This is a genomic window from Anaerococcus jeddahensis (genome assembly GCF_001182725.1).
GTDB lineage: Bacteria > Bacillota > Clostridia > Tissierellales > Peptoniphilaceae > Anaerococcus > Anaerococcus jeddahensis.
In genome coordinates this window covers 57,672-115,342 of sequence record NZ_CWHU01000004.1, presented here as the reverse complement: position 1 = coordinate 115,342, position 57,671 = coordinate 57,672, and the positions used below count along the sequence as shown (strand labels likewise).

48 protein-coding genes and 1 tRNA gene (2 of these 49 cut by a window edge) are annotated in these 57,671 nt (G+C 31.3%); 43 read left to right on the top strand and 6 right to left on the bottom strand.

Annotation, left to right across the window (positions count from 1 at the left end; genetic code table 11):
- The 6 genes in view from moaC to BN2087_RS01685 are tightly spaced (at most 2 nt apart) and all read left to right on the top strand, a layout consistent with a single transcriptional unit that may run on beyond the window.
- Positions 1–290, top strand: the 3' portion of a protein-coding gene (gene moaC / locus BN2087_RS01710; RefSeq protein ID WP_049690178.1) for a cyclic pyranopterin monophosphate synthase MoaC. The gene continues 181 nt to the left of window position 1, outside the view; 290 of the gene's 471 nt are visible here — the last part of the coding sequence; its start codon lies off the left edge, out of view; the stop codon is at positions 288–290.
- A complete protein-coding gene (locus BN2087_RS01705; protein WP_049690177.1) occupies positions 271–762 on the top strand; it encodes a MogA/MoaB family molybdenum cofactor biosynthesis protein in 492 nt (163 codons plus the stop codon). The genes moaC and BN2087_RS01705 overlap by 20 nt, the downstream gene beginning before the upstream one ends.
- Positions 749–1,207 (top strand): MOSC domain-containing protein, encoded by a 459-nt coding sequence (locus BN2087_RS01700; protein ID WP_049690176.1) that lies wholly within the window; start codon positions 749–751, stop codon positions 1,205–1,207. The genes BN2087_RS01705 and BN2087_RS01700 overlap by 14 nt, the downstream gene beginning before the upstream one ends.
- Complete coding sequence (gene modA, locus BN2087_RS01695; RefSeq protein ID WP_049690175.1) at positions 1,197–2,048, top strand: molybdate ABC transporter substrate-binding protein; 852 nt, start codon at positions 1,197–1,199, stop codon at positions 2,046–2,048. The genes BN2087_RS01700 and modA overlap by 11 nt, the downstream gene beginning before the upstream one ends.
- Positions 2,049–2,050: 2 nt before the next feature.
- Entirely contained in the window at positions 2,051–2,725 is a 675-nt protein-coding gene (modB, locus tag BN2087_RS01690; RefSeq protein ID WP_049690174.1) for a molybdate ABC transporter permease subunit, read from the top strand.
- A complete protein-coding gene (locus BN2087_RS01685; protein WP_049690173.1) occupies positions 2,718–3,752 on the top strand; it encodes a sulfate/molybdate ABC transporter ATP-binding protein in 1,035 nt (344 codons plus the stop codon). The genes modB and BN2087_RS01685 overlap by 8 nt, the downstream gene beginning before the upstream one ends.
- Positions 3,753–4,997: 1,245 nt before the next feature.
- On the opposite strand, the gene BN2087_RS01680 is transcribed toward BN2087_RS01685, so the two are convergent.
- Genes BN2087_RS01680 through selD form a run of 4 tightly spaced genes read right to left on the bottom strand, consistent with a single transcriptional unit; the run spans position 4,998 to position 8,003 of the window.
- A complete protein-coding gene (locus BN2087_RS01680) occupies positions 4,998–6,131 on the bottom strand; it encodes an aminotransferase class V-fold PLP-dependent enzyme (protein WP_049690172.1) in 1,134 nt (377 codons plus the stop codon).
- Positions 6,118–6,387, bottom strand: a complete 270-nt coding sequence (locus BN2087_RS01675; protein ID WP_049690171.1) for a putative Se/S carrier protein — start codon at positions 6,385–6,387, stop codon at positions 6,118–6,120. Before BN2087_RS01675 ends, BN2087_RS01680 begins: the two co-directional genes overlap by 14 nt.
- Complete coding sequence (yedF, locus tag BN2087_RS01670) at positions 6,387–6,971, bottom strand: sulfurtransferase-like selenium metabolism protein YedF (RefSeq protein WP_049690170.1); 585 nt, start codon at positions 6,969–6,971, stop codon at positions 6,387–6,389. Before yedF ends, BN2087_RS01675 begins: the two co-directional genes overlap by 1 nt.
- Before the next feature lie 12 nt (positions 6,972–6,983).
- Positions 6,984–8,003 carry a selenide, water dikinase SelD gene (selD, locus tag BN2087_RS01665; RefSeq protein ID WP_049690169.1) on the bottom strand — a complete coding sequence of 340 codons (1,020 nt, stop codon included), beginning with the start codon at positions 8,001–8,003 and terminating at the stop codon, positions 6,984–6,986.
- 286 nt (positions 8,004–8,289) lie between these two features.
- On the opposite strand from selD, the gene dpaL reads away from it, so the two are divergent.
- The 21 genes from dpaL (at position 8,290) to BN2087_RS01560 (ending at position 36,864) form a co-directional block, all read left to right on the top strand.
- Positions 8,290–9,534: a diaminopropionate ammonia-lyase gene (gene dpaL, locus BN2087_RS01660; protein WP_049690168.1), complete on the top strand. Its 1,245-nt coding sequence runs from the start codon at positions 8,290–8,292 to the stop codon at positions 9,532–9,534.
- A 38-nt stretch (positions 9,535–9,572) separates the two neighbouring features.
- The gene (ygeW, locus tag BN2087_RS01655) at positions 9,573–10,784 is read left to right on the top strand and encodes a knotted carbamoyltransferase YgeW (protein WP_049690167.1); all 1,212 of its coding nucleotides are present in this window, start codon (positions 9,573–9,575) and stop codon (positions 10,782–10,784) included.
- A 28-nt stretch (positions 10,785–10,812) separates the two neighbouring features.
- Complete coding sequence (locus BN2087_RS01650) at positions 10,813–12,132, top strand: YgeY family selenium metabolism-linked hydrolase (RefSeq protein ID WP_049690166.1); 1,320 nt, start codon at positions 10,813–10,815, stop codon at positions 12,130–12,132.
- Between the two features lie 277 nt (positions 12,133–12,409).
- Positions 12,410–13,873, top strand: a complete 1,464-nt coding sequence (locus tag BN2087_RS01645) for an NCS1 family nucleobase:cation symporter-1 (protein WP_049690165.1) — start codon at positions 12,410–12,412, stop codon at positions 13,871–13,873.
- Between the two features lie 10 nt (positions 13,874–13,883).
- Entirely contained in the window at positions 13,884–15,254 is a 1,371-nt protein-coding gene (gene hydA, locus BN2087_RS01640; protein ID WP_049690164.1) for a dihydropyrimidinase, read from the top strand.
- A 122-nt stretch (positions 15,255–15,376) separates the two neighbouring features.
- Positions 15,377–18,412, top strand: coding sequence for a putative selenate reductase subunit YgfK (gene ygfK / locus BN2087_RS01635; protein ID WP_049690163.1), 3,036 nt, complete (start codon positions 15,377–15,379; stop codon positions 18,410–18,412).
- A 9-nt stretch (positions 18,413–18,421) separates the two neighbouring features.
- The gene (gene ssnA / locus BN2087_RS01630; RefSeq protein ID WP_049690162.1) at positions 18,422–19,744 is read left to right on the top strand and encodes a putative aminohydrolase SsnA; all 1,323 of its coding nucleotides are present in this window, start codon (positions 18,422–18,424) and stop codon (positions 19,742–19,744) included.
- 191 nt (positions 19,745–19,935) lie between these two features.
- The gene (locus tag BN2087_RS01625; protein ID WP_049690161.1) at positions 19,936–21,306 is read left to right on the top strand and encodes a uracil-xanthine permease family protein; all 1,371 of its coding nucleotides are present in this window, start codon (positions 19,936–19,938) and stop codon (positions 21,304–21,306) included.
- 131 nt (positions 21,307–21,437) lie between these two features.
- Positions 21,438–22,844, top strand: coding sequence for a uracil-xanthine permease family protein (locus tag BN2087_RS01620; protein WP_049690160.1), 1,407 nt, complete (start codon positions 21,438–21,440; stop codon positions 22,842–22,844).
- A 337-nt stretch (positions 22,845–23,181) separates the two neighbouring features.
- On the top strand, positions 23,182–25,497 hold the full coding sequence (gene xdhA, locus BN2087_RS01615; RefSeq protein WP_049690159.1) for a xanthine dehydrogenase subunit XdhA: 2,316 nt from the start codon (positions 23,182–23,184) through the stop codon (positions 25,495–25,497).
- A gap of 12 nt (positions 25,498–25,509) precedes the next feature.
- Positions 25,510–26,394: a xanthine dehydrogenase subunit XdhB gene (gene xdhB, locus BN2087_RS01610; protein WP_049690158.1), complete on the top strand. Its 885-nt coding sequence runs from the start codon at positions 25,510–25,512 to the stop codon at positions 26,392–26,394.
- On the top strand, positions 26,387–26,986 hold the full coding sequence (gene xdhC / locus BN2087_RS01605; protein WP_049690157.1) for a xanthine dehydrogenase subunit XdhC: 600 nt from the start codon (positions 26,387–26,389) through the stop codon (positions 26,984–26,986). Before xdhB ends, xdhC begins: the two co-directional genes overlap by 8 nt.
- Positions 26,987–27,001: 15 nt before the next feature.
- The gene (gene hydA, locus BN2087_RS01600) at positions 27,002–28,375 is read left to right on the top strand and encodes a dihydropyrimidinase (RefSeq protein WP_049690156.1); all 1,374 of its coding nucleotides are present in this window, start codon (positions 27,002–27,004) and stop codon (positions 28,373–28,375) included.
- A 10-nt stretch (positions 28,376–28,385) separates the two neighbouring features.
- Positions 28,386–31,022 (top strand): selenium-dependent xanthine dehydrogenase, encoded by a 2,637-nt coding sequence (xdh, locus tag BN2087_RS01595; RefSeq protein ID WP_209320237.1) that lies wholly within the window; start codon positions 28,386–28,388, stop codon positions 31,020–31,022.
- A gap of 345 nt (positions 31,023–31,367) precedes the next feature.
- The gene (yqeC, locus tag BN2087_RS01590; RefSeq protein ID WP_082144159.1) at positions 31,368–32,075 is read left to right on the top strand and encodes a selenium cofactor biosynthesis protein YqeC; all 708 of its coding nucleotides are present in this window, start codon (positions 31,368–31,370) and stop codon (positions 32,073–32,075) included.
- Positions 32,065–32,637 (top strand): nucleotidyltransferase family protein, encoded by a 573-nt coding sequence (locus BN2087_RS01585; protein WP_049690155.1) that lies wholly within the window; start codon positions 32,065–32,067, stop codon positions 32,635–32,637. Before yqeC ends, BN2087_RS01585 begins: the two co-directional genes overlap by 11 nt.
- Positions 32,624–33,445 (top strand): selenium-dependent molybdenum cofactor biosynthesis protein YqeB, encoded by an 822-nt coding sequence (gene yqeB / locus BN2087_RS01580; RefSeq protein WP_049690154.1) that lies wholly within the window; start codon positions 32,624–32,626, stop codon positions 33,443–33,445. The genes BN2087_RS01585 and yqeB overlap by 14 nt, the downstream gene beginning before the upstream one ends.
- The gene (locus BN2087_RS01575) at positions 33,426–34,202 is read left to right on the top strand and encodes an XdhC family protein (RefSeq protein WP_049690153.1); all 777 of its coding nucleotides are present in this window, start codon (positions 33,426–33,428) and stop codon (positions 34,200–34,202) included. The genes yqeB and BN2087_RS01575 overlap by 20 nt, the downstream gene beginning before the upstream one ends.
- Before the next feature lie 66 nt (positions 34,203–34,268).
- Positions 34,269–35,252, top strand: coding sequence for a molybdopterin-binding protein (locus BN2087_RS01570; RefSeq protein ID WP_049690152.1), 984 nt, complete (start codon positions 34,269–34,271; stop codon positions 35,250–35,252).
- On the top strand, positions 35,252–36,415 hold the full coding sequence (locus BN2087_RS01565) for a M20 metallopeptidase family protein (RefSeq protein ID WP_049690151.1): 1,164 nt from the start codon (positions 35,252–35,254) through the stop codon (positions 36,413–36,415). Before BN2087_RS01570 ends, BN2087_RS01565 begins: the two co-directional genes overlap by 1 nt.
- Before the next feature lie 8 nt (positions 36,416–36,423).
- The gene (locus BN2087_RS01560) at positions 36,424–36,864 is read left to right on the top strand and encodes a hypothetical protein (RefSeq protein WP_049690150.1); all 441 of its coding nucleotides are present in this window, start codon (positions 36,424–36,426) and stop codon (positions 36,862–36,864) included.
- Between the two features lie 12 nt (positions 36,865–36,876).
- On the opposite strand, the gene BN2087_RS01555 is transcribed toward BN2087_RS01560, so the two are convergent.
- On the bottom strand, positions 36,877–37,281 hold the full coding sequence (locus BN2087_RS01555) for a hypothetical protein (protein WP_049690149.1): 405 nt from the start codon (positions 37,279–37,281) through the stop codon (positions 36,877–36,879).
- Between the two features lie 94 nt (positions 37,282–37,375).
- Here BN2087_RS01555 and BN2087_RS01550 point away from each other — a divergent pair, with 94 nt between their 5' ends.
- Together BN2087_RS01550 and BN2087_RS01545 are read left to right on the top strand one after the other, a co-directional pair.
- Positions 37,376–37,597: a hypothetical protein gene (locus BN2087_RS01550; protein ID WP_049690148.1), complete on the top strand. Its 222-nt coding sequence runs from the start codon at positions 37,376–37,378 to the stop codon at positions 37,595–37,597.
- A gap of 53 nt (positions 37,598–37,650) precedes the next feature.
- On the top strand, positions 37,651–38,952 hold the full coding sequence (locus tag BN2087_RS01545; protein ID WP_049690147.1) for a pyrimidine-nucleoside phosphorylase: 1,302 nt from the start codon (positions 37,651–37,653) through the stop codon (positions 38,950–38,952).
- Positions 38,953–39,287: 335 nt separating this feature from the next.
- Here BN2087_RS01545 and BN2087_RS01540 read toward each other — a convergent pair whose 3' ends face one another.
- Positions 39,288–40,076, bottom strand: coding sequence for a hypothetical protein (locus BN2087_RS01540; protein WP_049690146.1), 789 nt, complete (start codon positions 40,074–40,076; stop codon positions 39,288–39,290).
- Positions 40,077–40,312: 236 nt separating this feature from the next.
- Here BN2087_RS01540 and BN2087_RS01535 point away from each other — a divergent pair, with 236 nt between their 5' ends.
- The 14 genes from BN2087_RS01535 to BN2087_RS01470 all read left to right on the top strand — a co-directional run.
- Entirely contained in the window at positions 40,313–41,587 is a 1,275-nt protein-coding gene (locus BN2087_RS01535; RefSeq protein WP_049690145.1) for an amidohydrolase family protein, read from the top strand.
- Positions 41,588–42,035: 448 nt separating this feature from the next.
- Positions 42,036–43,679, top strand: a complete 1,644-nt coding sequence (locus tag BN2087_RS01530) for a tryptophanase (RefSeq protein WP_049690144.1) — start codon at positions 42,036–42,038, stop codon at positions 43,677–43,679.
- Between the two features lie 58 nt (positions 43,680–43,737).
- Positions 43,738–45,078 carry a sodium-dependent transporter gene (locus tag BN2087_RS01525; protein ID WP_049690143.1) on the top strand — a complete coding sequence of 447 codons (1,341 nt, stop codon included), beginning with the start codon at positions 43,738–43,740 and terminating at the stop codon, positions 45,076–45,078.
- Between the two features lie 743 nt (positions 45,079–45,821).
- Positions 45,822–46,526 carry an N-acetylmannosamine-6-phosphate 2-epimerase gene (locus BN2087_RS01520; protein ID WP_049690142.1) on the top strand — a complete coding sequence of 235 codons (705 nt, stop codon included), beginning with the start codon at positions 45,822–45,824 and terminating at the stop codon, positions 46,524–46,526.
- A 17-nt stretch (positions 46,527–46,543) separates the two neighbouring features.
- Entirely contained in the window at positions 46,544–47,464 is a 921-nt protein-coding gene (locus tag BN2087_RS01515) for a dihydrodipicolinate synthase family protein (RefSeq protein ID WP_049690141.1), read from the top strand.
- A gap of 9 nt (positions 47,465–47,473) precedes the next feature.
- A complete protein-coding gene (locus BN2087_RS01510; protein WP_049690140.1) occupies positions 47,474–48,985 on the top strand; it encodes a sodium:solute symporter family protein in 1,512 nt (503 codons plus the stop codon).
- 8 nt (positions 48,986–48,993) lie between these two features.
- Positions 48,994–49,443: a NanQ anomerase/TabA/YiaL family protein gene (locus BN2087_RS01505; protein ID WP_049690139.1), complete on the top strand. Its 450-nt coding sequence runs from the start codon at positions 48,994–48,996 to the stop codon at positions 49,441–49,443.
- A 57-nt stretch (positions 49,444–49,500) separates the two neighbouring features.
- Entirely contained in the window at positions 49,501–50,397 is an 897-nt protein-coding gene (locus tag BN2087_RS01500; protein ID WP_049690138.1) for an ROK family protein, read from the top strand.
- Positions 50,398–50,406: 9 nt separating this feature from the next.
- Positions 50,407–51,222, top strand: coding sequence for a MurR/RpiR family transcriptional regulator (locus BN2087_RS01495; RefSeq protein WP_049690137.1), 816 nt, complete (start codon positions 50,407–50,409; stop codon positions 51,220–51,222).
- A gap of 72 nt (positions 51,223–51,294) precedes the next feature.
- Complete coding sequence (locus BN2087_RS01490) at positions 51,295–52,353, top strand: enoyl-CoA hydratase/isomerase family protein (RefSeq protein WP_049690136.1); 1,059 nt, start codon at positions 51,295–51,297, stop codon at positions 52,351–52,353.
- Between the two features lie 59 nt (positions 52,354–52,412).
- Positions 52,413–52,937, top strand: a complete 525-nt coding sequence (locus tag BN2087_RS01485) for a cysteine hydrolase family protein (RefSeq protein ID WP_049690135.1) — start codon at positions 52,413–52,415, stop codon at positions 52,935–52,937.
- A gap of 150 nt (positions 52,938–53,087) precedes the next feature.
- Positions 53,088–53,163 (top strand) — tRNA-Ala (locus BN2087_RS01480).
- A 447-nt stretch (positions 53,164–53,610) separates the two neighbouring features.
- Positions 53,611–54,579: an alpha/beta hydrolase gene (locus BN2087_RS01475; RefSeq protein WP_049690134.1), complete on the top strand. Its 969-nt coding sequence runs from the start codon at positions 53,611–53,613 to the stop codon at positions 54,577–54,579.
- Between the two features lie 311 nt (positions 54,580–54,890).
- A protein-coding gene (locus tag BN2087_RS01470) for a SpaA isopeptide-forming pilin-related protein (protein WP_049690133.1) crosses the window boundary here: on the top strand, positions 54,891–57,671 show its start. It continues 10,896 nt past the right edge of the window; only the first 2,781 of its 13,677 coding nucleotides appear in the window; its start codon is at positions 54,891–54,893; its stop codon lies beyond the right edge, outside the window.

Sequence of the window (57,671 nt, the reverse complement as noted above, 5' to 3'; positions counted from 1 at the left end):
TCCAGGCTGTAAAAAATACATCTTCAATAATTCCAATGGCCCATCCACTTTTATTAAATGGAATAAATGTAGATTTTAATTTTGAGGGAAATTTATTATTTTGTGAGGTGAAAGTTAAGTGCCAAGGAAAAACTGGGGTTGAAATGGAAGCTTTGACGGGAGTTTCTGCTGGACTTTTGACAGTTTATGATATGTGCAAGGCTCTTGATAAGTCTATGACCATAAAAGATATATATTTAGTAAAAAAATCAGGAGGAAAATCAGGGCTTTATGAAAGAGAAAATTTATAATTACGCCTTTGTGGTAATTTCTGATACCAGATCTACTGGCGAAAACAAGGACGGTTGCATTGACGCTTGTCAAAAAATAATGCCAGAAAATTATAAGATGGTTTATAAGTCTATAATTAATGACGATTTGGAAAATATTGAAAATGAATTAAATAAATTGGTTGATGAAAATATCCAATTAATTTTAACATCTGGTGGAACAGGACTTTCAAAAAGGGACAATACACCAGAGGCAAGTTTAAAAGTAATTGAAAAACAAACGCCAGGTATAAGCGAGGCAATTAGATTAATTTCAAAAGAAAAAACTCATATGTGGGCCCTATCAAGGGCAGTTTCTGGAATAAAAAATAATTCTTTAATAATAAATTTGCCAGGCTCTCCCAAGGCTGTCACAGAAAGTGTCGAAGGAATTTTGCCATTTTTAGGCCATGGCTTAGATATATTAGAAGGAGATAATAGTGGACACCATTAAAGCAAAAGTTTTATCAATAAATATTTCAAAAACGAAAGGGGTGAGAAAGGAACAGATAGGTCAGGGTTTATTTAAAAAAGATTTTGGGCTAGAAAATGATGCCCACGCAGGAAAGTGGCACAGGCAAGTGAGCCTTTTGGCAGAAGAATCAATTAGAAAAATGGAAAATGAAAATCGCAAATTTGATTTTGGGGATTTTGCAGAAAATATTACAACTCAAGGAATAATTTTGCATGAAATTCCTGTAGGAGAAAAATTAAAAATTGGCGATTGTGTTTTGGAAGTTAGTCAGATTGGTAAAGAATGTCACAAAGGTTGCGCCATAAAACAAAGTGTTGGAAAGTGTATTATGCCTTATGAGGGAATATTTGCAAAAGTAATTAAAGAAGGCGTAATAAAAACTGGAGATGAAATTAAAATATTAGGAGAAGAAAATGAATTTTAAAAAAATCGCAATGACAGCTCTAGCAGGAGCACTATTAATCGGAACAGCAGGTTGTGCTAACAACAATAAAAATGACAACAATTCAAATGAACCTATGTCAAATTCAAATGTAGCAAAATCAAATGCGGCTACAGACACAAAGGATAAAAAAGAACTTACAGTATTTGCAGCAGCTTCTATGACAGAAGCTTTGGAAGAATTAAAAACAGAATTTGAAAAAGAAAATCCAAATCTTAGTTTGACCTTTAACTTTGATTCATCAGGAACTTTAAAAACTCAAATTGATTCAGGAGCAGATTGTGATGTATTTGTTTCAGCAGCTCAAAAACAAATGGATGAACTTGAAAAAGAAGACAAAATTGATAAAGACACAAGATTTGATTTGCTAGAAAACGAAGTAACTCTTGCAGTAGCAGAAGGAAATGAAAAAGGAATTAAAGATTTTAAAGATCTTGAAAAAGATGATGTAGAAAAAATCGCTCTTGGAAATTCTGATGTTCCAGTAGGACAATATTCAGAAGAAATTCTTAAAAATTTAGGAATTTGGGATAAAATCCAAGATAAGGTAACTTTAGGTTCAAACGTAAAAGAAGTTACATCATGGGTAAGTGAAAAAGCAGCTGATTGTGGAATAGTTTATAAAACTGATGCAAAAACAGCAGGACTTGAAACAGTAGCAGTAGCTGATGATTCAATGCTTGAAAATAAAGTAATTTATCCAGCAGCTTTACTTAAAAATTCTAAAAATCCAGAAGAAGGCAAAAAATATCTAGAATTTTTGAAAGGCAAAAAAGCATCTGAAATTTTAGATAAATATGGATTTAAGCCATTAAATAAATAATCATGGACTTATATCCTTTATATAATTCAATAAGGATTGCAAGTATATCATCGGTAATAATTTTTTTCCTTGGTATATTTGCAGCCTACTATATAAAAAAATTACCTGCAAAAGTAAAGGGGGCAATAGATGTGGTACTAACCCTACCCTTGGTCTTGCCTCCTACTGTTGTAGGATTTTTTCTAATTAAAATTTTAGGACCAAATTCGCCACTTGGGAAAATTTTTGTAGAATATTTTAAATTCCCTCTTATTATGAATTGGTATTCAGCGATTTTTGCAACAGTTATAGTTACCTTTCCATTAATGTATAGGACAACAAGAGGATCATTTGAAGCCTATAACGAAAACTTAACCTATGCAGCCCAAACATTGGGCAAGTCAAACACATGGATTTTTTGGAAAGTTTTGATGCCAAATTGCAAAAAAGGAGTAATGGCAGGTTTAGTTTTATCCTTTGCAAGAGCTCTTGGAGAATATGGAGCAACTTCAATGGTAAGCGGCTACACTCCAGGAAAAACTGCAACAATTTCAACAACAGTTTATCAATTTTGGAGAATCGGTCAAGATGCGATAGCTTATAAGTGGGTTATGATAAATGTTTTAATTTCATTTATTGTCCTTGTAGCCATAAATTTCTTGGAAGATACAAAAGAAAAGGAGAAGGCCCATGCTTGAAGTTGATATCAAAAAAAATTTTGGAAATTTTAAGCTTGATGCAAAATTTACAAATGAAAATGGGATTTTGGGAATTTTGGGAGCGTCAGGTTCTGGCAAAAGTTTGACCCTAAAGGCCATTGCAGGAATAATAAAACCAGATTATGGAAAAATAATTTTAAATGGTAGGATCCTTTTTGACAAAGAAAAAAAAATAAATATACCAACCAAAGACAGAAAAGTTGCCTATCTTTTTCAAGATTACGCACTTTTTCCAAATATGACAGTTTATGAAAATATACAAACTGGACTTAGGGGGAAAAATAAAAATTTTGAAAAAATTATAAATAAAAAATTAGAAGAGCTTCACATAGATCACATAAAAAATAAACGTCCAGATATGATTTCAGGTGGAGAAAAACAAAGGGCGGCTCTTGCAAGAATTTTAGTAAATGAGCCAGAAATTCTTTTGTTAGACGAGCCATATTCAGCAATAGATGGATATTTGAGGTGGTCAATTGAGCTTGAAGTAAGAAAAATTATAGAAGAATACAAAATTCCAACCCTTTTCGTATCCCACGATAGGGATGAGATTTATAGGATGTGCGATGATATTGTAATAATGGCAAATGGAAAGTCTGAGTCAAAAAAAAGTACAAAAGAACTTTTCCATAACCCAGAAACAATGGCAGGAGCAGAGCTATCAGGTTGCAAAAATTTCTCAGAAATTGAAAAAATCGGAGAAAATTCCTATAAATTGAAAGCATGGGATCTCGATTTATATTTAGAAAAAGATTACGATGAAAAATTCATAGGAATAAGAGGCCATGATATAGAAATTTCCAAAAATAAAAAAGAAAAAAATTCTTACGAGGTAGAAATTTTAAAAGAAATAGAAGAAACTTTTAATACCTGCCTAATAATAAGAAAAAAAGACAGCCAAGGCCAAATGACCGTATTTTTGGACAAAGAAAAATGGAAAAATTTTAAAAATGAAAAAAATTTATATTTTAATTTGAGAGAAGATAAGATAATGTTTTTAAAATAAAAATTAAAGCTTAGAAAATTTCATAAAATATAAAAAAAGAGACTGTTGTAAAATGATGACTATTCATATTTTTGAAACATTCTCTTTTTTTTTTGTTTTTATAAAATAAAAAAATAAAAACTTCAGCAATTAAAAATAGAAAACACTCACCCATCTCGACCTTGTGGAGAGATCTCTTGCAAAAACTAAGACAAAAGAAAGAGTGTGCATTAAAAAAATAATCCAATATATATTACAAATATAAAATAAAACACAAGGCAAAATCAACAAAAGAGATCTCTCGACTACGCTCGAGATGGGTTATGCGAGGATATACTTTTTTACTTCGAATAGATTTAAATAAAATTTCAATATTAAAAAATCTTTTTTTAGATAATCAATTTTACCAATTATATTTGATAGAGGTTGGTTAGATGTCGATATACTTTTATACTTCGAATAAATTTAAAAAAATTTAAATAAATAAACTCACTTTTTTATAATAAATTAGCAATTTAAAAAAAATTTTAATAATTAAAACCAAAAATTAAAAACTTCAGCAATTAAAAAAAGCAAATACTCACCCATCTCGACCTTGTGGAGAGATCTCTTGCAAAAACTAAGATAAAAGAAAGAGTGTGCATTAAAAAAATAATCCAACATATATTAAAAATATAAAATAAAATACAAGACAAAATCAACAAAGAGATCTCTCGACTCACTATCGTTCGCTCGAGATGGGTTATGTGAGGATATACTTTTTTACTTCGAATAGATTTAAATAAAATTTAAATAAATAAACTCACTTTTTTATAATAAATTAGCAATTTAAAAAAAATTTTAATAATTAAAACCAAAAATTAAAAACTTCAGCAATTAAAAATAGAAAACACTCACCCATCTCGACCTTGTGGAGAGATCTCTTGCAAAAATAAGACAGAAGACAGAGTAAGTCTTCAAAAAATAATCCGATATATATTACAAGTAGAAATTAAAATAAAACTCAAAACTAATAAAAGAGATCTCTCGACTCACTATCGTTCGCTCGAGATGGGGTATAACTTCGTTTATCATACTAAAAATCAAAAACTTTCATTAATAAAAAACAAATTTACGATTATAGAAGAAAAAAACAACTTTAGCAATTTAAAAAGCGAACTATTACCCATCTCGAGCGAAGTCGAGAGATCTCCTGCAAAACTAGGACAAAAGACAGAGTGTGCATTCTAAAAAATATTTTATAACAAACAAAAAAGCTAGGATTACCTAGCTTCTTTCTTTTGCTATATTTTTCACAGCTTCTATCGTTTTTTCTATTTCTTCTTTTGTGTTATAAAATGACAGGCTCATTCTAACTATACCTTGTTTTTTTGTTCCCATTTTTTCGTGAAAAAGTGGGGCACAGTGGCTGCCTGCTCTTACACAAATTTCATAATCATCCCAAAGTTTCATTGCTATATAATTTGCAGGAATATCTTTTATATTAAATGAAATAATTGGCACGTGCTTTAAATTTATATTAGAATAAAATTTTATCCCTTCTATATCTTTTAGGCCATTATATAAAATTTTTGTAAGCTTATTTATATCTTTGTGAGGATTTTTTTGCAAAAATTCTATGGCGGACTTTAATCCTGCAAAGGAATGAACATTTGCAGTTCCAGGCTCAAATAAATCTGGCAAGATATGGGGTTGGGTTTTTGAAAATGAATCAAAACCAGATCCTCCAGCAAAAACTTGCCTAAAATCAAAATCACCATTTACAATAAATCCACCTGTTCCTTGGGGAGCGTGAAGGCCTTTGTGGCCTGTGAATAAAAATATTGAATTATCATATTTTTTTATATCAAATGGTACATATCCTGCAACTTGGGCCCCGTCAATTATTAATTTTAAATTATTTTTCTTACAAATTTCATAAGCCTTATCAAGGTCTGTCAAAACTCCTGAAACATTTGATGCACCAGTTATAACAAGGGCCTTGGTGTTTTTTTTGACTAAATTTTCGATTTCTTCAAAATCAAGGCTAAAATCATCTTTTATTCCAATAAAAGAAATTTCTAATCCATCTTTTTCCAAATCATAAAGAGGCCTTAAAACTGAATTGTGCTCTGATAAACTTGTTATTATATGGTCACTTTTATTAAAGAGTGATTTTATAACAAAATTTAGGGCGAAAGTTATGTTTTGACATAAAACAACATTTAGGGGATTATCCATGCCAAAAAAAGATCCAACTTTTTTCCTTGTTTGCATCAATAAATCCAAAGCGTCAAGGCTAACCTTGTAGGCTCCTCTTGATGGATTTCCAAAAGATTTTGAATTTATAGCATTATAAACTGCCCTTGCAACTGATTCGTCCTTATCGATTGTAGTTGCAGCATTGTCAAGATAAATCATAGGGCATAACCTCTGGCTTTCTCTCGTTTTTTTTGTAAATAAGCATGTATTTTTCATCAAAATCCAGCTTATTTTTTGAAAAAATTTCCCTTACTTTCTCATCAAATTTTTTTTCATACCTAAGGCAAAGTCCACAACCAGCATCAATTTCTGGCAAAAGAGGGACTAGCCTTGCCCTTATATTTTCACTTTCGACTGAACTTAGGGCAAGATAGGCAAAATTTGATGATTTGAAAGTATAAATCACATATTCCATTATGGTCTTATTGTGTGATGGGTTCTCATTAATGAAGAAATTTCATACATATTTGAAATTCTTCCAACCTTTAATTCTTCTTTTACCCCATAATGGTCAAGGCAAAGTCCACATGAAATTATATCTACTCTGTTATCAGCAAGTTTTTTCAAATCTTCAATGGTATTTTCTCTTTGTGTTGTCAAAAATACTCCCTTATTGTAACATATTACATATTTTGGAAGTACGTCTGCCTCAGTTATTGAAACTAAGAAACTTTCTAAAAGAGATTTTGAGAAATCTTCATCCCCATCACCAATTTTATCAGAATCAAAAACAACAACATATGAAGAAGATAGGCTTTCACCCTTATCTTTTCTCTCTTTTTCTTCTTCATTTTTCTTAAATGTTAATTTGAAAACCTCGTCTTCTTTTTCTTCGATTTCAACATCAAAGCCTGTTTCCTTGGCAAGTTTTTTCAAATTTTCTACAGCTATGTCCTCATTTACAAGCACATAAAAATTTTCTTCTCCATTTTTAATTTCTCTTTTTGCCATAATTACAGGCATTGGACATTCGATTCCTCTTGCATCAATTTCTTTCATTTTTTTACTCCTTTATTCTACAAATATTGATTTATCATATTTTTTACAAATTTGACCCACGATTTTCGCCTCAATCTTATTTTTCCTTAACTCTTCCAAGGCATATTTTGCATCATCCTTATTAATACTTACCAAAAGTCCTCCAGATGTTTGAGGATCGTACAAAACTTCCTCAAGAGCAAAGTCATCAAGAAGAAATTCTACCAAATTTTCCATATGCATTCTGTTTCTTTGACCCCCCTTGGTAAAGACAAATTCGCTTGCAGCCTTTTTTGCCCCATCAAGGATTGGAATATTCTTAGAATCAATTATGGCAGAATATTTATCACCAAGCATTTCTGATAAGTGGCCCATAAAAGAAAAACCAGTAACATCGGTAGCTGAGCTTATCCTATATTTTTCCAAAATCTCCTTGGCATATTTATTTAAAAATATCATGGAAGAAATAGCCTTATCCATTTCTTTTTGACCCAAAATATCAATCCCATAAGCATTTGTAACCAAGGTTACTCCTAAAGGTTTTGTTAAAATCAAAAGATCTTTTTCATTTGGTGTATTATTTTTCCAAACCTTATCAATATCAACTTTTCCTGTTACAGAAAGTCCATATTTTATTTTTGGATCGTGGATAGAATGGCCGCCAACAAGAGATGCGCCAGCCTCTATTACCTTATTTGCCCCACCTTGAAGAATTTTTTTCAAAATATCTATATTTTCATCTTCAGGAAACAAGACAATATTTAGTCCACAAATTGGATCGGCTCCCATGGCATAAATATCTGATAAAGCATTTGCTGCAGCAATTTGCCCAAAAGTATAGGGATCAGAAACCATAGGTGGAAAAAAATCTAGGGTGGTTACGATTCCATTATTCTTATCAATTCTTACCAAAGCAGAATCATCCATGGTATCGTATCCAATCAAAACATCATCTCTTTTAAAATTTTTAATAGAAGATAAGGTCTCGCCTAGACTTTCTTGGGGAATTTTCGCATTACAACCCCCACAAACTTCTAGTTCTATATTAGACATATTTTCCTACTTTCTATAATTATTGAATTTTAAGTTTTCTATTAAAATTATACTATAGGAAAAATTTTATAAAAGAAAAATCCAAAATTTAAAAAATAAAAGGCGAAAAAAAATTTTTTTTACAAAAAAATAAAAAATTTCTTAAAATTTAAAAAAAATAAATTCGTAAAATAATTAAAATTGAAAAATTAAAAATTTTTTTGAAAACATTTTTAAAAAAGCTTGCTTTTTGATGTGTGATATGTTACTATAATACCAGAAGCAGTTCTAGAAAGGAGAAAAAAGATTGAAAGAGAGTTTTAATATAGTTTTAAATGAAAGAAATTTGGAAGATTTAGCTGATTTAAGTTTTATTAATGAGGAAGAATCTTCAAAAGCTCAAAAATTTCACGCGAGCTTTCCCCAATATTCTGTAACACCTTTAAAAAGACTAAATAATCTTGCAGATTTATTTGGTGTGGAGGATATTTTTGTCAAAGACGAATCATTAAGATTTGGTCTCAACGCTTTTAAAGTTTTGGGAGGATCTTATGCTATGGCAAAATACATAGCCCAAAAACTTGATATGGACTTGGAAGATTTACCATACGAGAAATTGATTTCACCTGAAATCAAAGAAAAATTAGGAAAGGTAACATTTATAACAGCAACAGACGGAAACCACGGTAGAGGTGTTGCTTGGACAAGTCAACAATTAGAACAAGATTGTGTAGTTTTAATGCCAGATGGATCAGCTCTTGAAAGAAGAGATAATATCAGAAAAACTGGAGCAAAATGTGACATCATGGAAGGTTTAAACTATGATGATTGTGTAAGACTTGCAAATAAATATGCGGAAGAAAAAGGCTATATAATGGTACAAGATACAGCTTGGGAAGGATACGAGGAAATTCCAACATGGATTATCCAAGGTTATTCAACTCTAGCTATGGAAGCTTATGACCAATTAAAAGAAGCAGGAAAAAAACCAACTCACATCTTTTTACAAGCAGGAGTAGGATCTTTTGCAACAGGAGTAACAGGATTTTTCTCTGACGAATACAAGGGAAGTGAAAAACCTTTTATAGGACTCATAGAACCAGAAAAAGCAAATTGTAACTATCTAACAGCAAAAATTAATGATGGAAAAATCCACAACGTTGAAGGCGAAATGAACACAATCATGGCAGGACTTGCTTGTGGAGAACCAGTAACAGTAGGATATCCAATTTTAAAATCATATGTTGATGCGTTTTTATCAGTTCCAGACTCATCAGCTGCTAGAGGAATGAGAATTTTAGGAAATCCTTTAGGAGATGACGAAAGAGTAATTTCTGGAGAATCTGGAGCAGCTACACTTGGAGCTATCAGCGAAATCTTACAAAGGGAAGATTTAAAAGATATAAAAGAAAAATTACAATTAGATGAAAATTCAGTAATATTATTTATCTCAACAGAAGGTGATACAGACTTCGAACACTACAGAAAAGTAGTTTGGGATGGATATTATACAAACGATGAAAAGTTTGAATATAAAAAAATAATAAGATAATAAAAATAATAAGATAATAAAGAAAAAAGGAGAAATAAATGACACAAGATATCAACAAATTATTAGAAAAATTAGAAGGCTTAGATTTTGAAAAACTTTACCAAGATGACTTTTTCCATACATGGGATAAATCACAAGACGAACTTGAAGCAATCTTTACAGTTGCAGATACATTAAGAGCAATGAGAGAAAAAAATATCTCTCCAAAAATCTTTGATTCAGGACTTGCTATTTCATTGTTTAGAGATAACTCAACAAGAACAAGATTTTCATTTGCATCAGCTGCAAACATGCTAGGACTTGAAGTTCAAGACTTAGACGAAGCAAAATCACAACAAGCTCACGGTGAAACAGTAAAAGAAACAGCTAACATGATTTCATTTATGGCTGATACAATTGGAATAAGAGATGACATGTATATTGGAAAAGGCTACAAATACATGAAAGACTTCTCAGAATATGTACAAGAAGGATATGACCATGGAATTCTTGAACAAAGACCACACCTTGTAAACCTTCAATGTGATATTGACCATCCAACTCAAGCTATGGCTGACTTACTTCACGTAATTCACGAATTTGGTGGAGTAGAAAACTTAAAGGGCAAAAAAGTTGCTATGACTTGGGCTTATTCACCATCATATGGTAAACCACTTTCAGTTCCTCAAGGAATTTCAAGCTTATTTACAAGATTTGGAATGGATGTAGTTTTAGCTCACCCAGAAGGATATGAAATAATGCCAGAAGTTGAAGAAATTGCAGAAGAAAATGCTAAAAAATACGGCGGAAGCTTTACAAAAACAAATTCAATGGAAGAAGCATTCAAAGATGCTGATATAGTTTATCCAAAATCATGGGCTCCATTTGCAGCTATGGAAGAAAGAACAGACCTATATGCTAAGGGAGATCAAGAAGGAATTGATGAACTTGAACAAAAACTTCTAGAACAAAATAAGAGCCACATGGACTGGGCTTGTACAGAAGAAATGATGAAACTTACAAAAGATGGAAAAGCTCTATACATGCACTGCCTACCAGCAGATATCACAGGACTTTCATGTGAAGACGGAGAAGTTGATGAATCAGTATTTGATAGATACAGAGATCCACTTTACAAAGAAGCAAGCTACAAACCATATATAATTGCTGCAATGATCTTCTTACAAAAAGTTAAAGATCCAAAAGCTACAATCGAAAAATTATTAAAAGCTAATAAAGAAAGAGTTATTGACAAAGAAGAAAATAAATAAGAATTTTAAAATTTAAAAGGAGATATAAATGACAGAAATTAATTATGATTTGGTAAAAGAAACTGCACAAAAATATTCAGAAGATATGAATGCTTTCTTGAGAGATTTAATCTTAAAACATGGTGAATCTTGTGAAGAAGGTGCAAAATCAAAAAGAATTAAAGAAGAAATGGAAAAACTAGGCTTTAATAAAGCTTGGATTGATGGTCAAGGAAACGTACTTGGTGAGATGGGTACAGGCAAAACACAAATTGCTTTTGATGGCCATATTGATACAGTAGGAATTGGAAATAGAGACAACTGGGATTTTGATCCATACGAAGGATTTGAAGACGAAAATCTTATAGGTGGACGTGGTGGTTCTGACCAATTAGGTGGAATTGTATCAGCAGTTTATGGTGCAAAAATCATGAAAGACTTAGGATTTTTAAATGATAAATTTAGAGTTTTAGTTACAGGAACAGTTCAAGAAGAAGACTGTGACGGAAACTGCTGGTTATATATGATTGAAGATGAAGGAATAAGACCTGACTTTGTAGTTTCAACAGAACCAACAGACGGTGGAATCTATAGAGGACAAAGAGGAAGAATGGAAATTCGTGTAGAAGTTGAAGGAGTTTCATGCCACGGTTCAGCTCCAGAAAGAGGAGATAACGCAATTTATAAAATGGCAAAAATCCTTAATGAAATCGAACAACTAAACGAAAACCCAGCAGATGATTCAGTAGAAATCAAGGGTCTTGTAAAAATGCTTGACGAAAAATACAATCCTGAATACAAAGAAGCAAACTTCTTAGGACGTGGAACAGTTACAACAAGTCAAATCTTCTTTACATCACCATCAAGATGTGCAGTTGCAGATTCATGTGCAATCTCACTTGATAGAAGAATGACAGCTGGAGAAACTTGGGAATCTTGTATAAAAGAAATTGAAGATCTTCCATCAGCTAAAAAATTCGGTGCAAAAGTTACGATGTATGATTACGAAAGACCATCATGGACAGGCCTTAGCAAAAAACAAGAATGCTACTTCCCAACATGGGTAATTCCAGAAGATCACGAAGTAACAACAGCATTAGAAAGAGCATACAAGGGTCTTTACGGTGATAAGAGAATTGCACCAAATGTAGAAAAAGAAATTGAAAAGAGAAAGAATTTACCATTAACAGATAAATGGACATTCTCAACAAACGGTGTTGCTATAATGGGAAGACACAATATTCCAGTAATAGGATTTGGACCAGGAGCAGAAGATCAAGCTCACGCACCAAACGAAATTACATTTAAACAAGATTTAGTAACCTGTGCAGCAACATATTCAGTTCTTCCACTTGAATATATAAAATAAATTTAAATAGTATCAAGAAAGGCTAGTCCTTTCTTGATATAAATTTATATCGGTTAATAATAAGATAAAACTTTCAAGTTTATGAAAAGCGATTAACTTTTAAAAATCTTTTGCTAAATAATAAATATACATAAAATTAACAATATAATATTTATAAAAGGAACTGTAGTATTTTGAATTGCTTCGAATTTGCAAAGTATTTATTAAGAAAACGTTTAATATTGAATTAGAAAGTTGTTATCTTATTCAAATCTGAAATTTGAAAAGGAGGTAAGTTTTGGAAAAACAAAAAAATCAAGTTTTAAATGGCGACATATATGATTTAACCGAATTAGGGATAAAAGAGATAAATAATCATGAAAATGATTATAATGAAATAAGCTCACCTATAAAGTCTACAGACAGAAATTGGCACACTAAGGATATATCGAATTTATGGATTGGAATGATTGTTTCTATAGCCGTGTATCAAGTAGCAAGTGGCTTGTTGGTGTCAGGAATGTCTTGGGGACAGGCTTTACTAACTGTTGTATTAGGACATACCATAGTTATGGGAGTAGCTATAGCTTTGGGTCATTTTGGTACAAAATATGGTATGACATATCCGATGCTGAGCAAAATTGTATTTGGTAAAAAAGGTGCAATTTTTCCATCATTTATTAGGGCTATTCTTGGTGTATTTTGGTTTGGTGTTCAAGCATGGATCGGAGGTCAAGCTATATATACGATAATTGGCGCTATTTTTCCAAGTTGGTTAGAAATGGGATTTAAAGCTCACTTTATTTCATTTATAATTTTTTGGATTATGAACGTATATATTGCTGCTTCAGGTAGCAAGGCAGTTAAAATACTAGAAGGCGTGTCAGCACCTATATTAATTGTTCTAAGCCTAATAGTTATTATTTGGGGACTTTATACCGCTGACTGGAGTTTTAAAACATTATTTGGAGCAAAAATACTTCAAGCAAAACAAGGTATTAGCTTTTGGGAACTTTTTTGGCCAGCTCTTTCAGCTATGATAGCTTTTGACGGAGGAATTGCATTATCAATGCCAGACTTTACAAGGCATTGTGTAAACCAAAAAGCACAAAGTGTTGGGCAAATTATTTCAGCTCCTTTAATGACATTTTATATTTCTTTTGTAGGAATGTGTGGAACAGCTGGTGGATTACTAGCTTTTGGTAAAGAAATTTGGGAACCTGCAGTATTAGTAGGAAATTTTCATAGTATATTTATAAGAATTATATTCTCTATTTTTATAATTTTGGCTGTTTTAACTACTAATGTTGCTGGAAATTTAATTCCACCAGTGAATATCGCAGCGACTTTAACTAAAAATAAAATACCATATAAAGTTGTTACTATATTAGTTGCTTTATTGGCTTTATTAGCAAGGCCTTGGGATAGTTTGTCAAGTGCTTATAATCTTATTTTCAATGTAACTCAGTTATTAGGTGCACTTATTGGTCCTATATCAGGTATATATTTGGTATCATATCTATTTGAATATAAGACTGAAATAGATATGGTTGATGTTTATAAGACGAATGAAGGTAAGTATTTTTATAGCAATGGGTGGAACATCCCTGTAATAGTATTATTCATTGTAATGACAGCATTAATATTTGCTGGTAAATATATTGAATCAATAACATGGATATTCAATAATGCTTATGTATTTGGTGTAATAGCTACAGGTGCTTTGTACTATTTATATCTTAAAATTGTTAAGAAAAAATAGGAGATGGAATATGTCTTTAATTATTAAAAATGCTAATTTATACGGTGAAAATATAGTAGATATTAAAATAAATGGAGAGAAGATAGAATCTATAGGGTGCAATCTTAATGATGACGAGTGTGAAATATATGATGCGAAAGAAAGACTAACTTTACCAGGAGGCGTAGATGTTCACACCCATATGTCTCTAGATTTAGGTAAATTTGTTGCTGTTGATGATTTTCACACAGGTACAAGAGCTGCTGCTTGTGGAGGAACTACAACAATAGTAGATCATATAGCTTTTGGATCTAAAGAAAGCTATTTTGATGAAATGATAAAAAAATATCATAAAATGGCAAAAGATTTAGCTATAATTGATTACTCTTTTCATGGAGCAATCCAAGATTCAAGAGATAAAACATTGGAATTAATGGAATCATATCATAAAAATGAAGGTATAGTTTCAACAAAAATATACACAACTTATGGTGGAAAACTTGATGATGATAAAATTTTAAAAATATTGAAAAAAGCTAAAGAAACTGGGACAGTAGTATGTGTTCATTGTGAAAATGATGGAGCAATTGCAGAATTAAGAGAAGAGGCAAAGTCAAAGAATGAGTTAGATCCTATTTATCACGCAAAAACTAGACCGGCTGAAACAGAAGCGGAAGCAATCAATAGACTAATTTATTTATCTGAAATAGCAGGATATCCTAAATTATATATAGTTCACACCTCAACGGAATTAGGTTTAAATGAAATAAAAAAGGCTAGAAAAAGAGGAGTTAAAAATTTATATTGTGAGACATGTACTCAATACTTGTTATTAGATGAGCAAAAATATATTGATGGCGGTAATTCTGAAGGAATAAAATATATTATGTCACCTCCTTTAAGAAAAAAATCTGATCAAAATGCTTTATGGCAAGGGATAATTGATGGTGAAGTTAATGTTGTAGCTACAGATCATTGTCCATTTTTTTATGAAACAGAGAAGTTACCTTATAAAGATAATTTTTATGATTGCCCAGGTGGAGCACCAGGTGTTGAAGAAAGATTAGAGCTGATACTATCAGAGGGGTTAAAAAGAGGAATAAGTCTTGATAGATTGATAGAGGTATTAATATCTAATCCAGCTAAAATATTTGGATTATATCCTAAAAAGGGAAATATTAACCCAAATAGTGATGCTGATATAATAATATTAGAAAAAGAAAAATATGTTATTAAACAAGAAAATAGACATTCAAATGTAGACTATACTTCATATGAGGGGTTTGAGTCCGATTATAAAGTTAAGACAGTATTGTGCAGAGGAAAGTTTGTATTATCAGAAGGGGAATATTTAGGAGTTCCTGGATATGGAAAATTTATAAAAAGAAAATTAGCTAAATAATTTTCAATAAAAATTTTGATAATATTAATATATGAGTTTTTAATTAAGTCTGTATTAAACAATAGAGCGATTTTAAGATTTAAACCTATTAAATTATCATATTATAATTAAGGAGTAAAAAAATGAGTGAATTTATGAGACCTATACCTTTTAAAGACCTAATTGATTGGGCTTTGGAAGAATATAAAAATGAAGGTTCTATTTTTGGAATTAAAAAGGAAAAATTCTACAAAAATGAATCGGGAAAAATGCTAAAAACAGTTTTTGGTGATGAAATTTCATCAGCAGTTGGTCCTGCAGCAGGTCCTCAATCTCAACTAGCCCAAAATATCCTAGCTTCATACCTAACAGGAGCAAGATTTATTGAGCTAAAAACAGTTCAAAAACTTGATGGAGAAGATATACAAAAGGCTGTTGCAAAACCATGTATAAACTCAGAAGATGAGTGTTATAACTGTGAGTGGTCAACAGAGCTTACAGTAAAAGAAGCTTATAACGAATATGTAAAAGCATATTTTGCAATAATTGCCTTGGCAAAAGAGTTAAATCTTTCTGATAAAAAAGATTTTGCCTACAATATGTCAGTAGGTTATGACCTTGAAGGAATAAAATCTGAAAAAGTTGATACATACATTGAAAATTTAAGAAATGCTAAAGATACTGATGTATTTAAAGAATGTAAGTCTTATCTTGAAGAAAACATTGATAAATTTTCAAACTTCAATAAAGAAGACATAGATAATATCAGCACAAATGTTTGTGATTCAATAACCCTTTCAACCCTCCACGGTTGTCCTGCAGAAGAAATTGAAAAAATTGCATCTTATTTAATAGACGATAAAAAAATGTCTACATTTATAAAATGTAACCCAACCATGTTAGGTTATGATTATGCAAGAAAAACCCTAGATGATATGGGCTTTGATTATATTTCTTTTACAGACCACCACTTTAAAAACGACCTTCAATATGAAGATGCGGTTGTTATGATTGAAAGATTATTAGATCTTGCAAAGAAAAATGACCTTGCTTTTGGAGTAAAACTTACAAATACTTTCCCAGTTGATGTAAAAAGAAATGAACTTCCAGCTGAAGAAATGTATATGTCAGGAAGATCTCTTCTTCCACTAACAGTTTCTATGGCAGCTATGCTTTCAGAAAAATTTGATGGAAAACTTCCGATTTCATATTCTGGTGGAGCTGATGCTAGAAATATTAAAGAAATTTTCAAAGCTTTGGGTCAACCAATTACAGTTGCAACAACAATTCTTAAGCCAGGTGGATATCTAAGATTTAACCAATTGGCAAAAGAAACTGAAGATTTATTAAGCAATGAACTTCACGATGTTGATGTTGAAAAAACTATAAAACTTAGAGATAAGACCATAAGTGAATGGGTTAATAATAAATTATATAGAGAAAAAGTTGGATCAAGAAAAACAAATTCACCTCTTCCACTTACAGATTGCTACAAGGCTCCTTGTAAGGATGGAGGATGTCCAATCGAACAACAAATTCCTGAATATTTAAAATTAGTTGCAGATGGAGAATATGATAAGGCAATTGAAGTTATTGCTATGGATAATACTGCTCCAACAATTTTGGGAGAGCTTTGTGCTCACTATTGTCAAGATCATTGTACAAGAGTTGACTACGAAAAGAGCCTTCAAATTAGAGAAATGAAACTAATTGCAGCTAATAAGGCTCAAGATAAATATTTAGAAAATATAAAAGAAGTAGATTTAAAATCAGATAAAAAAGTTCTTATTATAGGAGCAGGTCCTGGTGGAATTGCTGCAGCATCATATTTAAGAAGAAATGGTGTGGATGTAACTGTAAGAGAAAAATTATCAAAACCTTACGGAATTGTAAGCCACGTTATTCCTAAATTTAGAATTTCTGACGAACAAATTGAAAGAGATTACCAAATTGCTGTAAAACAAGGCGTAAAATTTGTTTTTGATTCTGAAGTAAAAGAATCTTACGAAGAATTGAAAAAAGATTATGATTATATAATTGCTGCCACAGGTGCTTGGGAGAAGGGAAGATCTCCAGTAAAAGAAGGAAGTGAAAATATTCTTGATGCACTTGATTTCTTATGGGATGTAAGAATGAATGGCAAGGCAGATGTTGGCAAAAAAGTTGCAGTTGTAGGTGCAGGAGATGTAGCTATGGATTGTACAAGAACTGCAGCTAGACTTGACGGAGTTGAAAGTGTGGCTTTGGTTTACAGAAGAACAGAAGCTTACATGCCTGCAACTCAAGAAGAAGTAAATGATGTAAAAGAAGAAGGCCACAAGATTTATGAACTAGTTGCCCCATACGCATATGATGGAAAAGTTTTAAAATGTGAAAAAATGGAACTTGGCGAATTTGATGAATCTGGAAGAAGATCAATTAATTCAACAGGAGAAAAACTTGACCTTGAATTTGATACAGTAATCGGAGCAACAGGAGCAAGAGTTGATACAAGTGCCTTCAAAGAAAATAATATTAACCTAGATGACTGGGGCAATGTAAAAACTACAGAAAATTATGAAACAAATATTGATAATGTCTATGTAATTGGAGATTGTAGAGCCGGAGCAAGTACTATTGTAAAAGCAATGGGCGAAGCTAAAGCGGTTTGCCTTGATATTTTATCAAAAGAAAATCTAGAAAATGATTTTGAAAAATTTGAAGAACTTGAAGATAATAAAATTATCTACGAAAAAAGAGGAAGACTTCAAGAAAAAATCGACAACGAAAACGAAGGCTATAGATGCTTAAAGTGTGATCAAATCTGTGAAATGTGTACAGAAGTTTGTCCAAACAGAGCAAATGTAGCTATAAAAGTTGAAGGATTTGAAAATCTTCACCAAATAATTCACTTAGATGGAATGTGTAACGAATGTGGAAACTGTGGATTCTATTGTCCACACGCAGGACGTCCTTATAAAGATAAACTTACAGTATTTTGGACAAAAGAAGACTTTGATGATTCAACAAACACAGGCTTCTTAAAAGAAGGTAATAAATATCTAGTTAGACTTGAAAATGGCAAAGTAATAGAAGTAGAAAACTTGGATGATTTGTCAGAAAATATGACAAAACTAATAAAAGCAATCGAAGAAAACTATGCTTATTATATTAAGCCAACAGAAATTTTAAACTCATAAGGAGATAAGATGATATTATCAAATTGCCTAATAATTACAAACGATGAAAACAATAATTTTTATGAAAACGGCGCAGTTTTTATCAAGGACAAACTAATAGAAGATGTTGGAGAAAATCAGGATATTTTAAATAAATATCCTGATGAAGAAGTAATTGATTTAAAAGGAAAACTTCTTATGCCAGGAATGATCTGTGCTCACTCACACATTTATTCAGCTTACGCAAGAGGAATGGCAGCTTCAAAACCAACAGATAATTTCTTTAATGTTTTAGAAAATTTATGGTGGGCTCTTGATAGGGAACTTACAACAGAAGATGTAAGATTAAATGCCCTAACAACTTACATGGAATCAATAGCAAACGGAGTTACAACAGTAATTGACCACCATTCAGGACCAAATTCTGTAGAAAATTCACTCTTTACCCTTGCAGATGCAGCAAAAGAAGTAGGAATTAGAACAAATCTTTGCTATGAACTTTCAGATCGTGATGGAGCTGAAATTAGAGATAGGGAAATAAAAGAAAACGTAGAGTGGATTAAACATTCTCTTAAAGAAAATGACGATATGCTAAGAGGATTATTTGGCCTTCACGCATCTTTTACCCTTTCAGATGAATCATTAGAAAAAGCTCTTGATGCATTGTATGGAATTTATAATGGCTTCCACGTTCACATTGCAGAAGGAATCGAAGACCAATGGGATTGCCAAAGAAAATATGGCAAAAGAATTGTAGAAAGACTAAATGATTTCGGCATAATAAATGAAAATACACTTGCTATTCACTGTGTTCATATAAACGGAAGAGAGATGGATATATTAAAGAAAAATAATACTCCAGTAATCTTTAACCCGGAATCAAATATGAACAACGCTGTAGGAGTTCCTCCAGTAAATAGATTTTTTGAAAAAGGATTAAAAGTAGGGCTTGGAACAGATGCTTATACAAATGACATGTTTGAATCAATGAAAGTTGCAAACATAATCCAAGCTCATAACACACAAGATCCAACAAAAGGATTTGGAGAAACCTTGGAAATGCAATTTAAAAATAACCCTGATATAGTTTCCCACTTCCTAAACAATGAAGTAGGAAGAATTAAAAAGGGAGCCTATGCAGATTTAATCACAATAAATTATGATCCATACACTCCAATCAACAAAGACAATTGGGGCGGACACAGTCTTTTCGGTTTAACAGGAAGACTTGTAAACGATACAATAATAAATGGAAAATTTGTTATGAAAGATAAAGTAATAACAACAGTTGATCAAGCAAAAATTCACGCAGATTCAAGACAAAGAGCTGCAAAAATTTGGAAAAATCTTTAAAATTTATTAAGCTAGTTTATTTTTTAAACTAGCTTAATAAAAAATATATTTAAAATATAAAATTATTTTAAAAAATCAAAAAATTTTTATGATATTATTTGTTTAATTTATAACAAAGTGTATTATAATGATAAGCTTAAAAATTTATTAAATGACACTTAGCAAATGTCAAAAAAACAAAAGGAGATGAAATGAAAAACGAAGAAAAAAATGCAAACACTTCCTTGTTTGATATGGATGCAAATCCCAGTTTGAAAAGGAGTTTGCCGATTGCCCTCCAACACTTGTTGGCAATGATTGTAGGAAATACTCTTCCGGCAATCGTTCTTACAGGACAATTAGCTAATACGGAATTTGCAATATCAGCCCAAGATGCAGTTTATTTAATTCAAGCGGGCATGTTTGTAGCAGCTATAGCAACATTTTTGCAATTATATCCAGTTTTTAAAGTTGGTGCAAAACTTCCGGTAATTATGGGAATAAGTTTTGCATATATTCCAGTTTTGACATCAATAGGAATAAAATATGGAATTGGAGCAGTCTATGGAGCTCAATTAGTCGGTGGTATTGTTGCCTTTATAGTAGGTATGAATATAAAAAGAATTTATAAATATTTTCCACCAATGGTTTCAGGAACTGTAGTTTTAACAATAGGACTTTCCCTTTATTCTGTTGCCTTAAATTATATGGCAGGAGGAAATGGAAATCCAAATCAAGGAGAATTGGTTTATTGGGGTGTAGCATTTTTAACTTTAGCAGTAACACTTTGCTGTAATATGTTTGGAAAAGGAATTATAAAACTTGCAGCTATTTTAATAGGAATTGGTGTAGGATATGTAGCATCAATATTTTTTGGAATAGTTCATTTTGATGGAGTAAAAGAAGCTGCTTGGCTAACCTTACCAAGAATAATGCCATTTAAATTAGAATTTCCAATCGATGCAGTAGTTACAATGTCAGTAATGTTTGTTGTAAATTCAATTCAAGCCGTAGGAGACTTATCTTCAACAACAGCTGGAGGTCTTAATAGAGTTCCAACAGGAGATGAGCTTGAAGGTGGAATAAAAGCAAATGGTATTGCTTCTGTAATAGGAGCTTTGATTGGTGGTATGCCAACAGCAACATACAGTCAAAACGTTGGAATAGTTTCACTTACAAAAGTTGTTGCAAGAAAAGTTTTTGCAATAACAGCAAGCCTTATTCTTGTTGCAGGATTTATTCCCAAATTTGGAGCTTTGATGCTATCAGTTCCACAGGCAGTAATAGGTGGAGCAACTATTACAGTTTTTGCACAAATTACAATGAGTGGAATGAAGCTGATAATGTCAGATGAAATGAGTTCAAGAAACGTAACAATAGTAGGACTAGGAATAGCCCTTGGTATGGGAATTGTTCAATTAGGCGATCATGCTTTAGCACAATTTCCAGAATGGTTTAGAATGGTATTTACATCATCTCCTGTAGTTATGGCAACTATAGTAGTATTTTTATTAAATATAATAATGCCAAAGAAAACTTTAGAACAAGAAGAAAAAGAAAGAAAAGAAATGGACGAAAAATAATTTAAAATTTAGCCTTATTTAATAAAATTATTTTAAATAAGGCTAAAAATTATTTTTTAAATTAAAATAAAAAAATATGCTTACACAAAGTAAGCCTTATAATTTTATAAAAAAAGAAAAGGAAAATTTTTATGGAAAAAGAAAAAAAATTTAGCGGACTTTTTAGTTTCGACGGAGAGGTAACTACAAAAGAGGCGTTGCCACTTGCCTTTCAACACGTTGTTGCAATGATTGCAGGTTGTATTACTCCACCATTAATGCTTGCTGGAGCAAGTGGACTTTCACCAAAAGATACAATTATTTTAATACAAATTGCCCTTATAGGCTCAGCACTTACATCATTGTTGATGATTTATCCAATTAAAATTGTAGGATCAAGACTTCCAATGATATTTGGAGTTTCATTTGCTTATGTACCAACTATGATTGCTCTAGCAAATCAATTTGGAGCACGAGGCCCCGTTGAAGTTGTTGCCATAGTATTGGGAGCACAAATCGTTGGTGGAATTTGTTCAATACTTTTTGGAATCGGATTAAAATACATAATGCCACTATTTCCACCACTTGTTTCAGGAACAGTAGTTTTAGTAATAGGTCTATCACTTTATCCTGTAGCTATGAATTATATGGGAGGAGCAGGAAGTGTAGAAGTTGCTGGCTGGGGAGCTTGGCAAAATTGGTTAGTTGGAGGAATAACTTTAATATTAGGACTAGGATTTACACATTTTGGAAAAGGAATGTTTAAACTAGCAAATGTATTATTTGCTATGATTATTGGATACATAATATCAATGTTTTTTGGAATGGTAGATTTTTCTCCGGTAAAAGAAGCAGGTTGGATTTCAGTTGTAGAACCACTTCACTTTGGAATTGCTTTTGAACCATCAGCAATAGTTTCAATCACAATCATTTTTATAGTAACAGCAATTGAAGGAATAGGGGATATGACTTCAACAACAGTAGGTGGTATGGATAGAATTCCTACACCAAAAGAATTAAGAGGTGGAATTATAGGATACGGTGTTGCAAACTTACTTGGAGCGATTTTTGGATGTCTTCCAACAGCAACATTCTCACAAAATGCTGGAATTGTTTCAATAAACAAGGTAGTAAATAAAAAAGTATTTACCATAGCCTCTTTGATAATTTTAATATCAGGACTTGTTCCAAAATTATCTTCAATACTTACAACAATTCCTTATCCAGTTTTGGGAGGAGCAACACTTTCAGTTTTTGCAGCTATAACAATGAACGGAGTTAGAATGATAACAAGCCAACCTCTAAGTGGAAGAAATACTTCAATAGTTGGAGTTTCTGTAGCTTTAGGTATTGGATTTACTACAGTTGCAGCAAGCGCACAAAATGCTGGCGTTTTCTTTATGCCAGAAGAATTAGCAGTAGCAATTGGATCATCACCAGTTGTACTTGCAACAATTTCTGCAGTATTAATGAATTTAATTATTCCAGAAAAAGAAGAAGACAAGGCGAAAGACGATTCGCTTGAAAATCTTGAGATTAAAGAATTAGAAGAAGAGTAAAAATAAAAAGCTTAAAATCTTTATATAAAATATATTTTTATTTGGATTATTTAAAAAGAATTATTTTAAATAAATTTCAAATAAAATTCACTATTTTTTAGGAAAATAAAGATTTTAAGCTTTATTTTTTTGCCAAATGAATAATAAATTAAAATTTTTAAAAAAATGAAAAAAATATGGGGGAAATTTGGAAAAAAATTTTTAAAAAAAATCTCTCAAAACCTTGAAAACGATTAGTCACTTGTGGTAATATATTATATACAATATACAATTACAAAGCTAAATGTAATTGATGTACATAAAAGGAAAATGCTTTAAAACATTTTAGGAGGTTAAAATGTACGTAGGAAAAAGTGTTAAAAGAGTTGACGCATATGATAAGGTAACAGGACGTGCAAAATATACAGAAGATTTAATCATTAACGGTGCTTATGTTGCTAAAGTTTTGCATTCAACAATCGGTCATGGAAAGGTTATCTTAATTGATACTAAAAAGGCTGAAGAGGTTGAGGGAGTTGTAAAAATTATTACTTGTTTTGATGTGCCAAAACATACTTTCCCAACTGCAGGTCACCCTTGGTCAACTGACAAAGGCCATCAAGATGTTGCTGATAGAAGATTATTAAATGAACATGTTAGATATTATGGCGACGATGTGGCTGTTGTTATTGCAGAAAATGAAGTTTCTGCAAGTCAAGCTTTGAAATTAATTGAAGTTGAATATGAAGAATATGAAGTTGTTTTGGATCCTATTGAATCTATGAATAATGGATTAAGACCAATTCACGATAAATTTCCTGATAATGTTTTAGGTCATACTAAAAATCATAGGGGAAATTATGAAGAGGCTATAAAAGAAGAAGGCCTTACAAAAGTTGAAGGCTGGTACGAAACTCCAATCGTTCAACATTCTCATATTGAAAATGGAATTGCTTGTGCTTATGAAGAGCAAGGAAAAATTGTTGTGATTGCTTCAACTCAAATTCCTCACATTGTAAGACGTGTTTGCGGTCAAGCTTTGGGAATTGGCTGGGGAAAAATTAGAGTTGTAAAACCATATATTGGTGGAGGTTTTGGTAACAAGCAAGATGCTTTGTATGAACCATTAGCAGCTTATCTTACAACTCAAGTTGGCGGTCATCCTGTAAAACTTGATACATCAAGAGAAGAAACTTTTGTTTCAACAAGAACAAGACACGCACAAAAACTTCATATCATTTCTTATGTAAGAGCTGATGGAACTTTTGCTGCAAGAAAATTGGAATTATTTTCTAACAACGGTGCTTATGCATCTCACGGCCATTCAATAGCTGCAAAGGGAACAAATTGTTTCCATCAATTATATCCTTGCGATAATACTCAAGCTGATGGTTATACAGTTTATACAAATCTTCCAACAGCAGGAGCTATGAGGGGATATGGAATTCCACAAACTATGTTTGCTTTTGAATCTCATCTTGACGATGTTGCAAAAGCTATGAATATGGATCCTTTGGAATTAAGAATTCAAAATATAATGCCAAAAGGATTTGTTGATGGTTTTTCAAGAAATGAAAATTATTATGATTCATTTAGAGAAGCAATGGCAGTTGGTAGAAAAGCAATTGACTATGATAAAAAGAAAGAAGAATATAAAAATCAAACTGGAAATATAAGAAGAGGAATAGGACTTGCAACATTTTGGTATAACACAGCAGTTTATCCAATTTCTCTAGAATCTTCTTCTTGTAGAATGGTTTTAAACCAAGACGGTTCAGTTCAAATGCAACTTGGAGAAACTGAAATCGGTCAAGGTGGAGATACAGCATTTTCACAAATGGCAGCAGATGCTATTGGTGTAAAAATGGAAGATGTTCATATAGTTTCAACTCAAGATACAGATGTAACTCCATTTGGTTTGGGAGCTTATGCTTCAAGACAAACTTTTGTTTCAAGTTTTTCTATTACAAATACTGCTAGAGTATTTAAAGAAAAAATATTAGATAGGGCAAGAAAAATTTTGGAATATACTCCTAACAATCTTGACCTTGTTGATAGTATGATAATTAGAAAAGTTGATAATAAACCACTAATGACTTTGGGCGAGCTTGCAACAGAAGCCTTGTATGATACTCGTGATAGTGAACATATTTCTGCTGAAGAAACTTATACAATAAGAAATAATGCTTTCTCATTTGGTTGTTCATTCGCAGAAGTTGAAGTTGATATTTCACTTGGAAAAGTTAAACTTCTAAGACTTATAAATGTTCACGATTGTGGTAGACTTATAAATCCTAGACTTGCTGAAGCTCAAGCTCACGGCGGAATGAGTATGGCAGTTGGATATGCTTTATCAGAAGAATTAAAATATAATGATAAGGGACAAATTTTAAATAATAATCTTCTTGATTATAAATTATCAACAACAATGGATCATCCACACTTTGAAGTTTACTTTATAGAAAATCCATCACCAGTTTCACCATTTAATACAAAATCACTTGGTGAACCACCAACTTGTTCTCCAGCTCCAGCAATAAGAAATGCAATTTTAAATGCAACAGGAGTACAAGTTAATAAATGTCCAATGACACCACACGTTTTGTTCCCACTTTTCAAAGAAGCTGGACTAATTGAAAATGACTACGAACAAGATATGGAATATGATGCTTAAAGGAGAAAAATTATGTATGATGTAAAAAGAATTTATGAAGCCTATACAATTGATGAGGCAATACAATTAAAAAAAGAACATCCTGAAGCAAGATATATAGCTGGTGGTTCTGATGTTTTGGTAAAAATTAGAGAAGGAAAAATGGCAGGCCTTGAGCTTATTTCACTTTATCTTATAGATGAGCTTAGGGGAGTTAGCATGGAAGAAGATGGAACAATTAGAATTGGTTCATTGACAAGCTTTACTCACATTACAAATGATCCAATAATTCAAAAATATATAAATACTTTGGGAGAAGCAGTTGACACTGCAGGTGGTCCTCAACTTAGAAATATTGCAACAATTGGTGGAAATATTTGTAATGCAGCTCCATCAGCAGATTCTTGTACAACAGTTATGGCTTATGATGCTATAATTGAATTAAAAGGCGAAAATGGCTACAGGGATGTTCCTGTAAAAGATTTTTATATAAAATATGCAACAGTGGACATAAGAGAAACTGAAATTGTTACAGCAATAAAAATTAAAAAAGAATCCTACGAAAATCATTACGGACACTATTTTAAATATGCAATGAGAAATGCTATGGATATAGCAACATCAACAGCATCAGCAAATGTAAAATTTGATGGAAATAATAAAGTAGAAGAAGTAAGAATATCTTATGGAGTTGCAGCAGCAATTCCAGTTAGAGCTTTTGAAGCAGAAAAAACTTTAGTAGGAAGAGAACTTACAGATAATAATATAAATGTATTTGCAAAAAAAGCCCTAGATGAATTATCTCCAAGAGATTCATGGAGAGCATCAAAAGCCCTAAGAACACAAATACTTTACGAAATAACCACAAGATGTTTAAAAGAAATTAGAAAAAAACATGAGGAGGGATTAAATGCATAGCAGAGAATATGGACCATACGGCCCAAAACCAGAAGAAAAACTACATTACGAACCTCAATATAAAATTGTAAAATGTAGAATTAATGGAATCAGGGTTACAAAAATGGTTGATGTGAGAGAATCACTTACAGATTTTTTGAGAAATGAATTTGCCCTTACAAGTGTAAAAAAAGGTTGCGAAGTTGGAGAATGTGGAGCTTGCGCAGTTTTAATTGACGGCGAAAGCTTTAACTCATGTATTTATCTTGCAATTTGGGCAGAAGGAAAAGATATTTGGACAACAGAAGGCCTAACAGCATCTGATGGTTCACTTTCAATTATCCAACAAGCCTTTGTAGATGAAGCAGCAGTTCAATGTGGTTTTTGTACACCAGGCTTTATAGTTTCTGCAACAGAAATAATAGCAAGAGGAAAATATTACACAATTGATGAGCTTAGAAAAGAATTGGCAAATCACATGTGTAGATGTACAGGTTACGAAAATATTTTAATAGCAGTACAAAAAGCAAACAATATTGAAAATGGTTTTGAAGAAATAGAAGAACATGTAGTAAATCAAATCAAAGAAGAAGATAAAAAAGATTATATGTAAAAAGCAGGTGAAGGCGTGTCTATATTGATTAAAAATGGAACTGTAGTTCTAGATGAAAAAATAGAAAATTTAGATATTTATATAGAAGATGAAAAAATCCAAAAAATTGGCAAAAATTTAAACCTAAGTGCTGAAAAAATTATTGATGCCAAAGATAAAATAGTTACGGCAGGTGGAGTAGACGTTCACACCCACATGTCTTTGGATTTGGGAAAATTTGTTGCTTGTGATGATTTTTATACAGGAACAATAGCAGCAAGTTATGGAGCAACAACTACCATTTGTGATCACATAGGAGCTTTGGAAAAAGGAGCAAGCCTTCACAAATTAATCGACCATTACCACGATATTGCAGACGGAAAAGCTGTCATAGATTATTCTTTTCACGGAGCAATGTATGAAGTAAATGATGATTTGATTGAAGAAATAGAAGAGTTAATGGATGGGGGAATCCCATCCATTAAAATCTATTCAACTTATGCTGGAAAACTTGAAGATGATGAAATCTTACGAGTTTTAAAAAAGGCAAAAGATCTTGGAACAATAATTTGTGTTCATTGTGAAAACGATGGACTAATAAAAGAATTAAGAAAAGAGGCGATTGAAGCTGGAAATCTTTCCCCAAAATATCACGCCCTAACAAGACCAAATGAAAGTGAGGCAGAAACAATAAATAGACTTGCCTATCTTTCAAAAGTTGCAGGTGATCCAAAACTTTATATAGTTCACACATCAACCAAAGAAGGACTTGATGAAATAAAAGCTGCAAGGGCGAGGGGACTAAAAAATATTTATTGTGAAACTTGCACCCAATACCTAGTCTATGATGAAAGTAAGTATATGGATAATCCAAACGAGGAAGCTGTTAAATATATTTGCGCACCTCCCCTTAGAAAAAAATTAGATATTGAAGCCTTGTGGGAGGGGATAAAAAATGGAGATGTAAATGTAATAGCAACTGACCATTGCCCATTTATCTATGAAAGTGAGAAAAAACCTTACGCTGATGATTTTACAAAAGCACCAGGAGGAATTCCTGGAGTTGAAGAGAGAATGGAAGTTGTTTTGACTGAAGGCTTAAAAAGAAATGTTCCATTAGAAAGATTGACAGAACTTTTATGCAAAAATCCAGCAGAAATTTTTGGATTTTCAAAATATAAGGGAAGTTTAGAAGAAAACAAAGACGCAGACATAGGAATATTTTCAAAAAAATCCTACACAATAAGAGAAAATAACAGACATTCAAGATGTGATTACACAAGTTATGAAGGATATGAAACTAAGGTGAAAGTTGATACTGTTATTTCAAGAGGAAAAATTATTTTGGATCAAGATGGATACTATGGCAAAGAGGGTATGGGTAAGTTTATAAAAAGAAAATTAAGATAAGGATATATAAATGACAAATAAAGAAACGATTTTAATAGGAAAAGAAATACAAGGGCAAGACCCATTTATTGTAAAGGTAAATGGGAAAAATTATAAGACGTATGAAGATAAATCTTTATTGAGATTTTTAAGAGACGATTTAAAATTGTTTTCAGTAAAGGATGGTTGTAGCCAAGGAGCTTGTGGAACTTGTACAGTTATAGTTGGAAATATTCACAAAAAAGCTTGTATAGTTAGGCTTTCAAAACTTAATGGAGAAGAAGTTATAACCAACGAAGGTCTATCTCAAAAAGAAAAAGATGCTTTTACATATGCTTTTACCAAGGCGGGAGCTGTCCAATGTGGATTTTGTATTCCTGGAATGGTAATGAGTGGAGCAAGTTTAATAAGAACAAATCCAGACCCAACAGAAAAAGAAATTAGAGAAGCTATCAAGGGAAATATTTGTAGGTGTACAGGCTACAAAAAAATCGTTGATGGAATAAGCCTTGCTGGAAAAATTTTAAGAGACGAAGAAGAAATAAAAGATGAAGAAAGCGATGCCTTTGTTGGAGCAAGAGCCGACAGAATTGACGCTAAAGAAAAAATTCTTGGAACAGGAATTTATGCAGATGATATAGAACTTCCAAATATGGCCTATGGTTCTTGTGTAAGAAGTAAATTCCCAAGAGCAAGACTTTTAAGTCTTGATACAAGCGAAGCAGAAAAACTTGATGGAGTTGTAGGAATTCTTACAGCAAAAGATTTACCGGTTCAAAACGTAGGACACATTCAAAGAGATTGGCCAGTATTTATTGATGTTGGACAAACAACAGCTTCCCTTGCAGATGCTTTTTGTTTTGTAGTTGCTGAAGATGAAAAAACTTTGGAAAAGGCAAAAAAACTTGTAAAAGTTGAGCTTGAAGAGTTAAAACCAGTAAGCTCAATCAAAGAAGCAATGGTAGAAGATGCCCCACAAGTTCACGAAGGCGTTGACAATCTTTGCCAACAAAGACATGTTTCTCGTGGAGATGCAAAAAAAGCTTTGGCGAATTCAAAATATACAGCAACATTTACTTACAAAACTCCACTTGGCGAACACGCTTTTCTTGAACCAGAATGTTGCGTGGCAGAACCATACAAGGATGGAGTAAGAGTTTATTCATCCGACCAATCAGTTTATGATACAAGAAGAGAATTGTCAATTATGTTTGATTGGGAAGATACTCCAGAAAGAATTGTCGTAGTAAATCCATTTGTCGGCGGAGGATTTGGTGGAAAAGAAGACATGAGTGTTCAGCCACCAGCAGCTCTTGCAGCTTACCTTTTCAAAAGACCAGTAAAACATAAATTTACAAGAGATGAATCATTAAGATGGCATCCAAAACGCCACCCAATGGAAGGAACATTTACAATCGGCTGTGATGAAAATGGAATTTTCCAAGGAATGGAATGTGAAATTTATTTTGATACAGGAGCTTATGCATCACTTTGTGGACCAGTTTTGGAAAGAGCTTGTACACATTCAGTAGGTCCTTACAATTATCAAAATACAGATATAAAAGGCTACGGATATTATACAAATAATCCTACAGCAGGAGCTTTTAGAGGATTTGGAGTTTGCCAATCAAATTTTGCAATGGAATCAAATATAAATATTTTGGCAGAAAAAGTTGGAATTTCTCCTTGGGAAATAAGATATAGAAATGCAATAAAACCAGGCGAAGTTCTTCCAAACGGACAAATCGCTGACAGATCAACTGCCCTTGTTGAATGTCTTGATGCCGTAAAAGATATTTATGAAAAAAATAAAGACCATGCAGGAATTGCAGTTGCTATGAAAAACGCCGGAGTTGGTGTTGGACTAAAAGATATTGGTAGGGTAAAAATTGTTGTTGATGGTGATATGGTAAAAGTATTTTCTGGAGCAACTTGTATAGGCCAAGGTGTTGGTACAATTATTTTACAAATGGTTGGAAAGGCGACAGGTCTTCCTTATCACAAGATAAAAGTTATGCCACCAAATACTTTGACAAGTCCAGATTCTGGAACAACATCAGGTTCAAGACATACTCTTATAACTGGTGAGGCTGCTAAAAAATGTGCAGAAAAACTTGCCAAAGATTTAGAAAATCATAGCCTTGAAGAGCTTGATAAAAAAGAATATTTTTATGAATATGATGATCCAACAGATCCACTTGGATCAGATAAACCAAATCCAAAATCACATATTGCCTACGGTTTTGCAGCTCACGTTGTAGTTTTGGATGATGATGGAAAAGTTACAGATGTTTATGCTGCTCACGATTCTGGAAAAGTTGTAAATCCTACAACAATTGAAGGGCAAATCGAAGGTGGAGTCATAATGAGTCTCGGTTATGCTTTGACAGAAGATTTGAAAGTTCAAAATTCTGTTTTAAAAGCAAAATATGGAACAATGGGCTTGTGGAAAGCACCGGATGCTCCAAATATTCATACGATTTTAATTGAAAAAGACGAATTATTAGACCTTGCCTATGGGGCAAAAGGAATTGGAGAAATTGCAACAATTCCTACAGCGCCAGCAGTCCAAGGAGCATATTATGCAAAAGATCACGATTTAAGATTAGAACTTCCATTAAGAGATACAGCTTATAGCAAAAAGAAAAAGAAAATTATAAAGAAATAGGAGAATAAAGGATTGTGAATTTCACAGTACCAGAGTGTCGACAAAATATAGATTTAAGCAATATTTTATTTTAAAATAAAATAAAGCTAGAACCCATCTCGAGCGTAGTCGAGAGATCTCTTTGGATCTCTCCGTTCGTTCGCTTCAAAAACATTAAAACTCGTTTGCTTTACAAACTTTTCGTGCTTTCACACTTAGTTTTAGGGATGATTGTGCCAACTCAAGGCACAATCATCTAGTCGAGATGGGTTGCGTCGTAATTTATTATTAAATTGTTAATGAATTACTGAAAAGATTTTGTAAGCTCTGAGACTGTGTCTTTCACAGTCCTTAATTTTTATTATTATGGAAAAAAATTTAGATGAGATATTAAAAATTAAAAAAAATGATGTGATTTCTATTACAGGATCTGGGGGCAAGACTTCTCTTATGTTTTATCTTGCAAATATTTTAAAGAAAAAGGGTTCGGTTTTAATAACTACATCTACAAAAATAAAAGTTCCAGATAAAGACCAAGTCGACGAGCTTTTTTTATCTTTTGAATCTTATGAAAAAAAAGATTATAAAAATAAGATTGTAGGAATTGGTCAAAAACTTGATGGACTTAATAAATTAAAGTCTATTGGTGAAAATAATTTAAAAATTATCGCAAAAGACTTTGATTATATTATAATAGAAGCAGATGGATGTAGAAATCTTCCCCTAAAATTTTGGAAAGAATTTGAGCCAGTTATTTATGATTTTTCAAATAAAGTTATTGGAATTTTTTCTATAAAAGTTTATGGCAAAGAAATTTCTTCTGATTTTATTTATAATTTTGATGAATTTAGGGCAAATATTAAAAATGATTCTATAAATGAAGAAGTTTTTGAAAAACTTATAAAAGCTGGAATTTTCGGAAATTTTGGTGGGGAAAAATTTGTTTTCTTTAATCAAGCTGATAGGCTTTTTGAAAAAAATCAGGCAAAAAGGGTAATAGATTATTTGAAAGAGAAAATAGATTTAAATTATTTTTACGGATCAATTTTAAAGGAGAAATATTATGAAAATTAGTGCAATTATTATGGCGTCTGGCCTTTCAAAGAGAATGGGAGAAAATAAACTTTTACTAGATTTTAAGGGTGATAAACTTTATGAATGGACTTTTGATTTGGTAGAAGAAATTGATTTTGATGATGTTATCCTTGTTTCATCTTATGATGAAATTCTTGATGATGCTAAAAAAAGAGGATTTAAGGCGATTTTCAATGACAACAACGAGGTTGGAAAATCTGCATCAATAAAGCTTGGAGTTTTAAATTGTGACAAGGATTCTGCTATGATGTTTTTTGTAGCTGACCAACCTTTATTAAAAGTTGAAACTGTAAATAAATTAATTGAAAAATATAAGGAAAATGAACTTATTACCTATCCAAGAACTGAAAAAAGAAGAGGAGCTCCTGTAATTTTTTCACCAGAATACAGGGAAGGGCTTTTGTCTTTAGATTTTGACCAAGGCGGAATGATTTTGGTTAAGGATGATAATAAAAATGAAGTTAAAATTGATGATGTCAAAGAATTATGGGATATTGACACCTACAAAAATTTGGAGGAGTTAGAAGATGCCTCTAAATAATATAGTAGTTTTTAGGGGCGGCGGCGATGTTGCGACTGGATCTATTCAAAAATTATTTAGGACTGGTTTTAAGGTTTTGGTTTTGGAGATGGAAAAACCTCTTTGTATAAGAAGATATGTTTCAGCAGCCCAAGCAATTTTTGATGGTGAAATTAAAATTGAAGATTTTACTGCAAGAAAGGTGGAAAATATTGACCAAATCAAAAGAGCTTGGGATGAAAATGTAGTTCCAGTTTATGTTGATCCAAAAGGTGAAATTTTAAAAGAAATAAAACCTATGGCTGTAGTTGATGGAACTCTTGCCAAAAAAAATATTGGAACAAATAAAAATATGGCAGATATTACAATAGCTCTTGGACCAGGATATGAGGCTGGTGTTGATGTTGATTATGTAATTGAAACAAACAGGGGCCATGACCTTGGTAGGTTAATTTTTGAAGGTTTTGCTGAAAAAAACACAGGAATTCCTGGAAATATTAAAGGGTTTACAAGTGAAAGAATTTTAAGAGCAGTAGATGAGGGAGAAATCCAAGTTATTGAAGATATAGGATCTATTGTAAAAAAAGACCAAGTTGTGGCTTTAGTAAATGGAAAAGAAATAAAATCAAAGCTTGATGGAATGGTTAGGGGCATGATTGGAAATGGATCTTTTGTTACAAAGGGTTTAAAAATTGGAGATGTTGATCCAAGAGTTATTCCAAAAAATGCAAAAACTATTTCTGATAAGGCAAGACTAATTGGAGGAGGCTGCCTTGAAGCTATTCTTATAGGAAGAAGGAGAATTGAAAATGGACATACAAATTCTTAAAGATATTGTAGAAAGACTTGATAAAGGAGAAAATGTTGCCTTGGTAATTCTTACAGAAACCAAGGGTTCAGCTCCGGGCAAGGATAATTCTTCTATGGCAGTTTTTGAAAATGGAGAAATTTCTGGGACAATCGGAGGCGGTCCTATTGAATTTGACCTTATAAAACAAGCAAAAAAAGCCTTGGAAGATGATGAAGAAAGATCTTTTGATTATACTTTAAATGAAAAGCAAGAGGTGAAAATGTCTTGTGGAGGAAGAAACAAGGGTTATATAAAAATTTTTAGGGCAAATCCCAGTTTAATTATTTTTGGGGCAGGCCACGTTGGACAAAAGCTTGCAAGGGTTGCTGTAAATACAAATTTTGATGTAACTGTAGTTGACAAAAGAGAAGATTTCAAAGATAAAAAAGATTTGGAGAATATAAGAGAATTTGTAATTTCAAATCCAAAAGATTTTGCTTCAAGTCACAAATTTAATAAAAACACCTATATTTTAATTTGTACACCAGATTATGATGAGGAAGTTTTGGAAAATGTAATCGATAAAGACTATAAATTTCTCGGCATGATTGGGTCAAAAAGAAAGGTGAAAAGAGTTTTTGATAATTTGAAAGAAAAGGGCATAAAAGAAGACTTAATCAAAAAAGTCCATGCCCCAGTAGGCTATGATATTGATGATGGAAGTGTTGAAGAAATTGCAATTTCAATTTTATCCTTGATGATTTCAATAAAAAACAATAAAGTAATAGAAAAATAAAAATATTCACAAACCATAAATTATCTATTGGTTTGTGATTTTTTTGAAAAAAATGAGGGAGACTTTATGCTGAAAAAAATAAAAGTAGAAGATGCAGTGGGTCATGTGCTTTTTCATGATTTAACTGGAATAAAAGCTGGAGGATTTAAGGGGGTTCTTTTTAAAAGAGGCCATGTAATTCAAAAAGAAGATATAGAAAAATTAAAAGATATAGGCAAGGAAAATTTATTTGTCGGTGAACTTGACCCAGGTTTTGTCCACGAAGAAGATGCAATAAGGGAAGTTGCTGATGACTTGATTGGAGAAAATATTTCTTATACAAAGCCCTCAGAAGGAAAAATCGGCTTTAAAAGTAAGACCTACGGACTTTTTCTTATAAATAGAAAAGGACTTTTTGACCTAAATATGGAGGGGGACTATACCTTTGCAACAATTCCTTCTTATTCAATTGTAAATGAGGGAGATAATTTAGTTGGAGGAAGGATTGTGCCTCTTTTTACTGAAGAAAATCAGGTTCAAAATATTAAAAGAATTGCCAAAAAATATGAGCCGATTTTTCAGGTTAAGAAATTTCAAAAATTAAAAGTTGGAGTAATTATTACTGGAAATGAAGTTTTTACAGGAAGAATAAAAGATATGTTTGAGCCTGTAATTAGGGAAAAATTATCTCATTTTGATCACGAATTACTTGGAATTGAAAAATGTCCGGATGATAGGGAATATATAGAAAAAATTTGTAGAAAATATCTTGAAAAAGATGCAGACCTTGTAGTATTTTCTGGGGGAATGAGTGTAGATCCTGACGATATAACCCCTTCAACCATAAAAGATTTATCCGATAAATTTATTATTCAAGGCATGCCAGTTCAACCTGGAAATATGCTTACAGTAGGCATGAAGGGAAAAACTTATTTGGTTGGAGTTCCTGGAGCAAGTATGCACGCAAAATTTACAAGTTTTGATATGTTTTTGCCAAGAATTTTTGCAAAAATCGACCTTAAAAAAGAAGATTTTATAGAACTTGGAGAAGGAGGGCTTTTAAACAGATAATGCTAGAAATTTCAGAAAAATCTTTAGAAGAAATAATAAAAATCAGACACGATATCCACATGCACCCAGAAGTTTCAGAAAATGAATTTAGGACAACAAAAATCATAAGGGACTATCTGGAAAAAATTGATGGGATAGAAATTATAGATTTTCCAATAAAAACTGGCTTAATTGCAAGGCTTAATACTGGAAAAAATGGGGAAGTTATTGGTCTTAGGGCAGATATTGATGCTCTTTTACAAAAAGAAGAAACAGAAATTTCCTACAAATCAAAAAATGATAAGGTGATGCACGCTTGTGGCCACGATTATCACACTTCGGTTGTTCTTGCCATCGCAAAACTTTTATCCGAAAATAAGGAAAAATTAAAAGGCGATGTGGTTTTCATTTTCCAAAGAGCAGAAGAAATAACGACAGGTGCCAAGGAATATTTGGATAAGGGGCTTTTTGAAAAAGTAAAAATTGACAAGATTTTGGGCCTTCACAATTGGCCAGAAATTGATTATGGCAAGGTGATTTTAAAAAAAGGTCCTCTTATGAGCACAAAGGTTAATTTTAAAATTGAAATTATAGGAAAAGGCCAACACGGGTCTATGCCACATTTAAACATTGACCCAATAGTTTGTGCATCAAACATAGTAATGGCCCTTCAAACAATTATTTCAAGAAATACAAATCCATTTGACTCCACAGTTTTGTCAGTAAATTCTATAAATGGAGGCTCAGAAAACAATTTAGTTGTAGACAGGACCCATCTTTCAGCAACAATTAGGTCCCTTTCAGAAAAATCTCTTGAAAAATCTGTAAAAAGAATGGAAGAAATTGTAAAAAATATAGCCGAAGCTTATGGATGTAAGTATGAAATAAATTACACAGAAAAAATCCCCCTAGTATTTAATCCAGAAGAAATGTACGAAAAAGTTTTAAAATCAGCAGAAAAAATTTTGGGAGAAGAAAACATAATAAAAGACGGACAAACCATGGCAAGCGAAGATTTTGCCTTTTATATGGAAAAAGTCCCAGGATTTTTCTATTGGTTTGGAAGTGGAGAAGAAAACCACAAAAAAGAAGCCCTCCACAGCAAAAATTTCTACTGCTCAGATTTGGCGATAAAGCCCGCAGTAGAAGTCATGGCAAATGCAGTTTTGGATTTACAAAAATAGGAGAGGTCATGTTAAAAAATAAAAAATACTATAATCTTGTAAAAAAACAATTAGGAAAAGATGAAGTTTTAGAAAATTTTGAAAAAAATTACGGAAAAATCACAGATGTAATGGAAATAGATGTGATAAGTCTTCCAAAAAATTTAAATCTTGACCAAAAAGAAGATCATGAAAATGGGATTTATGCCTTTGGGGGAAGTTTTTTAAATAGAGAATATGAAGTTGGCATCCTTCTTGATATAGAAGAAATAAAACCCATGTCCCCATTTTGGCTAGAAAAAGAAAAGAAAAATATAAACAAGGATGATTTGAAATTTTTCCTAGAAAGCCTAGGAGAAAACCTAGAAAAAGGAAAAACAAATTTTCCAATTTTTATCTTCTACAACAATAAAAACAAATTATCCCTAAGCCCCCAAGCTATAGATCCTTTGGATATACTAAAAAAATAAGAGCAAAAGCTCTTATTTTTTTGCTCTTTTATCCAAAAAGTATCTGATTTCCTTGTAAAGTAAAGATAAAATATAAGCTCCAGTTAGCATATATAAATTAAAAGAAATTGACTTAAATCCTTTAAAATCATTTACATCCATATCCAAAGAAACCAAGACCATAGATAAAATTAATATTAAAATAATTGTAAAAACCACTGCTATCAAAAATTGGTTTTTGTATTTTTTTGACTTATATAAATCAAAATGATCAGAAAAAAGTAGAGTTATAAAAATAAAAATCAAATCTCCAATTAAAAGAATTCCCCCACTCATATTTGTAGCCAAAAAACTTCCTCCCATAGCCAAAAACAAAACCAATAAAATTAAAACCCTAAAAAGATTAGGTTTAAAAATCTTAATTAATTTTTTAATCATAAAATCCTCCTATATAGATAATATCATAATAAAAAGAAATTTATCTATATAATCTTAGATTGGGTAAAAAATATTATATAGATTGGAGGAAAATATGGCAATTTTTGATAGAAAAAATGAAAAAGGATTTGAACAAATAGTTGATTATTATGACTTAAAAGATATAAAAAAAGAAGATTTAGAAATGATTTTTAATAATTCAAGTATGTTTGCTAGTGGTGGAATTAATGGATTATTTGCACAAAACTGGCTTATGATTAAACAGCTTGATAGGCTTAATAAAAATATAGAAAAATTATTGGAAAAAGATTTGTAAATATTTTCTAAAAACTTCCAGATGGGTATTTATTTACTAAGTGGAGGAGAATTATGAGATTTGTAGATATAATTGAAAAAAAGAAAAATAAAAAAGAATTAAGCGATGAGGAAATAAAATTTTGGATTGATGGGGTGACCGATGAAACAATTCCAGATTATCAAACATCAGCCCTTCTTATGGCTATAGTTTTAAATGGGATGAATGAACACGAAACTGCAAAACTTGCCGAATGTATGATGAAAAGTGGTGACGTTTTGGATTTATCTGATATTGAAGGAATAAAGACTGATAAACATTCCACTGGTGGAGTTGGTGATAAAACTTCCCTTGCTCTTGGTCCAATAATTTCAGCTTGTGGCTTAAAACTTGCAAAAATGAGCGGGCGAGGTTTGGGACACACTGGTGGAACGCTTGACAAATTAGAATCAATTGAAGGCTTTAATGTATTTTTGAAAGAAGAAGATTTTATAAAACAAGTTAAAGAAATTGGTTTTGCCATTATGGGACAAACTGGAGAACTTGTTCCAGCCGACAAAAAATTATATGCCCTAAGAGATGTGACAGCAACTGTCGATTCAATTCCTCTAATTGCCTCATCTATAATGAGCAAAAAATTAGCATCTGGTGCTGATACGATTTTACTTGATGTAAAATACGGCGAGGGCGCCTTTATGCACACAATTGATGATGCAAAAAAACTTGCAAGAGCTATGATAAATATTGGGAAAAAACTTGGCAAAGACACAAGGGCCATGATTACAGATATGAACCAACCTTTGGGAAATACAATTGGAAATGCCCTTGAAGTAAAAGAAGCTATTGAAACCGTAAAAGGAGAGGGTCCAAAAGATTTTACTGAATTGGTTTTAACAGCTGGAGAAATTATGCTTATCCAAGGAAAAGTTGCAAAAAATAAAAACCAGGCAAGAAAAATGCTTGAAGATGCCATAAATTCTGGAAGAGCCTTTGAAAAGTTAAAGAAGATGGTTGAATACCAAGGCGGAAATGTAGGGCAAATTGAAGACCCAAGCCTTCTTCCACAAGCTAAATTTAAAACAGAGATGAAATCAAAAAATGATGGCTATATTGACCACATTCATTCAATGAATCTTGGAATTTTGTCAATGAAACTTGGCGGAGGACGCGAGAGAAAAGAAGATAAGATAAATTATGCGGTTGGTCTTGAAATGAAAGTAAAAAAAGGTGATAGGGTAGAAAAAGGCGACAGCCTTGCCATTGTTTATCACGATAAAAAACTTACAGACGAATGGATAGAAAGTTTTTACCAAACCTTCACCTATTCAAAAGAAAAAACAAAGCCAATTCCAGTTGTAGAAGAAATTTTAGAATAATTTATAAAATAAAAAATCCTAGTAAATGCTAGGATTCATACAGCCAAATAGCTAAATGGTACTTAGCTTAATTTTTATTTAAATTCATACTTTGTCTACGCTCTAAATCTTAGTTAAAACTAGGATTCAGATATTAGACAAAGTTAGCTTAGTAATTTATTAGTTATTTAAAAATAAAATTACGCTAAAACCCATCTCGACCTTGTGGAGAGATCTCATGAAATTTCTCCGCTCCTTTTACACGTTTATCTTGATAAAAACCCAAATGGTAGTTTTTTATCTGGTAGAAGTGGTTAAAAATTTAGCTTATAGATAGTATGAATCCTAGGATTTTTTTATTTTTCTTTAAAATATTTAAAAATATAAACAGAAAATATCCCTACAAAAATAAATAAAATACTTGCACCGATAAATATAATATTATTTGCCTTTGAAAAATTTGACCAAGGGTTTTGCTTTATAATAATTCCAAAAATCCCCCACAAAAAACCAATAATAAGTCCAAAATTTTTGTTTTCTTTAAAGACAAACAAAACCATGGCGCTTGCAAGTATTAGTAAAATTAAACTTATAATTAGGGCAAAAAATTTATTTTCTAAGCTTTTATTTTGAGAAAAAACAAGCATTATACTTGTAAAAACTGAAAGAATAACCCAGCCTCCATGAATTCCAGTAGGAAAGCTTACAAGAAATTTATATTTTTTTGAAAAATCTTTGTTTTGGTCAATTGTTTTTATCAAAGTGATTAAAATTAAAGCATAGACCATAATTCCAATAAGAGCAGGCATGGGATAATTATTGTTTGTCATTACAGAAAAAATTCCATTTGCCATATTCCAAAAAATAAAAAGTGGCATCAATTTTTCATAATATATTTCCTCATTTGTCATAGAAAGCTTTTTTATAAAAGGCAAAAGCAAAAAAAGAGTAGAAAAAATATAGATAAAAATCCAAATATAAAAACTAAAACCAATAGGTATTAGTGGATTTTCGTATATTTTAAAAATTTCTTCTTGCTTGTGGAGAAAAAATACTCCCTTGTATGCAAAAAAAGAAAAAATCAAGGTAATAATAAACATAATAAGTCCAATGATATAATTTTTGTTCTTTAATCTTTTTTTCATAATTCCTCCTAAAGTCCTAATATATTTACCCATTTTTTAATGGAATTAGAATTTAAATTTATAAAAATTACAAATATGAGACTTTGTTTGAATAAACTAGCTTTGGATAAAAAAATGTAAATAGTATAATAAAAAACCTCATAGTAGTGTAAATCTCTTTTGAAATTTTGGACGGAAATATCTTAAAATTTCAAGATATATTTATAGTAAAATTCATAATTTGGATAGGTGAAAATATGACAAAAACATTTGCCCTAAAGGGAAATATAATTTATAGTAAAAATCAAAACGTAATAAATTTTTGTGAAAATTCTTTTTTGATTTGTAAAGACGGACTTTCAATGGGAGTTTTTGAAAAATTAGATGAAAAATACAAGGACATAAAAGTTATAGACTTTGGAGAAAAAATAATTTGTCCAGGTCTTACAGATCTTCATATCCACGCCCCTCAATATAATTTTAGGGGCATGGGAATGGATTTAGAATTATTGTATTGGCTAAATACCTACACATTTCCAAGTGAAGCAAAATTTAAAGACGAAAATTATGCAAAAAAATCCTACCAAAGATTTGTAGATTATTTAAAATATGGACCAAATACAAGGCATGTGATTTTTTCAAGTCTTCATGTGAAATCCACAATAATTTTGATGGATTTGATGGAAGAATCAAAAATGGTTTCTTTTGTTGGAAAAGTAAATATGGACAGAAATGGTGGAGTAGATCTTGAAGAAAAGGATGCTAAGGAATCAGAAAAGGCTACAATCGCTTGGCTTGAATCAATTAAAGGAAAATATAAAAATACCTATCCTATTTTAACACCAAGATTTATCCCATCATGTACTGACGATTTATTGGAAAGACTAAGAAAAATAAAAGATGAGTACAATCTTCCTATCCAATCCCACTTATCAGAAAATTTGGATGAGATAGAATGGGTCAAAGAATTAGTTCCTAAGGCTAAATTTTATGGAGATGCCTACAATATTTTTGATTTATTTGGCAAAAATAACAAGACGGTGATGGCTCATTGTGTATATTCAAATGAAGATGAAGAAGATTTGATAAAAGAAAATGAAGTCTTCATAGCCCACTGTCCAGATTCAAACACCAACCTTACATCAGGAATTGCCCCAGCAGGAAAATACCTAAGAGAAGGGCAAAAAATTGGGCTTGGATCAGATGTTGCAGGGGCAACTCACTCATCAATATTTAAAGCTATGGCAGATGCCATAAAAGTTTCAAAATTAAGATACAGATTATTAGACGAAAAAATAAAACCTCTAAGCCTTGAAGAAGCCTTTTATATGGCAACTTTGGGTGGAGGAGAATTTTTTGGAAAAGTCGGATCATTTGAAAAAGGATACGAATTTGATGCAATAATTATTGACGATGAAAAATTATTAGAAGAAGATAAATTTGACTTAAAACAAAGACTAGAAAGAATAGTATATATTTCAAAAGATGAAGATGTTGTTTCGAAATTTGTAAGAGGAGTAAAAATCTTCTGATAGGAAAAATAAATTTTTTCATTAAAATTTAAAAAGAAATTTAAAAAAAGTGGATGCAAGAAAAATTCAAGCTTCCACTTTTTTTATGTTAAGTTTTACATAATCAACAAAATATTTACATACGTTTTCAAAAATTGTATTTTTTTGAAAATGTCTATATCGCAGATAATTCTAGGGCTTTTAAACTTATTCTTGACAAAGTTAAATAATTGATGTAATCTATTTCATAGATAATTCTAGAATTTTTCGGAGTGCTGACCGCTCATCAATTTTTTTTCGATATGTGGAAATTTTTAAATTTAACCACTAATCTACAATCATTTTTGATAACCGGGGTTCTCAATTTGGATACTGTCCGCTAGTTAATTTTTTGAAATTAATGACCGGGGTTCCTCTGTACAGTTTTAATTATAACTATTAACATAGCTATTTATATGGAGGCATTAAAATGAAAAAGTACCAATTGAATGTACCTACACCACATTCTTACACTTATGTAACAAAAAATATTCCAAACGTAACAATTGAACAAAGAGAAAGAGCATTAAAAGCAACTCACTACAATGAATTTGCTTTCCCAGCAGGCATGCTAACAATCGATATGCTTTCAGATTCAGGTACAACTGCGATGACAGATGTACAATGGTCTGCAATGTTTTTAGGAGATGAATCCTATGGTAGAAATAAGGGATATTATGTACTTTTAGATACATTTAGAGATGTATTTGAAAGAGGAAATGATCAAAAAAGAATAATTGATCTAGTAAGAACCGACTGCGAAGACGTAGAAAAAATGATGGATGAAGTTTATTTATGTGAATATGAAGGCGGACTATTTAATGGTGGATCTGCTCAAATGGAAAGACCAAACACATTTATCATCCAACAAGGTCGTGCAGCTGAATCAGTATTATTCGAACTTGTAAAAAATATATTAAATAGTAGAGAACCAGGAAAAACTTATACAATTCCATCAAACGGACACTTTGATACAACAGAAGGAAATATCAAACAAATGGGTTCAATTCCAAGAAACCTTTATAATAAAGAATTATTATGGGAAGTTCCAGAAGGTGGTAAATATGAAAAGAATCCTTTTAAAGGAAATATGGATACAGAAAAACTTGAAGAGTTAATTACAAAACTAGGACCAGAAAATGTACCATTAGTTTATACAACAATTACAAATAATACAGTTTGTGGACAACCAGTATCTATGGCAAACATGAGAGAATGCTCAAGAATTGCTCATAAATACGATATTCCTTATATGTTTGATGCAGCTAGATGGGCAGAAAATGCTTATTTCATAAAAGTAAATGAAGAAGGCTACCAAGATAAATCTATAAATGAAATAGCTCAAGAAATGTTCTCATACTGTGATGGATTTACAGCATCTCTTAAAAAAGATGGCCATGCAAATATGGGTGGAGTTTTAGCATTTAGAGATAAGGGATTATTCTGGAAGAAATTCTCAGACTTTAATGAAGACGGATCAGTTAAAACTGACGTAGGTATCTTACTAAAAGTAAAACAAATTTCATCATATGGAAATGACTCATACGGTGGAATGAGTGGTAGAGATATTATGGCACTAGCAGCAGGTCTTTATGAAGCTTCAAAATTTGAATATTTAGATGCACGTGTTAAACAATGTGAATATTTAGCTCAAGGATTCTACAAAGCAGGAGTAAAAGGTGTCGTACTTCCAGCAGGTGGACACGGTGTTTATATCAACATGGATGAATTCTTTGATAACAAAAGAGCTCCAGAAACTTTTGCTGGACAAGGTTTCTCAGTAGAACTTATTAGAAGATACGGAATAAGAACAGCTGAGCTTGGAAACTATTCAATGGAATACGATCTAAAAACACCAGAACAACAAAAAGAAGTAGCTAACGTAGTTAGATTTGCAGTTAATAGAAGTCAACTTAGCAAAGAACATATGGATTATGTAATAGCAGCAGTTAAAGCGTTGTACGAAGATAGATCAACAATACCTAATATTAAAATTGTTAAAGGTCATAATCTACCAATGCGTCACTTCCACGCATTCCTAGAACCATATGAACCAAGTGAAGAAGAAAAATAAATTTTTAGCAGGATCTCTTTTGAGATTCTGCTAAATTCATAATATTAGGGAGTATGTTATGGAAAATAAAATATCAAACAGAGACGGTTTTCAGTCTAAGTGGGGATTTATCCTTGCATGTGTAGGATCTGCAGTTGGAATGGGAAATATTTGGAGATTTCCTATCCTTGTTTCTCAATATGGTGGAATGACATTTTTGATTCCATATTTTATCTTTGTAATTCTGATAGCTACAACAGGAGTAATAACAGAAATGGCTCTTGGACGTTCAACAGAATCAGGAACAGTAAGAGCTTTTGGTAAATGTACTGAATTAAAATATGGAAATAAAAAAATCGGGGAAGGTCTTGGAGTAATACCTGTAGCTGGATCTCTTGCTCTTGCAATAGGTTATACTTGTGTAATGGCTTGGATATTTAAATATACTTTCATGGCTTTTTCTGGTGAGCTTAGTGGAATGGGTCAAGATATGGACCTAATCGGAAAAACGTTTTCTGAAACTGCTACAGCAATGGGAGCAAATCTTTGGATTGTAGTTGCAATAGTTGTAAGTTGTGTAATAATGATTCTTGGAGTTTCAAACGGAATTGAAAAATCAAATAAAATCATGATGCCAGCCTTATTCATTCTTTTTGTAGTTCTTGCTATTTATATTACAACAATACCAGGCTCATCAGATGGATATAAATATATATTTACAATTGATAATGAGTTAATAAAAAATCCAAAAGTTTGGATATATGCTTTTGGACAAGCATTCTTCTCACTTTCAGTAGCAGGATCAGGAACTGTAATTTATGGTTCATACCTATCAAAAAAAGAAAACTTGATAACATCTGCAGCCAATGTAGCAATTTTTGATACAATAGCAGCATTAATGGCAGCATTTGTAATAATTCCAGCTATGGCTACAGCAAATACAGCACTAGATACAGGCGGTCCTGGATTAATGTTTATTTATTTAGTAAATGTATTAAACGGAATGCCTGGTGGTAGAATAGTAAGCATAATATTTTATGTTTGCGTATTATTTGCAGGAGTAAGCTCAATAATAAATTTATATGAATCATCAGTAGCATATTTGCAAGAAAAATTTAATTTTTCAAGAAAAAAATCAACCCTAATAATCCATATATTTGGATGTGTAATTGCGATATTAATTCAACCTATAGTTTCTCAATGGATGGATGTAATTTCAATTTATATCTGCCCACTTGGAGCAGCACTAGCAGCAATAATGTTCTTATGGGTTGCAGGAAAAGATTTCGCAATAAAAGCTGTTAACGAAGGTGCAAAAAAACCAATAGGATCTTGGTATTATCCACTTTCAAAATACGTTTACGTAGGAGCAGCAGTAATAGCCTTAATTGCCGGGGCAGTTCTTGGAGGTATAGGCTGATAAAATAAAAATAAGCTTATCAAATTATTAATTAATTTGATAAGCTTATTTTTTTATGAAAAAATATAAAAATTGTAAAAAAGCAGGACTTGTCCTGCTCAGACTGTTGACAAATTAGAAACATTTCCCATTTCTATCAGATAAATAACCGTTGATTTCGGTTGTTTATCCCGATTTATCGTGTGCAACGAGCGGAGAAATCTCATGAGATCTCTCCATGCGTTCGTTTCACTCACACTAAAACACGTTTGCTTTGCAAACTTCTTCGTGCTTTCGCACTTAGTTTTAGGGATAAATGTGCAAAATCAATGCACATTTATCTAGTCGAGATGGTACGTAGCTTAATTTTTATTATAAAATAAAATATTAGCTAAAATCTTACTTTGTCTACGTGCTTTCGCACTTAGTTTTAGGGATAAATGTGCAAAATCAATGCACATTTATCTAGTCGAGATGGTACGTAGCTTAATTTTTATTATAAAATAAAATATTAGCTAAAATCTTACTTTGTCAACGCTCTGGTAGGATTTATCCTGCTTTCTTATTTTCTAATTATTTTTCTAGTAATTAATTTTAAATAATATAAATTTAATGAAAGTAATTTCTTTTAGCTTTTAAAATTTTTATTGGAAAACGGGAAAATGATTTTTTTATTTTATTTTTTTGAAAGTAATTTCAAATTAAATCAAAATCTTGAAAATAAATTTAAGATGGAATATACTTTAACCATCAAGGAGGTTTTTATGGCTGATGAAGTTAATGTAAATGCTATTGAAAAAAAATTAATAGTATCTTGTCAAGCTTTGCCTGATGAGCCTTTGCATTCATCTTTTATTATGGGAAGAATGGCAAAAGCTGCTAAAGAAGGTGGAGCAAAAGGTATTAGAGCTAATACCAGTGAAGATATTAAAGAAATACAAAAAGAAGTTGACCTACCTATTATAGGAATTGTAAAAAAAGATTTTGAGGATTCTAAAGTCTACATAACTCCAACCATGGATGAGGTTGATGAACTTGTTTCTTGTGGGGCTGATATTATAGCCATGGATGCTACAAGTGATTTAAGACCTGGAAATATTACAATTGATGAATTTTTCAAAAAAGTTAAGGAAAAATATCCAAATAAATTGTTTATGGCTGATTGTTCTACTATTGATGAGGCTATAAATGCAGATAGGCTTGGATTTGATTTTATTGGAACTACCTTGGTTGGATATACTGACCAATCTAAAAATGATAAAATCGATGAAAATGATTTCGAAATTCTTAGAAAAATTATTAAAAATGTAAAGAATAAAGTAATTGCTGAAGGAAATATTAATACACCTGAGAAAGCAAAAAGAGTTTTGGAACTTGGTGCCTATAGTGTTGTTGTTGGTTCAATTATTACAAGACCACAAGTTATTACTAAAAATTTTACTGAAAAAATTAAAGAATTAGAAAAATAAAAAAGGAAGGAAAGATTATGAGAAATTTAGACAAATATAAGGGAGTTATTCCAGCATTTTATGCATGCTACGATGAAAATGGAGAAATTAGTCCTGAAAGAGTAAGAGAACTTACAAGATATCACATTAACAAAGGTGTTAAGGGTGTTTATGTTAATGGTTCTTCTGGAGAATGTATTTACCAAAGTGTTGAGGATAAAAAAATTGTTCTTGAAAATGTAATGAAGGAAGCTAAGGGAAAACTTACAGTTATTGCTCACGTAGCTTGCAACAATACAAAAGATTCTATGGAACTTGCAGCTCACGCTGAAAGCTTGGGAGTTGATGCAATTGCAGCTATACCTCCAATTTATTTTAGACTTCCAGAATATTCTATTGCAGCTTATTGGAATGATATTTCTTCTGCGGCACCAAATACTGATTTTGTAATTTATAATATTCCACAACTTGCTGGAGTTGCTTTAACAGAGTCTTTATTTAGTGAAATGAGAAAAAATCCTAATGTAATCGGTGTTAAAAATTCTTCAATGCCAGTTCAAGATATTCAAATGTTTAAACAAAATGCCGGAGATGATTATATAATTTTCAACGGACCAGATGAACAATTTATTTCAGGAAGACTTATTGGAGCTGAAGGAGCAATTGGTGGAACATATGGTGTAATGCCTGAATTAATTTTAAAAATGGATGAATGTCTAAAAAATAAAGATTTAGACAAGGCTCGTGAAATCCAATATGCTGTTGATGCAATAATTTATAAAATGTGCTCAGCTCACGGCAATATGTATGCAGTAATAAAAGAAATATTAAGAATTAATGAAGATTTAGATATTGGTGGAGTTAGAAAACCTCTTGAAAACTTAATTGATTCAGATATGGAAATTGTAAAAGAAGCTGCTAAGATGATAAATGATGCGAAGAATAAATATCTAGGTTAAGGTGAAAAAATGCAAGGTTTTACAAAAATTGATTTAGCAATCTTAATTGTATATTTAGCAGCAGTATTATTTGCCGGCCTTCATTTCTCTAAAAAAGAAATGAAGGGCAAAGAATATTTTAAGGGTGATGGAACAGTGCCTTGGTGGGTAACTTCAGTTTCTATTTTTGCAACACTTTTAAGTCCGATTTCATTTTTATCTCTTGCAGGAAATTCTTATGCAGGAACTTGGATTATGTGGTTTGCACAACTTGGAATGCTTGTAGCAATTCCTTTTACTATAAAATTTTTCCTTCCAATTTATAGTAAACTTGATATAGATACAGCTTACCATTACCTAGAATTAAGATTTGACAGCAAGGGTCTAAGAATTCTTGGGGCAGTAATGTTTATAATTTACCAAGTTGGTCGTATGTCAATTATAATGTATCTTCCATGTATGGTTTTATCCAAACTTATGGGTATAAACGTAAACATTTTAATTATAATTATGGGAGTTATTGCAATTATTTATTCTTATACTGGCGGATTAAAATCAGTTTTGTGGACAGATTTTATCCAAGGATCAGTTCTTCTTATTGGTGTAACTTTTGGTTTAATTTATTTAATTGCAAATATTAACGGTGGATTTGGGGCAGTTGCAAGTGAACTTTTCACAAATCACAAATTTTTAGCACTAGACGAGCCAATATTTGATGCAAATATATTTAGGGATTCAATATTTTTATTAATAGTTGGAGCTGGTTTAAATACAATAGGATCTTATGTTTCAAGTCAAGATATTGTACAAAGATTTACAACTACAACTGATACAAAAAAATTAAACAAAATGATGATAACAAATGGTTGTCTTTCAATTTTTATTGCAACAGTATTTTATCTTATAGGAACTGGACTTTTCGTATTTTATAAAGTTCAAGGCAATCCTTTGCCAACAGCAGCTCAACAAGATCAAATTTTCGCATCTTGGATAGCTTTTGAGCTTCCAGTAGGATTTACAGGAGTATTACTTGCAGCAATTTATGCAGCAAGCCAATCTACCCTTTCAACAGGACTAAACTCAGTTGCTTCAAGTTGGGCTTTGGATATTCAATCAAGTTTAAATACAAATTTAAGTTTTGAAAAACAAACAAAAATTGGTCAAAGAGTTTCATTAATAGTTGGAATTTTTGCAATAATTGTTTCAATGATTTTGGCAAATGGAGATATTAAATCTGCTTACGAATGGTTTAATGGATTTATGGGTCTTGTTTTGGGAATACTTGTAGGAACCTTTATCCTTGGAGCATTTACAAAAACTGCAAATAAATTTGGAGCAACACTTGCCTTTATTGCAGCAAGTGGAGTTATGATTTATATAAAATATTTCGTAGATCCAGCAAAAATTTCTTTCTGGTCATACTCAATTATATCAATATTAGTTTCTTTAGTAGTTGGACTTATTGGATCAGCAATTTACAATAAAGTTAAGGGAAAAGAAACTATAGTACCAAAAAACACAACAATTTATAATCAAAATTAGGGGCAAAAATGATATTTGGAAATATAAAAAATTTAGAAGAATTTGATTATTTAAACGGTCAAATAAAAGAATGTTTTGAATTTTATAAAAATAATGATTTGAAAAATATGGAAAAGGGAAGTCATCCTATAAAGGGAGAAGATCTTTTTGTAAATATTGTAGAATATGAAACTACAAATCCTGAAAATAGATTTTGGGAAGCTCACAAAGATTATCTTGACCTTCACCTTATGCTTGATGGAATTGAACAAATTGATTTAAATTTTATAGGTAATATGGACTTGGGCCCATATAAAAAAGAAGATGATTATCAAGCAATGGAGGGTGAAAAAAATTCATCAGTAATTTTAAATGAGGGAGATTTTCTAATTTGCTATCCAAATGATGGTCATATGACAGCCGTAAAAGTTAAAGATCCACAAAAAATTAAAAAAGCAATTTTTAAAATCAAATTATAGGATATAATAGAGGCAGTGTGATGAGCATTTGCCTCTTATTTTTTAAAAGGAGATATTATGAAAAAATATATAAGCATAGATATAGGCGGAACTGCCATAAAATATGGACTTATCGATTGTGATGCAAATATTTTGGAAAAGTATGAAATCGATACAAATGCCCAAAAAGGTGGAGACCATATCCTAAATGAAGTTATAAAGATAGTTGAAAATTTTGTAAAAGAAAATCAAAATGACCAATTAATGGGAGTTTGTATTTCAACGGCAGGTGTGGTTGATACAAAAAAAGGCTCAATTTATCATGCATCAGATCTTATTCCAAATTATATTGGAATTAATTTTAAAAAGACCATTGAAGAAAAATTTTCCTTGCCTTGCCAGGTTGAAAATGATGTAAATTGTGCGGGTTTTGCTGAATATGAATCTGGAGCAGGAAAAGATAGCAAAGTTTGCCTAACCCTTACAATTGGAACAGGAATTGGTGGCTGTGGAATAATTGATGGGGAAATTATCCATGGGGCAAATGGATCAGCTTTTGAAGTAGGCTACATGAACATCAAAGGAGATAAATTTGAAAGACTTGGCTCAGCAAAAACTTTGGTTGAAAAGGTTGCAAAAGAAAAAAACCAAGACTTATCCTTGTGGAATGGAAAAAAAGTTTTTGAAAATGCAAAAAAAGGCGATGAAATTTGTATAAGAGCAATTGATGAAATGTGTGATGTTTTGGGTCTTGGTATAGCAAATCTATCCTATATGTTAAATCCTGATACTGTGGTTTTGGGAGGAGGAATAATGGCCCAAGAAGAATATTTGAAAGAAAAAATTGAAGGAAAATTATCCGAATATTTGGAAGAGAGATTCTATAAAAATATCAGCATAAAATTTGCCAAACACAAAAATTCTGCAGGCATGCTTGGAGCCTACTATAATTTTAGGGAAATTGAAGAAAAGTAGGGGATTATTTTGGATTATTACAATAAATCTGTTGTAGAAATAGTAGAATCAAATTATGAAAACTTTACAGAAGTTGAAAGAAATATAGCAGATTTTTTTATTTACAACAACAAAAGAGAGGATTTTTCAAGCAAATCCATAGCAGAAAAACTATTTGTTTCCCAAGCATCCCTTTCAAGATTTGCACAAAAATGTGGATTTAGAGGATATAGAGAATTTGTTTACCAATATGGCCAAGATTTTGTAGAAAAAAAAGAAGATATAAACGGAAATGTTAGCCAAGTTTTAAACACTTACCAAGAACTTTTAAACAAAACATATAGCCTAGTAGATGAAAATCAAATAAAAAGAATAATAAATTATATAAACAGGGCAAACCGAGTTGTTGCTTGTGGGAAAGGATCATCTGGACTTGCTGCAAATGAGATGGAGTTAAGATTTATGAGAATAGGAGTAAACATAGACTCCATAACAGATTCTGATCAAATGAAAATGAGAGGGGCCTTTCATGATGAAAATTCCTTGATTTTTGGTTTGAGTATAAGTGGAAATACAAGCGAAGTTTTGCTCTTTTTATCCCAAGCCTACAACAAAAACGCAAAAACAATCCTAATTACTTCCCAAAATAGAGATTTGTACAAGGATTATTGCAACGAGGTAATACTTGTTCCATCCCTAAAACATTTAAACTACGGCAATGCCATAAGTCCCCAATTCCCAATTTCAGTAATGGTTGATATTTTGTATTCATACTTTGTAAAAGAAGATAAAAATATCAAAGAAAAACTTCACGGTGATACCATAAAAGCCTTGGGAACCGAATAATTTATAAAATATTTATCGGTCAAATTTCTTGACAATTTCTACTTTTAAACTATCCTAGATATAGGTGATAAAATGATTAAAGAAAAAATAATAGAAAATATTGGAATAATTTATTTAGATAAAAAAGAAGTAATAAATGCTCTAAATTTAGAAATGGTTAAAGATATAGAAAAAATCCTAAAAAAATGGGAAAATGATGACAAAATAAAGGCGGTTTTATTTGATTCACTTTGCAGGAAAGGATTTTGTGCTGGCGGAGATTTAAAAGAAATTTATAATGATTATCTTTTAAATGAGTCTTGCCAAAATAAGGATGAGTTTTATGAGGAAGAATTTATCCTTGATAAATTTGTAAAAAATTACAAAAAACCAGTTCTTAGCCATTATTTTGGCATAGTGATGGGAGGAGGCATTGGCCTTAGCATAAATTCTGATTTTATACTTGCAGACGAAAGCGTAAATTGGGCTATGCCAGAAACAAGACTTGGTTTTGTTCCAGATGTTGGAGTATGTAAGCACCTTTCAAATCTACCCCAAGCCCTTGGTCAATACCTTGGACTTTGTGGAGAAAGTCTAGGATCAACTGACCTTATAAATTATGATTTGATAGACTTATATATAAAATCAGAAGATTACGAAAATATTTTAAATATTTTATTTGATCTTTCAAAGAAATATGAGGGAGAAAAATTAATAAAAGAATTTAGAACAGAAAGCGAAAAATTCAAAAATACCGAGGAAAATTCTAAAATTTCTAATAATTTAGAAAAAATTGAAAAATATTTTTCAAAATCTTCGATAGAAGAAATTTTTGAAATCCTTGAAAAAAACAAGGACAAGGATGAATGTGCAAAAAATACCTTGGAAAATTTATATGAAAAATCTCCTTTCATGCTAAAAGTTCAATTTGAAAAATATTTTGTATGCAAAAACTTAAGCCAAGATGAAGTCTTTGCCCTAGATTTAAAAATTTTAAAATATTCAAGAAAAGAAGGCTTGATGGAAAAGGGAATAAGATCTTTAATAATTGATAAAGAAAAGGCAAACTGGAATGAAAAATCCGTAGATAAAGTCCCAGATGAAAAGGTAAAAAAATTATTGGGAATTGAAAAAATGTATAGGGAAAATTAGGATTGATTTTTTTAAAAACACCTAAATTCTAAAAAATAAGAAAAAACAGGGAGAAAAAAATGGACGTATTATTAGTAATTGACCTACAAAATGATTTTATTGATGGTGCCTTGGGAAATGAAGGAAATGAAAAAATAGTTGAGCCTATTGAAAAATTGGTAGAAAATTTCAATGGAGAGGTTATTTTTACAAGAGACACCCACGACAAATCCTATCTAAAAACACTAGAAGGGAAACATCTACCGGCAGAACACTGCTTAAAAAATTCCAAAGGCTGGCAAGTAAGAATTGATACAAAAAATCACAAAGTAATAGACAAACCATCTTTTGGTTCCTACGAACTTGTGGAATATTTAGAAAAATTAAATCAAAAAGAAAAAATCAAAAATATCTATATGGTAGGAATTTGCACCGATATTTGCGTAATATCAAATGCAATTTTATTAAAAAATGCCCTATTGGATACAGAAGTTACAGTTATAGAAGATTTGTGCAAGGCCACAAACGAAAAAAATCACCAAATTGCCCTAGACGCTATGAAATCCTGTCAGGTAAATATTATTAATTCAAAAGAAAAATATTAAAATCATGAGAATAATTAAGAAAACGGTAAGAAACGGTAAGGAAATTTGAATTTGATATTTCCTACCTTAATATATAGGCTTTATTAAATTTAATATGGTATAATTAAATAAATATTAGACTTTTTCTTTACTCTTAGGAAAAAGTCACTTGGGGAATTAGCTCAGTTGGGAGAGCGCTTGACTGGCAGTCAAGAGGCCAGGGGTTCAAATCCCCTATTCTCCACCAATTTTTAAAAACTTGAAAAAATAGGATTTTGTGATATACTTTAAGTAAGAGGAATTCTCTTATAATCCTTGAATAATTCAAGGAATTGAGGTTAACAATGTGGAATCACCACAAAAAAAGACAGTAGGGCGAACTACTGTCTTTTCATTTACTTGTTTTCGGAATAATACTTTTTTATAAAAAATAGTATAAGTCCAACCAACAAGGGAAAAATAAAATTTTCCAATATTGAGGTTAACAATTTCATCACCTCTTTTCACCTATTAAGCAATAGGCAAAATTATTATATCACAGAAAAATATTTTTATTTCAAATCAAAAGTTAAATTTTTATTTAAATTTAATCCTGGCTTTAAAAAAACTGGGATTTTTTTGTGAAAAAATTTGTAGATTGAAGAATTTTTATCCCTATTGTATAATAGATACAATATTAAATTGAGGTGAATATATGATAAAAAATAAAATGAAATTAATGATAGGAGTCCTTAGCTTGGGGATTGTTTTTAGTGCTTGTAGTAATAAAAATAACAAGGCAAATCCTTCATCAGCTTCAACACTTTCCACTTCTAGCAAGGAATCAAAAAAATCAAATGAGGAAAATAAAAACTCTACAGTTTCAAAAAAAGACCAAGGAAAAGTTGTTGATGGATCAATAAATTCAGAAATTTTAAAGCAAAATTGGAAGTATAAGGTATATCTTCCAAACGGATATGATGAAAAAAGCCATGAAAAATATCCGGTTTTATATATGCTCCACGGATTTGGAGAAAATTCATCATCAATTCTTGAAAAATCCAATACAAAAGATGTCCTCGATAAAATCATGAAAGATAAAGAAAATAAAATGATTGTGGTTTTTGTTGATGGATTTACTTCATTTTTTATAAATAGCGATTACGATAAAAATATGGAAAGTGCAATAAAAGATGAGTTGATAAAAGAAATTGACGAAAATTATAAGACTGATGCAAACAAAAATTCCAGAGCAATCGGAGGGATTTCTGTAGGAGGATATGGGGCAGCAAGTATTTCCCTAAAAAATCCTGACCTATTTACAAAAGCACTTTTAATTTCCCCAACCCTTTGGTACAAGCTTGACAAAGATAGCCTAATTAGAAGAAATTATCTTGCATTTTCAGACGGAATACAAAATTGGTCAGACGATGTTTATAAGGAAAAATTTCCTACAAATTTCATAAACGCAGAGTCAAAAGATATAAATTTCTATATAAGATCAGCCGAGGGCGATACAAAAATAAAAATTAACGACATAGAAAAATTCAACAAAAAATTAGAAGAAGCCGAGGTAAACACAGAATTTAAAAAGGATGGCAAAGAATTTGACCATGATTATGATTATTGGAACAAAATAACAGAAGAATCCTACTTGTGGGTCCTAGACCAATTTGAAAAATAAAGCTATAAATTTCCCTTTAATTTTGAAAAAAATTAAGGGGATTTTTTTGTTAAAAAATTTTTTTAGAAAAAAATTTATATTTATAATTTATTTCAATAATATAACTAAAATTCGTTGACTAAAAATTTGTAAAGAGCTATAATTGTTATAAGTAAAAGTGTCTGAATTTCTAATAATTTAAGACAAATAAAGAAAAAAATTAATCAATTGCTTTAATAAAATACACCAGAAAAATAAATTAAATATATTTTAATATTTATTAAAAAGAAATGAAAATTAGAAATTCATCAATATTAAATAAAGGAGTTATTATGAAAAAATTAGCAAGAAAAATGATGTCACTATTGATGGCAGTTTTTATGGTATTACAAGTAATCTTGCCAGCTTTTGCAACTAGCTCGAAGGCAGAAGATGAAAATCCAAATTCCATAAAATCGGTCGACAAGCTCGAAGATGATCCCGATCTTGACCTATCAATCAAAAAATCACAGGAAATTTACGACAAAAAGAAAGCCAAAAAAGACCAAGATAAATTCACGATAGCCGTAAGTATTCCAGATACAAACTCCAAATTTAGGCTTGTAAAAAGAAATGACCTAAAATTATTTGATGATAAATATTTTGAAACAAATGAAAAGGCAAGCAAGGAATATTGGCGTGTTAAAGATATGCTAAACGCCCAAGGACTTGACCTTGATTTGGAAATAATCGAAGATGAAAACGGATTCAAATTAGTAGCAAAAGAAGAAGCAGAAAATAAAGACAAAGAAAAAGAAAATCCTTATGGAGAAAACTATTCATACATAGATTTCAAAATAATGGATGATTTTGATTTCAACGAAAAAGGAAATCAAAAATTATTAGACGAAGATAAGCTAATATTTAACCTAGAACTCCTTCAATACGAATCACTAGACCCAGATTTTAACCTTTACGAAAAAGACCAAGAAGGAAATTTGAAAATCAAAAACCAAGGGGATATCTTTGCCCTTTTAGTAAACGATAAAAAATCTTTGTACGATACAAAAAAATTAGAAGAAGATTATAACAATCTAAAAACCTGCAAAGAAGAAAAGTCTAAAAAAGAGGCGGAAGAAAAACAAAAACAGGAAGAGGCAAAAAAACCCCAAGAAGAAAAAGCCAAAGCAGAAAAATCTTCATCAAACAAGGAAGAACAATCAGAAAACTCCAAAGAAGATTCAAATAAAGAAAAAGAAAGCAAAACAGAAATAAAAGTAGAATCAAACGAAACTTCAAAAGAAGAAAAAGAAACAAAAACTGATTCTAATAAAAAAGAAGAAACAAAAAAATCAGAAGAAAATAAAATAGATTCTTCTAATAATGAAAAACAAACTGACAAAAAGATAGATTCATCTTCAAATGAAGATAAAAAAGAAGAGAAAAAAATACCTGCAACAAGTAAAGAGAAAAAAGAAAAGAAAGAAGAATTCTCAAAACTTGTAAAAGAGAAAAAAGAAGAAAGCAAAACTTCTTCTAAAAAAGAAAAAAAGGGTCTATTAGACGGAATAAAATCTATCCTTGGACTTACAGATCTTCAAAGAGCAGACAAAGACTTAAAAAATGCCCTAGCAGATGAGAAAAACGGCCTAGAAGAAATTCAAAATCTTCTAACAAGCTTTTCTGAAAAATATAAGCTTACACAAGAAGAACAAGCCAAGCTTATGGCAGATAACGAAGAGGCAATCAAAGCACTTATCGAAAAAGATGCCGATAAGAACTTTAGCCCACAAGTGCTAATGGCTGCTATGGGATCAAGAGATCTTACTGCTGAAGAAAAAGAAAAATTAAGTAAAAAGAAATTTATTATTAAAACAAGATTTGACGCTTCAGTAGCAAATGGAAATATTCCAACCACACAATCATTCACTATCAAGCTAGATGATAAACTCAAAGTAAATGACGATTCAACGCTTGAGCCAATAAAAGATGAAAATGGAAATGTTATTGCAAGACCAAATTATAATGAAACTACAAATTCCATAACTTACAAGTTGGAAAAAGAAATAACTGATGATTTACAAATACCACTAGAAATTCCTGTTGACTACAATGTGGATAACATAAAAGTTGATGCTAATGGTAATTTCACAGTAACTAACAAAGTATCAGGACTTGGAGTAAAGGCATCAAAAGATTTAGTTCCACAAAAAATCGACAAAAATGGTAACTCAGTTGGGTCAATCATTGAACCTGGAAGAAAAGATGTAATTCAAGTAATAGATGATAATAGTGGCGATTATAAAGTAAATATAGATTCTAACGGAACTCCAGATGTAGAAAATGGAGAAATGAAAGGAATTAATTGGAGCATAAGGATAAGCTCTAACCAAGATTTAAAAGCACTCGGATTAAAGTTAAACCTAACAACAGTTAAAGGTTCAGGACTTGGGAAAATTCAAAAGGCTAAATTAAATGGTACTGAATTAAAAGATTCTGATTTTACTAATCAATTACAAGGAAAACTTGGAATAGTCGATTCAAAACACCATGATTTAAAGTCTTCTTCACAAGAGCTTTTATATACTTTCTATACACCGGTAACAAATAAACAAGACTCATACATGCTTGATATTTCGGTTTTTATAAAAGAAAAGGATAAGGCCGGAGCAGTGAGACTTGTTCAAAAAGAAGGTTATTCCCAAGATAGAATTGACACTGCTACACCAACTCGCGTTGGTATAAACAACAGAACTACAATACTAGGTGAATTCACATCAAACAATACAGCTAAGTGGACAATCACAGATAGTATATCATCTGGAGATCGAAATTTAGGGCTTCCTCTTGAAACTAGAACTCTAGATAATCAAACATTTAAAACTGGTAAAACTGCTGTTTATGGTTTAGATAAAGATGGTAAAATGGTTGTGAAGACTGTTAATGGTAGTATTGATGGTAGTGTCGAATTAAAGAGAGAGCCTTTTAAAAACGAAAATCCATCAGGTCACCAACCAGTAGGAAATATTGCAGTTTATGAAATGGATACAAGTCTAACTAATCCAGATAAAGCGAATAACTACAGTGTTTCAGGTGTTTCTATATCAAGATTCAGAGACCTACCTATAGACCAA

Bases quoted from the DNA above. Each gene is read 5' to 3' on its own strand.
- BN2087_RS01680 (WP_049690172.1), bottom strand. From the start codon at position 6,131: ATGATTTATCTTGACAATGCTGCAACTACAATCGATAAGGACGAATCA.
- BN2087_RS01530 (WP_049690144.1), top strand. From the start codon at position 42,036: ATGAAAAAGTACCAATTGAATGTACCTACACCACATTCTTACACTTAT.
- xdh (WP_209320237.1), top strand. From the start codon at position 28,386: ATGACAAATAAAGAAACGATTTTAATAGGAAAAGAAATACAAGGGCAA.
- ssnA (WP_049690162.1), top strand. From the start codon at position 18,422: ATGATATTATCAAATTGCCTAATAATTACAAACGATGAAAACAATAAT.
- BN2087_RS01500 (WP_049690138.1), top strand. From the start codon at position 49,501: ATGAAAAAATATATAAGCATAGATATAGGCGGAACTGCCATAAAATAT.
- ygeW (WP_049690167.1), top strand. From the start codon at position 9,573: ATGACACAAGATATCAACAAATTATTAGAAAAATTAGAAGGCTTAGAT.
- BN2087_RS01650 (WP_049690166.1), top strand. From the start codon at position 10,813: ATGACAGAAATTAATTATGATTTGGTAAAAGAAACTGCACAAAAATAT.
- BN2087_RS01510 (WP_049690140.1), top strand. From the start codon at position 47,474: ATGCAAGGTTTTACAAAAATTGATTTAGCAATCTTAATTGTATATTTA.
- BN2087_RS01550 (WP_049690148.1), top strand. From the start codon at position 37,376: ATGGCAATTTTTGATAGAAAAAATGAAAAAGGATTTGAACAAATAGTT.
- BN2087_RS01620 (WP_049690160.1), top strand. From the start codon at position 21,438: ATGGAAAAAGAAAAAAAATTTAGCGGACTTTTTAGTTTCGACGGAGAG.
- BN2087_RS01575 (WP_049690153.1), top strand. From the start codon at position 33,426: ATGGACATACAAATTCTTAAAGATATTGTAGAAAGACTTGATAAAGGA.
- yqeC (WP_082144159.1), top strand. From the start codon at position 31,368: ATGGAAAAAAATTTAGATGAGATATTAAAAATTAAAAAAAATGATGTG.
- BN2087_RS01675 (WP_049690171.1), bottom strand. From the start codon at position 6,387: ATGGAATATGTGATTTATACTTTCAAATCATCAAATTTTGCCTATCTT.
- BN2087_RS01570 (WP_049690152.1), top strand. From the start codon at position 34,269: ATGCTGAAAAAAATAAAAGTAGAAGATGCAGTGGGTCATGTGCTTTTT.
- BN2087_RS01560 (WP_049690150.1), top strand. From the start codon at position 36,424: ATGTTAAAAAATAAAAAATACTATAATCTTGTAAAAAAACAATTAGGA.
- BN2087_RS01585 (WP_049690155.1), top strand. From the start codon at position 32,065: ATGAAAATTAGTGCAATTATTATGGCGTCTGGCCTTTCAAAGAGAATG.
- BN2087_RS01535 (WP_049690145.1), top strand. From the start codon at position 40,313: ATGACAAAAACATTTGCCCTAAAGGGAAATATAATTTATAGTAAAAAT.
- yedF (WP_049690170.1), bottom strand. From the start codon at position 6,971: ATGAAAGAAATTGATGCAAGAGGAATCGAATGTCCAATGCCTGTAATT.
- BN2087_RS01705 (WP_049690177.1), top strand. From the start codon at position 271: ATGAAAGAGAAAATTTATAATTACGCCTTTGTGGTAATTTCTGATACC.
- xdhA (WP_049690159.1), top strand. From the start codon at position 23,182: ATGTACGTAGGAAAAAGTGTTAAAAGAGTTGACGCATATGATAAGGTA.
- BN2087_RS01555 (WP_049690149.1), bottom strand. From the start codon at position 37,281: ATGATTAAAAAATTAATTAAGATTTTTAAACCTAATCTTTTTAGGGTT.
- BN2087_RS01475 (WP_049690134.1), top strand. From the start codon at position 53,611: ATGATAAAAAATAAAATGAAATTAATGATAGGAGTCCTTAGCTTGGGG.
- modA (WP_049690175.1), top strand. From the start codon at position 1,197: ATGAATTTTAAAAAAATCGCAATGACAGCTCTAGCAGGAGCACTATTA.
- hydA (WP_049690164.1), top strand. From the start codon at position 13,884: ATGTCTTTAATTATTAAAAATGCTAATTTATACGGTGAAAATATAGTA.
- BN2087_RS01485 (WP_049690135.1), top strand. From the start codon at position 52,413: ATGGACGTATTATTAGTAATTGACCTACAAAATGATTTTATTGATGGT.
- BN2087_RS01545 (WP_049690147.1), top strand. From the start codon at position 37,651: ATGAGATTTGTAGATATAATTGAAAAAAAGAAAAATAAAAAAGAATTA.
- BN2087_RS01540 (WP_049690146.1), bottom strand. From the start codon at position 40,076: ATGAAAAAAAGATTAAAGAACAAAAATTATATCATTGGACTTATTATG.
- BN2087_RS01685 (WP_049690173.1), top strand. From the start codon at position 2,718: ATGCTTGAAGTTGATATCAAAAAAAATTTTGGAAATTTTAAGCTTGAT.
- xdhB (WP_049690158.1), top strand. From the start codon at position 25,510: ATGTATGATGTAAAAAGAATTTATGAAGCCTATACAATTGATGAGGCA.
- modB (WP_049690174.1), top strand. From the start codon at position 2,051: ATGGACTTATATCCTTTATATAATTCAATAAGGATTGCAAGTATATCA.
- BN2087_RS01520 (WP_049690142.1), top strand. From the start codon at position 45,822: ATGGCTGATGAAGTTAATGTAAATGCTATTGAAAAAAAATTAATAGTA.
- BN2087_RS01515 (WP_049690141.1), top strand. From the start codon at position 46,544: ATGAGAAATTTAGACAAATATAAGGGAGTTATTCCAGCATTTTATGCA.
- selD (WP_049690169.1), bottom strand. From the start codon at position 8,003: ATGTCTAATATAGAACTAGAAGTTTGTGGGGGTTGTAATGCGAAAATT.
- BN2087_RS01505 (WP_049690139.1), top strand. From the start codon at position 48,994: ATGATATTTGGAAATATAAAAAATTTAGAAGAATTTGATTATTTAAAC.
- BN2087_RS01490 (WP_049690136.1), top strand. From the start codon at position 51,295: ATGATTAAAGAAAAAATAATAGAAAATATTGGAATAATTTATTTAGAT.
- xdhC (WP_049690157.1), top strand. From the start codon at position 26,387: ATGCATAGCAGAGAATATGGACCATACGGCCCAAAACCAGAAGAAAAA.
- BN2087_RS01525 (WP_049690143.1), top strand. From the start codon at position 43,738: ATGGAAAATAAAATATCAAACAGAGACGGTTTTCAGTCTAAGTGGGGA.
- BN2087_RS01565 (WP_049690151.1), top strand. From the start codon at position 35,252: ATGCTAGAAATTTCAGAAAAATCTTTAGAAGAAATAATAAAAATCAGA.
- BN2087_RS01625 (WP_049690161.1), top strand. From the start codon at position 19,936: ATGAAAAACGAAGAAAAAAATGCAAACACTTCCTTGTTTGATATGGAT.
- yqeB (WP_049690154.1), top strand. From the start codon at position 32,624: ATGCCTCTAAATAATATAGTAGTTTTTAGGGGCGGCGGCGATGTTGCG.
- ygfK (WP_049690163.1), top strand. From the start codon at position 15,377: ATGAGTGAATTTATGAGACCTATACCTTTTAAAGACCTAATTGATTGG.